The following is a 54,423-nucleotide window of genomic DNA, read 5'->3' on the forward strand; positions in this document are numbered from 1 at the left end:
CACCTCTGGAGGTTCACCGCGACCGCCATACGGCGCCTGCCGTCGGCGCTGATCACGGCCAGGGCCCCGGCACCCCAGGCGGTGCCGCCGTGGCCCCAGAAGGTGACCTGGCCGGGCGCTTCCAGCGGGTGCAGGCCGAGGCCGTACGGGATCGTCCGCCCCTCCTGGGAGACGACCGGCACGGTACGCCGCATCTGCGCCAGCGACGACGGGCTCACGATCTCGCCGGCCAGCAGCATCCCGAAGAAGCGGTTGAGGTCCGAGACGGTCGATATCAGTGACGCCGACGGCCCCACCCACGACATGTCGTACACGCTGTAGTCGCGCGGCGGGTCGATCATGCCGAACCAGGACTCGTAGAGGCGCGAGTGCGGCGCGCCCACGTACGGTCCGGTGGGCAGCTCGGTGTGCCGGAGCCCGGCGCGCTCGATGACGTTCCGGGTGATGCAGTGCTCGGCGCTGGTGCCGGTCACCTGTTCCAGGAGCTTGCCCAGGAGCAGGTAGTTGGTGTTCGAGTACAGGCCCGGAGTGCCGCCCGGGGGGCCGACGGCGGGTGCGGCGAGGCCGAGAGCGATCAGTTCGTCGGGGTCGAACCGGGTGAACCGGTGCTCGTCCAGGCTCTGGGGTCCGGTGTCCGCGAGGGCGGGGAACGCCTTGAGGGACGCGTAGGCGTGGGGCAGGTACTCGGCGAGACCGCTGGTGTGGTTCAGCAGCATGCGGACCGTGACGGTCTCGCCGCGTCCGTCGGGAAGGAGGTCCGGGAGGTACCGGCCGATCGGCGCGTCGAGGCCGATCCGCCCCTGCTCGACCTGCTGCAGGACCGCGGCGGCGGTGAAGGTCTTCGTGATGCTGCCGACCCGGTGGCGCATGTCGGCGGTGACCGGGCGGCCGGTGGCGACATCGGCGACCCCGGCGGCGCCCCGCCAGACCTGGTCGCCGTCCCGCACCTCGGCGAACAGGCCCGGCATCCCGGCGCGGTGGACGTTCTCGACGGCTGCGTTCAGTACCTCGGGATCCAGTGAGTCACTCATGGCAGGTGTCCTTTCCCCGGCTCTTCGGCGGCTCTTCGGCATGCTCTTGCACCCATTATGCACGCGGTGCGTGCAATAAGCGTGCAACACCAAGTGCAATGGGGGAGCGAAGAAGAATCCGGTGCGGCCCGCCGCCACGCATGCCGGCCGCCGCCCCGGGTAGGACGTTCCGGTACAAGGGCGTAACGCAGGGGCCCGAAGAGCGAGGAGTGTCGGACGTGATTCGAAAGCTGCAGGCGGTCGCACTGGACTGCGCAGATCCCGTACGGCTCGCGTCGTTCTACGCGGAGCTGCTCGGCGGGCGGGTGGTCGCGGATCCGGACGACTCCGACTGGCTCGAGGTGCACGGCTTCGAGGGGACGCCGCTGGCCGTTCAGCGGGTGGACGGCTACCGCCCGCCCGAATGGCCGGGCCAGGACCACCCTCAGCAGCTCCATCTGGACTTCGACGTCGACGATCTCGAAGGCGAGGAGAAGCGGGCACTCGCACTCGGCGCGACCGTCCTGGAGCGGACCGACCGGCTCCGCCCGGGCGCCAACTGGCGCGTCTACGCGGACCCGGCCGGCCATCCGTTCTGCCTCTGCCTCCACTGACCGCACCGGGCGCCGGGCTTTCCTGCCGCGACGAGCTCCCGCGGAGACGGCGCCCGTTCAGTCCTCCTCGGCCGCCGCGGCCAGGATCCGGGCCAGCTCGGCAGGCTTGGTGATCATGGGCCAGTGGCCCGAGTCGATGTCCGCGAAGTCGACGTGCTTGGCCCGGGCGAGTTCCGGTACGTCGCCCGCGCTGATCCACTGCCGCGCCTGCGCGGGCGTGAACTCGGGGCACACGACCACGACCGGCACGTCGTACCGGCGCTCGTCGGACAGCCGCACCACGCCCCGGGCCACGGCCTCGGGCACCGGGATCGCGGCCGCCGCCAGCTCACGCCGCGCCGACTCGTCGAGGTCGGCGGCATCGGGCCCCTGGAAGGGCTCCCAGCCCGGAAAGGGCATCGCGCCGTCCCTGACCTCGAAGAAGTCCGCATACGGCTGACCGTCGGGGGTCGGGATGCCGCCGATGAGCGCGACCTTGGCCAGCCGCTCCGGCCGCCGGTCGGCCGCCAGCCAGGCCAGTGCACAGGCCGCGGAATGCCCCACCACCATGGCCCTGCCGGGCGCCGCGTCCACCGCGGCCAGCACCGCGTCCACCTGATCGTCGAGCGTGGCGGCCGCCGCGCCGTCTCCCTGTCCCGGGAGCGTGAGCGGCACCGGACGGTGGCCGAGCGACTCCAGCGTGGACGCGACGCGCTCCCACACGGATCCGTTCAGCCACAGGCCGCCGATGAGCACGATGTCCATGATTGGTTCCCTTCGTCTGCGTGACCTCACCGTAGGAGGAGATCCGGACGTTCCACTGCCGGTTTCCACTGCCGGTCTACTCACCGTGCCCACTCCTGGGATCCGCGGCGCGGACTAGCCTGCTCCCGTGCCCAACGACCCCGGTCCCACCGCGCGAGCGCTGCGTGCCCTGGAGATCCTTCGGACCCGCCCCACCACGACGGCCGACGAACTCGCCGTGCGGCTGGGTGTGACGGAGCGAGCGGCGCGCCGGTACGTCGGGATCCTCAAGGAGGCGGGCATCCCCGTGGAGTCGGCCCGGGGACCGCACGGCGGATACCGGCTGGGACGCGGGACGAGACTGCCGCCCGTGCACTTCACCCAGGCCGAGGCGCTCGGCCTGGTCATGGCGGCACTCGGCGGCCGGCCCGCCGTGGCCGAGGCCGACGATCTCGTCGGTACCGCCCTGGGCAAGGTCGTCAAGGCGCTGCCGGAGAGCGTCGGCCGGCAGGCGGCACTGCTGCGGGAGTACGCGGCCGCCGCCCCCGACCCGTACGCGGCCCACCCGGATCCGGCCGTCACCAGCGCCCTCGTCGAAGCCGTCGCGCACCGGCGCCGCGTGCTGCTCGCCTACCGCAGCGAGGCCGGCAACACATGGCAGGAGGAGGCGGACCCCTGGTCCCTCGTCGTCCGCCACGGGCGCTGGTACCTGCTGTGCCACTCCCACCGTGCGGACGCCGTCCGCACCTACCGGGTCGACCGGATCGGCGAGGTCCGCAGCACCGGCCACGGATTCGACGCGCCGGTGGACTTCGACCCGGTGGCGGTGCTGGAGGAGAACCTGGGCACCGGATGGCAATACGCCACCCGCGTGGTCTTCGATGCCCCGCCCGCCGAGGTCGCCCCCTGGATCCGCCCGCCCATGGGACGGCTCGAACCCCTGGGAGACGGCTGCGTCCTGGTCGGCAGCACCCGCAATCCGGACATGTACGCACAGGAGTGGCTCGCGAGGGTGCCGTTCGCCTTCCGTATCGAGGGCGGAGACGAACTGCGGGCCGCGGCCGCCGCCCTCGCGGCGCGCTTCAGCGCCGCGGTGACGGACCACCGGCCCGGCTCCAGGCCGCCAACCGGATGAAGGCCGACGGGGCGGAGCCGGTATCCGGTCGCCGGGCCGCATGCGGCTGAACCGCCGGTTTCAGGCGGTTGAACCTTCTCGGCCGACGCGAAGCGGGGGCACGGCGACGGAACCGCGGGCGACGATCTCCGGCTTCCTCATCACCTGGCTGCTCCTGCGGGAACTCGCCACCACCGGCCGGGTGTCGCTCCGTGCCTTCCACGCCCGCCGGGCACCGCGGCGGCTCCCCGCCCCGTCCCCGGTCCACCGCGACGACAGCCACCTCTCGGAGGCGTACGCCGAGGCACTCGCCCCGGAAACCGTCACGGCCGGGCGACCCGCAGGTGCCGTCGGGCAGCCAGCTCCTCCTCGCCCACCACGGTCAGCACCGGGCTGCCCGGCGCCGCGAACATGGTCACCACCAGCTGCGACTGCGCGTCCGAGAGGTTGTTGGCGCCCTGGTAGTGGATCACGTCACCTCCGGGCTCGAACACGGCGTCACCGGCCTTGAGCACGCGGGGCGCCTCCCCCTCCAGCTCGAAGAGGATCTCGCCCTCGGTCACGTAGCCGAAGAGCGCTCCAGGGTGCCGGTGCGGCGGCGCGCCCGGGTCTCCGGGCGCGAGCGTGACCCGGACGGTCCTGGCCTCGGCACCGGCCGGAATCCCGGCCGTCGCGTCCGGCAGGCTCGCGACGATCTCGACGCCCGGGGGCAGGTGGTTGTGCTGGGAGTCCATGCGATCCTCCTGAAGGGAACGGTTCACAGTCATGACCGGACAGCCGCCTCGTTGGTGACAGTTCCGCGCGGGCGGCCGGTCCCTATTCGACGAAGTACGAGTCGTGCTGGTCGAAGAACGCGGCACGCTCCTCCTCCGAGGAGTGCGCCAACTGCGACACCTGCTCGAAGTACTCCTCGCGCGGCGCACCGGGAGTGAACAGCAGGAGCATGTCCGCCGGGGCGTCGGAGTCGTTGCGGAAGGCGTGCAGGCCGCCCTGCGGCACGTGCAGGAAGTCGCCCTTGCGCGCGTCGACCCACCGCACGCCGTCGAAGACGCGCACCGTGCCGTCCAGGATGTAGAACGACTCCGAGATCCGCTTGTGGAAGTGCGTCTTCGGTCCGCCCGCCCGGGGAGCCATCTCCACCCGGTACAGCCCGAACTCGCCCCGGGTGGTCTCGGTGGTCGCCAGGTAGTGGGTGGCGTTCTTGCCGCTGCCGCTCTCCCCGAGGTTCGGCGGTGTGCTCGCCGGCCGGAAGACGGCACTGACCTCACCGTCCTCCCCCCAGTACTTCTGCTCCGGATACGGATAGGACATGGTGGTTCCTTTCCTGGGGCGGGCACACGGTGACGTCCCGGCACGGATGTCGACGAACGGTCCTCCGTACCATCAGACCGACCGGCGCCCGCGGGTGTGACAACGCTGCCGGGTCTGCGCGATCATGACCCGAATGGACAGTCGTTTCGTTGGCATACCCGAGGTGGACGCGGCTCCGTCCGTGGCGGTCGTCGTCGATGTCATGCGCGCGTTCACCGTGGCCGCGTGGGCCTTCGCCCAAGGGGCGGAAAAGATCGTTCTCGCCGAGTCGCTGGACGAAGCCCTGGCCCTCAAGGCGCGCGACCCGGACCGGCTGGCGCTCAAGGACGGGCCGCGCACGCCCGGTTTCGACCTGGTCAACTCGCCGGGCCTGCTGCGCTCCGCCGACCTCACGGGACGGACCGTCGTGCAGAAGACCACGGCGGGGACCGTCGGCGCCCTCGCGGTCAAGGACGCGTCGCTGGTGCTGTGCGCCGGCTTCGTGGTCGCGGAGGCGACGGCCCGGGTGCTGCGGGCACGCGCCGCCGAGCACGTCACGTTCGTGGTCACCGGCGAGGACGGCCGGGCCGACGAAGACCTGGCGTGTGCCCAGTACATCGCGCGCCGGGCCACCGGGCACGGTGTGGACGCCGCCGGGTTCCTTCGCCGTGCTGCCGCCTCGCGCGCCGCCTCCGAGCTGGCGCAGGGCGTGCGTCAGGGCGTCCATCCCGACGACGTCGCCCTCTGCCTCGAACTCGACCGGTTTCCCTTCGCCGTGGTCGCGGCTGCGGAGGACTCGCTCATGGTCCTGCGTCCGTATGCCGCGCCCCGGTCGTGAGACTCAGGAGGAGCGGATCGCGGAGATGTCGAACTGCAGGCGGACCTTCTCGCTGACCATGCTGCCGCCCGCCTCGAGCCGCTGGTTGTAGACCAGACCCCAGTCCCGGCGGTCGATGGTGGTGGTCCCGTCGAAACCCGCCCGCTCGTAGCCGAACGGATCCACGACCGAGCCGAGGTAGTCCAGTTGGAGCTCGACGGGGCGGGTCGTGTCCCGGATGGTGAGCTCTCCCGTCATGCGGAAGCTCCCCGCGGACTCCTGGGTGGTGGAGGTGGAGCGGAAGGTCATCTCGGGGTGGCGCCGCGCGTCGAAGAAGTCCTTGCCGACGAGGTGGGCGTCCCGTTGTTCCACGCCCGTGTCGACGCTGGCCACGCGGATGACGAGGTCGGCCCGGGACTCGCAGGGGCGGTCTCCGTCGAAGTGGAGCGTGCTGTCGTAGTCGGTGAACGCCCCGCGGACCGTGGTGACCATGGCGTGCCGCACGGAGAATCCGATCCGGCTGTGCGGGCGGTCGATGGTCCATCGCCCGGTCAGCGCGCGAAGGGCCGGGTCGAGCGTGGCGACCGCGGTCGCGGACCGCCCGGCCGACGGGTCCGGCCCGGCGGTCGACGGCTGCTCGACGGTGGCGGTCTGGCGACGGCTGAAGATACCCATGAGGCGGCCCTTTCGAATGCGATCACTTCGTGTTACCACGAAGTCGATCAACGGCCCACGGCAAGATGGGCGACCTCGTCCGGCTTCCATGACCCCGACCGCAAAGCTGCACGGCTTGGACACGAGGCCCCTGGCTCGTGCACACGGCAGGCCTAACGGAGCCGCCCCAGCGCCTCCCTCAGCCGCCGGGCGTCCCGGAGCCGTTGCTCGTAGGTGGCGCCGAGGACCAGCAGTACGAGACCGGCGAGGGCGGGAGGGGCCCAGCGGGGGAGCGCGCCGACGACCTGGGTGAGGTACGGGGCCAGTTCGTGCAGCGCCACCAGCGCGAGCACACCCGAGCCGAGAACCAGTGGCGCCTGGAGCCGGTGCCGGGCGCCCGCCAGCGTCACCGCGAGCGCGGCGACGCCGAGCGCCAGAGGACGCAGCCAGTGCTGGTCGTCCCAGGCGGCGAGCAGACTCGGCACCAGGGTGACGGCCAGCCCGGAGCCGTACGCCGTCCACGACGACACCGCGGCGTCACGGCGCCGACGCAGAACTCCGACGACCAGCACCGGTCCGGTCACCGGCAGGGTGTAGGCCTCCGGAGCGGCGACGTCCCACGCCGCCAGGCGCACCCAGGTGGCCAGCAGGAACAGCGCGGCCGCCGCCCAGCCGGACGCCCGCCGCTCCGGGCGCAGCGCGGTGGCTGCCGCGACGGCACCGCAGAGGGAGAGCACCAGGGCCAGCATCGGCGGCTCCGGCGCGGCGAGCGCGAGTGCGAGCAGCCCCGCGGCCGCACCCGCCACCTCGACCGGTACCGTGGCGCGCGACCCACCCGTCCGCGACGCGATCAGGGCGGCGACGGCGGGTACGACGAGGACCAGCAGCGCCGTGTGGTGCGGCTGCCGGCCCGTGGATGCCCCGATCGCGCAGGCCAGGGCCGTGGCGTGGCAGAGGGCGGCGGGCGCCGTGAAGGGCGCGGGCCCCGGGCGGAGCCCGGCGGCAGCGAACAGGACCGTCAGCGTCACGAGTACGGCGATCGTCGCGGGCTCGGAGGCCAGCGAGACGAGGGCGAGAGCGACCGAGGTGACGAGCGCCAGCAGGAGGGCCGTCAGGACCGGCGGCGACAGCCGCTTGTCGGCGCGGCCGGTCCGCACCGCGAGGCCCAGGGCCGTCGCGACCACGACCGCGTGCGCCACCAGACCCGCCGCGTAGGGCAGTCGGAGTACCACCGGGAGGACGAGGAGGGCCGCCCAGCCGAGGGCCAGCGCCACCACCGTGACCGCCGGACGCCGGGCCGTGCGGCGCCCGGCCACCAGCAGCACCGCGGCCACCACGGCGAGGACCAGCGGCGCGGTGCCCGCGTACGGCGGGCGGGGCAGGCCCGCGAACACGGCGTCCCGGAAATCCTGCGGCGCACCGGACCAGGGGCGCGCACCCCGGACCGCCGGACCGAGGACGCACCCGGCGACCAGGGGGAGCGTCCACAGCACCGCGAAGCCCTGAACCGCCGCCGAAGCGCGCACCAGCCCCTGACGCAAAGGCTGGTGAAGGCGCGTCCGCTCCGCCGCCAACAGGGCGATCGCGCAGGCCAGGCACCCCGGCACCGTCCACTCGCCGGGCACCGTCACCCGCAGCACCCCACCGGCCCCGGCGACCACGCACAGACCCGCCGCAAGGGCGGCGCCCATGGAGATCTCCGGACGGGGAACGAAGCGGCCGGCCACCAGCGCGAGCGCCGCCGCCACGGCCAGGAGCGCCGCCGCCCGTGCGGCCGGGCCCGGGCCGGACGCGCTCCAGCAGAGCCACCCGGCCGACAGCACACCCGCGGCCCCCGTGCCCAGGGCGCCGGTGACGGCGACGATCCGCACCGGCAGCGGTGCGGCGCGCAGCGCGACGGCGGTGCCGCCCGCGGCGGTCGCCAGCGACACCGCCGTGAGCGTGTACGGACCCGCTCCGGCGGCGATCGCCCACAGGAGCAGGGGCAGATGGGCGGTCGCCACGGCGAGCGGGAGGGGGTGCCGGAGCCCGAGGCGCAGTCCGTACACGGCCCACAGCGCCGCCAGGACGGCGGACGCGGTGGCCGTGTACCCGACACCGTCCGTGCCGGTGAACGCCACCTCGTGGAGCGCGTAGGCGTCGAGGACGGTCAGGGCGGTCCCGAGAGCGGCCACCGCCTCGGCCGTCGACCTCAGCCCGCGCCGCAGCAGTGCCACCGGCACACCGAGCGCCCCCACGGTCAGCGCACCGAGCACCAGGGCGCGTCCCGCGATCCCCAGATGACCCCAGCTGACGAGGGTGAACGCGATCGCCGCGATCGTCAGCAGTACGCCACCGAGCACCAGCAGCACGTTCTGCACACCGGGCGCGGTGGCCTCCGGACGGCGTACGGCGGCACCGGCGGGCGGTCCCCCGGGCGCGGCCCCGGGTCCGGGGGCGGCCTGCTGGGCGGCGGTCGCCCGCAGCGTGTGGACCAGCCACGCACGGCGCCGCAGCAGGGCGGCGCGGCGCAGGTCGAGTTGCCGCAGCTCGGCGTCCAGGAACCGCAGCTCCTCGGCCGGGGGCGGAAGGTTCGTCATGCCTCGGAGTGTGGTCCTCGCCACGTGCCGGGACATGAGCGCGCATACTCAGCTCGTACTCAGGGGCGCGGTGCCCCGGTGGGGGTCAGAACTCGATCCGCAGAACCGCCCAGACGGTGTTGCCGCCGGTGCGGCCGGACCGGGCCGTCCCCCACGAGTCGGCCAGCTGCTGCACGATCAACAGCCCGCGCCCGCTCTCGTCCTGCGGGCCGGAGCCGCAACCGGCCGGGCTGGCCGAGGTGCGCCCGTCGTCGTGCATCTCGATCCGCAGCTGCTCGTGCGAGGTCAGCGACAGGCCGCACAGCATGCGCTCGCTGCCCGAGTGGAGCACGGCGTTGGTCGCCAGTTCCGAGACGAGGAGCACCGCGTCGGTGCACACGTCGCCGGGAAGCCGCCAGGTGCGAAGCTGCCGGCGGACCGTGTCGCGCGCCGTCCGCACGCTGACCCGGAGCGAGGGGAGGTCGAACCAGTGCTCCAGGTCGGGGCGCGCCGGTGGTAACAGTCCGGGTGAAGGGCTCGTGTGGGGGGTCACGGTGATCGCCTTCCAGTGAGGACGGGCGCGATGCTCACGACCGCAACTATGCTCGCCGTCGAGTTCAGCCTGCAACCGGATCCCTGATAATTTCAGAAAGACCCGTTCAGTCTGGTGTCGTCACCAAGTCGCTGTCACAATGGCGCCGGTGACAGCCCATCAGGAGGTGGGGCGTGAGTGAAGCTCGGTCCGGCGCGGGCACCAGCGCCCCGACGGTGCTGCGCATGATCCTGGGGCGCCGGCTCCACGACATGCGGCAGGGCGCGGGTGCCTCACTGGCCGACGCCGCCAAGGCGCTACGGGTGACGCCTCTGACGATCCGCCGGCTGGAGAAGGCCGAAGTCGCCCTCAAACCCCTCTATGTCGAGAAGCTCCTGCAGACCTACGGCAGGGGGCAGCAGGAGACGGACGAGTTCGTCGCGCTCGCCGAGCAGGCCAACAAACCGGGCTGGTGGCACGCCTACCGCGACGTGCTGCCCAACTGGTTCACCGCGTACGTCAGTCTGGAGACCGGCGCCGGCACGCTGCGCACCTACGAACCCCACTACGTCACGGGGCTGCTCCAGACCCCCGCCTACGCCCGCGGCGTCCTGGGCGGAGGCTTTCCGAACGGCTCCGACGAGGAGTTGGAACGCCGCGTCGGCCTGCGGCTGCGCCGGCAGAGCCTGCTGGAGCGGGAGAACGCGCCCACCCTCTGGGTGGTCATGGAGGAAGCGGTCCTGCACCGGGTCGTCGGCGGCCCCGAAGTGATGCGCGAGCAGATCGACCGGCTCCTGGCGGCGTCCGAGCTGGAGCACGTCAGCATCGACATCCTGCCCTTCGCCGTCGGCGCCCACGTCGGGGCCTGCGCCCCCTTCACCTACTTCCGGTTCGAGGAGCCGGAGCTGCCCGACGTCGTCTACAGCGAGATCCTCTCCGCGTCGATGTACCTGGACGAACGGGCCGACGTCGTCGCGCACCTGGAGGCGCACAACAGGATGTCGCTGCTCACCTCGACCCGGGACAGCACGGCACTCCTGAACCGCATGCGCAAGGAGTACTCATGAGCACCACCGACCTCCCCGTCTACAACGGGATGCCCGCCCGCGACCTCGGCGAGAGCGGCTGGGAACGCCCGTGGAGCGGCCCCAACGGCGGCCAGTGCGTGGAGACCAAGCAACTCGCCGACGGACGCATCGCCGTGCGTCAGTCGACGGACCCGGCCGGCCCCGCACTCATCTACACGCGCGAGGAGATCGGCGCGTTCGTCCGAGGAGTCAAGCAGGGCATGGCCGACCACCTGACGGCCGGCCGCACGAAGGGAACGGCATGAGCGACACCCAGGCCGCGCGGGGCCTCGACACCAGCAGGCCGCACTCGGCCCGCATGTACGACTTCTACCTCGGCGGCAAGGACCACTTCCCGGTCGACAAGCAGGCGGCCGAAGCGGTCGCCGAGGCCTACCCGGGCATCTTCACCTGTGCCCGGGAGAACCGCGCCTTCATGCACCGTGCCACTCGGGTGCTGGCACAGGAGCACGGCATCCGGCAGTGGCTGGACATCGGCACGGGCATCCCCACCGAGCCGAACGTGCACCAGGTGGCACAGTCCGTCGTCCCCGAGGCCCGCGTGGTCTACGCCGACAACGACCCGCTCGTCCTGAAGTACGCCGAGCGCCTCATGCGCAGCACCCCGCAGGGCCGCACCACCTACATCGAGGCCGACGTCAACGACCCCGACGCCCTGCTGAAGGCACCCGTACTGGCCGAGGTGCTGGACCTCTCCCGGCCGGTCGCCCTGTCGCTGAACGCGCTGATGCACTTCATCACCGATGCCCGCGACCCGTACGGCATCGTCGAACGGCTGATGGCCGCGCTCCCGGCGGGCAGTGCGCTCGCGCTGAGCCACTGCACGCCCGACTTCGACCCGCCCACCTGGGAGAAGGTCACCGACATCTACACCGGCGCGGGCACACCGGTGCAGTTCCGCTCGCAGAAGGACGTCGCACGCTTCTTCGACGGGCTCGACCTCCTCACCCCCGGCGTCACCGTCGGTCACCGCTGGCGACCTGACCTGCCCGCCGGTCCCGACGCCCCCACCGACGCCCAGGTCAGCCTGTGGGCCGGGGTCGGCATCAAGCCGTAGCGCACTTGCCGGACCCCTTCGGTGGGGCGCAGGGTGGAGGGGTGAGCGGTCAGGAGGGCCCCACGCTCATCTCCTCGGTGCAGCGAGCCTTTCGCCTGATGGAAGCGGTGGGCGCCCACGAGAGCGGCGTACCGGCCAAGCAGCTGGCGCGCGAGACGGGTCTGGCCCTGGGCACCACCTACCACCTGCTGCGCACCATGGTCCACGACGGTTATGTGCGCAAACTCGAGGACGGCACGTTCGTCCTGGGGGAGAGGCTGGGCGCGCTGCACGCGGGAAGCCGCGACCAGACGGCGCTGAGCAGGGTCCGTCCCACGCTCACCGAGCTGCGGGACGACCTGTCGGCCGCCGCGTACCTGACCCTCTACGAGGACGGCGAGATCAGGGTCGCGGAGATCGTGGACGGCCCGAAGGCGCCCCGGGTGGATCTCTGGGTCGGCTTCGAGGACGCGGGACACGCCACGGCGCTCGGCAAGAGCGTGCTGCGCGAGCTGGACGCCGACGCCCGCGCCGACTACCTGTCCCGCCACGCGATGAACGATCTCACCCCGCGCACCATCACCTACCGTGCCCAGCTGCTGCGGAGCCTCGACGCCGCCCCGCGGGGCCCGGCCGTGACCGACCTGGAGGAGTACCGTCTGGGCACCGCGTGCGTCGCGGTCCCCGTCCGCCGGGGCGACACCATCGGATCGCTCGGCATCTCGCTGGACATCAACCGCACGGCCCGCCTCGACGACGCCGTCACGACGCTGCTCGCCACCGCGGAACGGGTGTCCCGGGGGCTCTCGCTCACCATCTGAAAACCGGGCTCTTGTGGCATCGCGGCCCCACCGCGTTTCCTGGATGAGACGGGCAAATCGGGCATGGTTGCAAGGGGAGCCGGAACGTGAGTGAGCAGGGCGTCGCAGGGCCGTACGGGCAGGTCGGCTGTCACCTGGCGAACGGCTGGACGGTCGTCCGGGCGGACGACGAGATCGACATCGCCTTCGCGCCGCTCGTCCGGGCCGAGGTGGACCGCCGCCTCGCCGAGGGCCACCGGCATTTCGTACTGGACCTCTGCGACACGCCCTTCATCGACTCCATGGGCCTCGGCATGATCGTGGCCGTGACCAAGCTCATCCGGACCCATCACGGGTCGCTGCGGATCGCCTGTGCCGACCGGCGGCTCCTGCACGTCTTCGCGCTCGGCGGCCTGGGGGCGGTCTACTCCTTCCACGACTCCGTGGACCAGGCCGTCGCGCAGCCTCCCGGTGCGGAGGGACTGGCCGGCTGGCCGTACGCGCGCGGCTGACACGGCCGTCACCACCGGCTCCCGTGTTTGGGCACGCCCGCGGCGGTTCACTTGAACGGAAGTCGCTGCCCGGGTCCTCTCCGGAAGGTGGATCATGACGGCACGGGTCGGATACCGGAGAATCTACGAGAGCCCCACGCCCCAGGACGGCACGCGAGTGCTGGTCGACCGGCTGTGGCCCCGCGGTGTGAGCAAGGAGAAGGCCGATCTGGACGAGTGGCTGCGCGACGTCGCCCCGTCGGCCGATCTGCGGCGCTGGTACCACCACGACCCACAGCGCTACGACGAGTTCCGGCGCCGCTACTTCGCCGAGCTGGAGGACGCCGACCACGAGGCCGCGCTGGAGCGCCTGCGCGATCTGGCGGCCCAGGCCAAGGTGACCCTGCTCACGGCCACCAAGGACGTGGACCACAGCGAGGCGGCCGCGCTCGCCCAGTGGCTGGACAGGTCCTGACCGAGCCCCCGCCCGCCCTACCTCAGAGGTAATCGCCTCGCCGCGCGCGGGTCGACAGGATGGGCGAGGTCTCCGCATCGACGGGATGCGGACCAGGAGGAGGTCTGCCATGTCCACGTCCGAGTCGACGGACACCCGCTCCGTGGTGGAGGACCTGCTGCGCAGGATCGGCAGGGGCGACCCCGAGCACATCGCGGGGCTGTACGCCGACCAGGGCGACTGGAGGCTCGACTGGCCGGAGGCCGAGCACGGTCGTCCGGCCACGCCGTGGATCCGTCACCGGTCCACCCGGGCGGACGCGGCGGCCCACTACCGGGAGCTTGCCGAGCACCACCTGCCGGAGCGGGCGGACACCGAGGTGGAGCGCATCCTCGTCGATGGGAACGACGCGGTCGTGCTCGGCGAGATCCGCCAGACCGCCCGCCCCACCGGACGCGCCTACCGCGCCCGGTTCGCCCTCCACCTGACGGTCGAGAACGGCCTCGTCACCCGCCACCACGTGTACGAGGACAGCCTCGCCGTCGCCCAGGCGTTCGGGACCGACCACGAGTGAGCACTCCGCGCGGCGCCCGCGTGCCCGGCACCGCCGGCGCCGCAGCGCAGTCACCGCAGCGCAGTCACCGCAGCGCAGTCACCCCCTGTGCCGCCCGAGGGCCTGGTCCGGTCCCGGACCCGAGAGCTTCCAGGATCGCCTCGACGCTCTGCTTGGCGTCGCCGAAGAGCATGCTGCTGTTGTCCCGGAAGAAGAGCGGGTTCTGCACGCCCGCGTAGCCGGAGGCCATCGAGCGCTTGAACATGACGACCTGTTCGGCCTCCCAGACCCGCAGCACGGGCATGCCCGCGATCGGACTGGCGGGGTCGTCGGTCGCCGAGGGATTGACCGTGTCGTTCGCGCCGATGACCAGCACGACCGAGGTGTCCGCGAAGTCGTCGTTGATCTCGTCCATCTCCAGGACGATGTCGTAGGGCACCTTGGCCTCGGCCAGCAGCACGTTCATGTGCCCGGGCAGCCGTCCCGCGACGGGGTGGACGCCGAAGCGCACCTCCACGCCACGCTCGCGCAGCCGCCGGGTCAGCTCCGCGACCGGGTGCTGGGCCTGCGCCACGGCCATGCCGTATCCGGGGGTGATCACCACGGACCGCGCCCGCGCGAGCAGTTCGGCCGCCTCGTGCGCCCGTACCTCACGGTGCTCGCCCTGCTCCTCGCCGCCGCCGGGCGGAGCCTCGATGCCGAAACCGCCCGCGATGACGGAGAGGAAGGAACGGTTCATCGCCTGGCACATGATGTAGCTCAGATACGCACCCGAGGATCCGACCAGTGCACCGGTGACGATGAGCAGGTTGTTGTCGAGCAGGAAGCCGGCCGCCGCCGCGGCCCAGCCGGAGTAGCTGTTGAGCATCGAGACGACGACCGGCATGTCGCCCCCGCCGATGGAGGCCACCAGGTGCCAGCCCAGGGCGAGCGCCAGGACCGTGACCGCCACCATCAGGGGCAGGCCCGGGCTGACGGTGAACCAGACGGTCAGCACCGCGAACAGGGCCAGCGCACCCAGATTGAGGGCGTTCTTGCCGGGCAGCATCAGCGGCCGGGACTTGATCCGCGCGGACAGCTTCAGGTACGCGACCACGGAGCCGGTGAAGGTGACCGCGCCGATGAAGACGCCGATGAACACCTCGGCGTGGTGGATGCCGATCAGGTCGGCGGCGATCCGGCCCCGCGAGCCGTGCGCCTCGACCTCCAGATAGCTGTTCCAGCCGACCAGGACGGCCGCGAGACCGACGAAGCTGTGCAGCACCGCGATCAGCTCGGGCATCTGCGTCATCTCCACGCGCCGCGCCCGCCACAGGCCGATCACGGCGCCGGTCACCATCGCGAGCAGGATCAGCGCGACGGGCCCGGCGGACACGCTCCGCGCCGAGACCACGACGGTGGCCGCCAGGGCGAGGGCCATCCCCGCGATGCCGTAGACGACGCCGGCGCGTGAGGTCCGGTGCTGGGACAGACCGGCGAGGCTCAGCACGAACAGCAGGGCCGCCACCAGGTCGGCGGCGCGGGAGGCGGTCATGGACGTCATCGGGACTCGCCTCTCGAGAACATGGACAGCATGCGGCGGGTGACGGCGAAACCGCCGAAGATGTTCACGCTCGTCAGCAGGATCGCCACGAACGACAGCACGGTGACGAGCGTGCTCTCGTGCCCGATCTGCACGAGGGCACCGATCACCACGATCCCCGAGATGGCGTTGGTCACCGACATCAGCGGGGTGTGCAGGGAGTGATGGACCTTGCCGATCACGTAGTAGCCGATGACCACCGCCAGCGCGAACACCGTGAAGTTCTGCGCCAGTTGGGCCGGAGCGAAGGCGACCAGCAGGAAGGTCGCCAGCATGCCGAGGCCGATCAGGCCGAAGCGCCCCGCCGCAGTGAGCCGGCGCGGCTTCCCGCCCACCGGTGCGTCGGCGGACGCAGCGGCGGGCGCGGTGGCGGGCGGGGCCGCCGACACGGGGACCGGCGGGGGAGGCCAGGTGACCGTGCCCGCACGGACCACGGTCACGGTCCGCTGCACCACGTCGTCGAAGTCGATGACGATCCGGCCGTCCTTGCCCGGCGTGAGCAGCCGGAGCAGGTTGACCAGATTGGTGCCGAACAGCTGCGACGCCTGGGCGGGCAGCCGGGCCGCCAGGTCCGTGTAGCCGATGACGGTCACCCCGTTGCCGGTCACCACGGTCCGGCCCGCGACGGTCCCCTCGACGTTGCCGCCCTGGGCGGCGGCCATGTCGACGACGACACTGCCGGGCCGCATCGCCGCCACGTCGGCGGCGGTCAGCAGGCGCGGGGCGGGCCGTCCGGGGATCAGCGCGGTGGTGATGACGACGTCCACGTCACGGGCCTGCTCGTGGTAGAGCCGGGCCGCGGCACGGTCGTAGTCGGCCGACGTTGCCTTCGCGTAGCCGTCGGTGCTCTCCTCCTGGGCCACGTCCACCGCGAGGTACTCGCCGCCCAGGGACCGCACCTGGTCCGCGACTTCCGGCCTGGGGTCGGTGGCGCGGACGATCGCACCGAGGCTGGAGGCGGCCCCGACGGCGGCGAGCCCCGCGACCCCGGCCCCGGCGACGAGGACCTTCGCCGGCGGCACCTTGCCCGCCGCGGTGACCTGGCCGGTGAAGAAGCGGCCGAAGACGTGCGCGGCCTCGATCACGGCCCGGTACCCGGCGATGTTCGCCATGGAGCTGAGCACGTCCATCGACTGCGCCCGCGATATGCGCGGCACCGCGTCCAGGGCGAGCGCCGTGACGCCCCGCGCGGAGAGCGCCTCGAGCAGTTCGGGCTGCTGGGCCGGTGCCAGGAGGGCCACCAGCGTGGTTCCTTCGCGCAGTGCGGCGGTCTCGTCGGCGGTCGGCGCGTTGACCTTGAGTACGACGTCCGCGGCCCAGGCCTCGCCGACGCTCGCCCCCGCCTCGGCGTAGGTTTCGTCGCCGAAGCCGGAGGCCGCGCCGGCCCCCGACTCGACGACGACCTCGTAACCGAGGCCGAGGAGCAGGCGAACCGTCGAGGGCGTCGCGGCGACGCGCGTCTCCCCGGGCGAGGACTCGGCGACGACGCCGACGCGCTGAGGCGGGTGGTGAGCGGATTGGTGTCCAGTCATGTCCAGTCTCTCGTGGAGGCGTTGTTGACCGGTTCCGTACCCACGGGAGGGCGACGCGGCACCGAGAGACGGCCGTCGTTCTTCGAGGCACCGCCCGCCACCACCGGTGAGCGGGTACGGACGTCAACGCCCCGGCGGTCGGGTGAGTCTGGCGCCCACGGCGTCCAGGACCCAGTCCAGGCCGGTCGCGAAGGACTCCTCGGCATCCACGTGCGTGCCGTCGTACACGGCCCTGGCAAGTGCCGGGAAGCGGCCCGTGGCCAGCATCCGGGTCAGGTGCGGGCCGTGGGCACGCTGCCACTCGTGCTTGGACAGGCCCGTGGTGTGCTCCGCCCGCAGGTCCGCGATCTCGCGCCGGATGGCTCCGGTGAAGTAGGAACTGACCGTCTCCACGGCGCGCATGACGGTGTCGACGTCGGCCAGGCCGTCGAGCGGGGCCAGCGTCGCCTCGGCCACGGCGAGACCGTTCGGCCCCAGGGCCGGGCGGCCGCCGAGCAGGTCGGCCAGCCACGGGTGCCGCAGAGCGGCCTGCCGGGTGCGGTGGGCGAGGACGCGCAGCGCCTCCCGCCAGTCACCGGCCCGTTCCTCGGGGAGGATCTCGGCGTACACCGCGTCCACCATGAGGTCGAACAGCTCGTCCTTGGTGGAGATGAATCCGTACAGCCGCATCGGCCCGGCGTCCAGCCGGGCCGCCACCTTGCGCACGGACACCGCCGTCAGGCCGCCCTCGTCGGCGAGCGCGACCGCGGCGGCGACGATCCGCTCGCGATCGAGCGGCACGGGGCGATGCGGCGGCTCCGGCCGGTCCCAGACAGTCATGCTCCCACCGTACTGTTGCGCTACGTCGTAGACCGAAAATACAGTGTATCGACATGAGACAACGTATCTTCATGAGGCAGCGTATCGCCGTGGTCGGCGGCGGCCCCGCGGGCCTTGCCTTCGCCCGTGTCATGCACCGCCACGACCGCCCCGTCACCGTCCTCGAACGTGACCCCGCCCCCGACGCCCGCCCCCCGGGCGGCACACTGGACCTGCACGAAGGGCTGGGCCAGCTCGCCATGGACAAGGCGGGGCTGCTGGCGGAGTTCCAGGCGCTGTCCCGGCCCGAGGGACAGGCCATGCGCATCCTGGACACCTACGGGACCGTGCTGCGCGACTGGCGTCCGGATCCGGCGGACCGGGCCAATCCGGAGATCGACCGCGGGCAACTCCGCGACCTGCTGCTCGGCTCTCTCGACGTCCGGTGGGGCCAGGGTGTGACGAAGGTGGTGCCGGGCGGCCGGGACGGTGTCCTGGTCCATTTCGAGGACGGGCGGCAGGAGGCGTTCGACCTGGTGGTCGGCGCGGACGGCGCCTGGTCCCGCACGCGCCCGGCGGTCTCCCCGGTGACGCCGCACTACACCGGCGTCACCACGGTCGAGACCTCACTGGACGACGTCGACACCCGCCACCCCGACCTCGCCCCGCTGGTCGGCGACGGCTCGGTGGCCGTGTACGGCGTGAACCGGGCCCTCGTCGCCCAGCGGGGCAGCGGCGGCCACGTCAAGGTGCACGCCCAGTTCCGCGCGCCACTGGACTGGCACGCGCACCTCGACTTCGGGGACGCGGAGGCCGTGCGGTCGCGTCTTCTGACGCTGTTCGACGGCTGGACCGCTCCCGTCCTCGACCTTCTCCGCCACGGCACCGCGTTCGTCCACCGCCCCCTGCACGTCCTGCCCGTGTCCCACACCTGGACCCACGTCCCCGGAGTGACGCTCCTCGGTGACGCCGCCCATCTGATGCCTCCGCTGGGGGCGGGCGCCAACCTCGCGCTGCTGGAAGGCGCCGAACTCGCCGAGGCACTCGCCGACGGCCCCGCGGATCCGGACGGGGCCGTCCGCGCCTTCGAGGAACGGATGTGGGCACGGGCCGGACGCTGGGCGAGGATCACGGCGGCCGGTCTGGAACGCCTCGTGAGCCCGGATCCCGCCGCGGCCCTCGCCGTCTTCGACCAGGTCCAGCCGTCCCGTTGAGCGGCCGCCCCGCCGGCCGCCGGGGCCGGGTCAGCCGGTGGGCTCGCCGAACCACCGGGAGAGGTGCTCGTCCAGGTCCCGCTGATCGTCGCCGATCCAGGCGACGTGGCCGTCCGGGCGCAGCAGCACGCACGGTACGTCCAGCGCCGCGGTGGGGTCGGCGAGCCGATCGACCCGGTCCGACCAGCCGCCGGCGGTCAGGCGTTCGGTGCGGTCCAGCAGCAGGCCGCGTCCGCGCCGCAACAGACCGTAGAGGCTGCCCTGTTCGACGTCGATGTCCCGCATCCGGCGGCCGAGCAGGTCGGGACCCGCACCGAAGTCGTAGCGGATGCCGGTCGCGGTGATCTTCTCGATGAGCCGGCGGTTCACCTCGTCGAAGTCCATCAGCTCGGTCAGCAGCCGGCGCACGGCCCGCGCGCCCGGTTCGGTGGAGTGCAGCTCCATCTGGGCGCGGGTGTTGTCCAGCACGTCCTCGGCGACCGGACGACGCTCGGCCTGGTAGGTGTCCAGCAGTGCGCCGGGCGCCCAGCCGCGGATCCGCGCGGCCAGCTTCCAGCCGAGGCTGAACGCGTCCTGGAGGCCCAGGTTGAGTCCCTGCCCGCCGGTGGGCGGATGGATGTGTGCCGCGTCACCGGCCAGCAGCACCCGCCCGACCCGGTAGCGCTCGGCCAGCCGGGTGGCATCCCCGAAGCTGGACAGCCAGCGCGGGGAGTGCACGCCGAAGTCGGTTCCGGCGACGGCGCGCAACTGCTGCCTGAACTCCTCCAGAGTGGGCGGTTGCGCGCGGTCACCTGCTTCCGCGGCGGGGACCACGACGCTGTAGACCCCCGCGCCGAAGGGCCGCAGCCAGAACCGCTGCTGGGTCTCGCGGACTCGGGCCACGCCGGCGGAGACCTCCTCCGGGGGCACCCCGACTTCCATCTCGCCCATCAGCGTCGCGTTCCGCGAGGGCTCGCCGGGAAAGGGGACGCCCAGCAGTTTGCGCACCGTGCTGCGGCCGCCGTCGCAGCCGACGAGGTAGCGCGAACGCAGTCGTTGCCCGTCGGCCAACTCCACGGTCACCCCCTCGCCGTCCTGCTCGAAACCGGCGACCGCGCCCCCGTGCAGGACCCGCGCGCCCAGGTCGACCGCGTGTTCCTCCAGGAGCCGGACGACGACCGGCTGCGGGATGCCCAGCAGATAGGCGTACTCGGAATCCAGGTCCTTGGGCGCGGGCTTGGGGATGGCGGCGAAGACCCCGCCGACCGGGCGCTGCCTGCCGTGCCGCAGGAGGCGGTCCAGCAGTCCGCGCATGGCCATCAGCTCGATGCTGCGCATGTGCAGGGCGACGATCCGGACGAACGACGCGGGCTCGGTCTCCTTCTCCAGAACCAGGACCCGCACGTCGTGCAGCCGCAGCTCGGCGGCGAGCATCGCGCCGGTCGGCCCGCATCCGGCGATGATCACGTCGAAGTCGCGCCCGGCCGTGTCCTCGGACGACGGCTCGGCGGTGAACTGCCCAGAGTTCATGGGTGTTGCCTTTCGGGAGTGCCTTGTGGTCGAGGCGCTCCCGGCGACACCTGTGTCAGTCGCCGGCCATGACGGGAAGGGGGAGCACCCACGTCGATACAGCGTTCATGGGTCTCACCTCCTCGGGCGGTGTCACGGTCGAGTGGAGGCTACAAGTGCGGTGCTCGGCCCGTCCAATCCTTTCCGGCGAGTCCGATGACTTCCGTGCCCGGCAGCGGTCGTATCCGGTAGGCAGACCCGGCAGACCCACCGCAGGGAGGAACGGACCGATGGCAAGTCTCATGGTCGACTTCATCATCTCGCTCGACGGATACGCGGCCGCGGACGGCTGGCCCGGCTTCTGGGGCATGGAGGGCCCCGAATACCTCGCCTGGCTCGACGGGGACGCCGAGAAGCAGCACACGAGCCTCATGGGGGCCACGACGTACCGCCTGATGTCCGGCTTCGCCCGCGAGATGCCCGACGACCCCGGCTTCAAGGAGATCACCGCGATGCCCAAGGTGGTGTTCTCCTCGACCCTCCGGACCCCGCTGTCCTGGGACAACACGGAACTGGTCCGGGGGGACCCGGTCCCGGCCGTGCGGGACATGAAACAGCAGGGGACGCGGCCCCTGCGCACGCTGGGAAGCCTCACCCTGTGCCGCTCGCTGCTCCGGGCCGGTCTGGTCGACCGCTTCCGCGTGGTCGTCTTCCCGGTCGTCACCGGGGCGACGGGCAGGGAAAGGATCTTCGACCAGTACCCGGACGTCACCCTCGACCTCGTCGAGAGCCGCACCTTCGACGGCAGGCTCCAGCTGCTGGAGTACGTGCCCACGGTCCTGGACGGACCGCCCGGGGCCGACCAGAAGTAGCGCGTATTGGTCTAGGCCTGAAACGCCCGAGCCCCTATTCTCAGCGGTGGCCGACGACGCCCCCCACCCGAGTCGTCGGCCGGCCCGGGCGACCCCAGGTCCGGACCGGGCAGTCAGGTGCACTCCCCCCACTCACCGCCTCCGGGAGGCCATGGTGAACATGCGCACCAGAATGTCGGCGATCGTCGCAACACTCGGTCTCGTAGGATCCCTGGCCCTGGCCACGGCGTCCGCCGACGAGTCCCGCACACCCGGATCCGCGGCGCAGGTCGCGCTGACCGAGGTGGCCCGGGCCCAGAACCCGACGGCCGGTGCCGCGGGCCCGAATGACACGGTCTGGATCGCCGAACGCGCCGGCACCGTGCGGGTCCTCGACGACGACGGACTCGGCGAACCCGTGCTCGACATCTCCGACGAGACCACCACCGACGGCGAACGCGGCCTCCTCGGCCTGGCCTTCGACGAGCAGTTCGCGCACCTCTACATCTCCTACACCGACCTCGAGGGCACCTCCACCGTTGACGAGTTCGCCGTCCAGGACGGCACGGTCCAGGCGAACACCCGGCGCACCGTCCTGACCCAGGAGCAGCCCGAGTCCAACCACAACGGCGGCGCCATCACCTTCGGCCCCGACGGCTACCTCTACATCGGGCTCGGCGACGGAGGGGGCGGCGGCGACCCCCAGGGCAACGGCCAGAAGCTCGACACCCTGCTCGGCAAGCTGCTGCGGATCGACCCGCAGGGCGGCGACCCGTACGCGATCCCCGAGGACAACCCCTTCGCCGACGACCCGGACGCCAGGGGCGAGATCTGGTCGTACGGGCTGCGCAACCCCTGGCGGTTCTCCTTCGACGCCGGCTCGGGCGACCTGCTCATCGGCGACGTCGGCCAGAGCGACTGGGAGGAGATCGACTGGGCGCCCGCGAGCAGCCCGGGCGGCGAGAACTACGGCTGGTCGCAGATGGAGGGCACGCACCCCTTCCGCGGCGGCACCGAGCCGGCGAACCATGTTCCGCCGATCCACGAGTACGACCGCACCGGTCTCGGCTGCTCCGTCACCGGCGGCTACGTCTACCGCGGCGAGGCGGTCCCCGGCCTCGCGGGACAGTACGTCTACAGCGACTACTGCGACGGCACCCTGCGCTCCCTGGAGATCGAGGACGGCCGGGTGACCGCCGAGCACGACCTCGGGGTGAACGGCGGCGAGGTCGTGTCCTTCGCCCAGGACGGCGACGGGGAGCTGTACGTCCTCGCCATCGGAGGTACGGTTTCCCGCGTCGACCCGGCGTGACCCCGGCACGGGCCTGACCACCGGGCGCGCGTCGCCGAGGAGGAACGACCCTGTGAAGATCACCGCTGCCGACGTCGTCGTCACCAGCCCGGGACGCAACTTCGTCACCCTGCGCGTCACCACCGAGGACGGGCTCACCGGCCTCGGCGACGCCACCCTCAACGGGCGCGAACTGGCCGTCGAGGCCTACCTGCGCGAGCACGTGGCCCCGCTGCTGCTCGGGCGGGACGCGCACGCCGTCGAGGACACCTGGCAGTACCTGTACCGGGGTGCGTACTGGCGCCGGGGCCCGGTCACCATGGCTGCCGTCGCCGCCGTGGACATGGCGCTGTGGGACATCAAGGGCAAGGCGGCGGGCATGCCGGTGTACCAACTCCTCGGCGGCGCCTGCCGCACGGGCGCCCTGGCCTACGGCCACGCCTCCGGCCGGGACATACCCGAACTGCTCGACTCGGTGCGCGAACACCTGGCGGACGGCTTCCGGGCCGTCCGCATCCAGAGCGGCATCCCCGGTCTGGACTCCGTGTACGGCGTCGCCGCCTCCGCCGCCGGTGACGGGGACCGCTACGACTACGAACCCGCCCGCCGCACCGGGACCGCGCACCCGCGCCCCACCGAGGAGACCTGGGACACCCGCGCCTACCTGCGCCACATGCCCACGGTCTTCGAAGCCGTACGGCACACCTTCGGCCCCGAACTGCCCCTGCTGCACGACGGACACCACCGCATGACGCCCATCCAGGCGGCGCGGCTCGGCAAGGACCTCGAACCCTACGACCTCTTCTGGCTGGAGGACGCGACCCCGGGCGAGGACCAGGGGGCGCTGCGGCTGATCCGGGAGCACACCACCACGCCGCTGGCCATCGGGGAGGTCTTCAACTCCGTCCACGACTACACCACCCTCCTCCAGGAACGGCTCATCGACTACGTCCGCTCGGCGGTGACGCACACCGGCGGCATCACCGCCGTCCGCAAACTGCTCGACATGGCCGCCGTGTACGGCATCAAGTCCGGCATGCACGGTCCGACCGACATCTCGCCCGTGGGCATGGCGGCCGCCCTCCACCTCGACCTGGCCGTGCACAACTTCGGCATCCAGGAGTACATGCGCCACGCCCCGGAGACCCTTGAGGTGTTCCGCACCTCCTACCGCTTCGAGGGCGGCCTCCTGCACCCCGGCGAGGCTCCCGGCCTCGGCGTCGAGCTCGACGACGGGGCCGCGGCCCGCTTCCCCTACGAGCCCGCCTACCTGCCCGTGAACCGCCTCGGCGACGGCACCGTCCACGACTGGTGAGGCCCGGGACACGGGCGGCGCGTGGCAGAGTGGGGGTGCCCCGTCGTCCCGTCGTCCCGTCGTCCCGCAGAAAGTCCCTCTCGCATGCGTCTCATGCTCATCAGGCACGGCCAGACCCCGTCCAACCTCAAGCACCTCCTGGACACGGCCGAGCCGGGCCCCGGTCTGACCGCCCTCGGCCAGGAACAGGCGGCGGCGCTGCCCGACGCCCTGGCGTCGGAGAAGATCGACGCCCTGTACGCGTCGACACTGGTGCGCACGCAGCTGACCGCCGCCCCCCTGGCCTCGGCGAGGGGACTGGAGGTCCGGGTCCGGGCCGGGATCCGGGAGCTGACCGCCGGCGACCTGGAGATGCGCGGCGACGACGAGGCGGCACACACCTACATGCACACCGCGTTCGCCTGGTCCGCGGGCGACGTGCGGCTCCGTATGCCCGGCGGCGAGAACGGGGTGGAGGCACTGGCCCGTTTCGACGCCGTCGTGGCCGAGGCCCACCAGGGTGGCGCCGGGACCGTGGCCATGGTCAGCCACGGCGCCGCCATCCGCATGTGGGTGGCGGCGCGGGCCGACAACGTGGACGTCGACCACGCCGCGGGGCACCCCCTGGCGAACACCGGAATCGTCATCCTCTCCGGTTCGCCCGGTCAGGGATGGCGGGCGCTGCTCTGGGAGGGCGAGTCCCTGGGGCCCCTTCCCCTCACACCGGGCCCGAACGATCCCACGGGCGCCACCGTGACGCCGTTCAGTCCGGTGGAGTGAGGAACTCCCGTACCGGCAGGGGGCGCCCGACGATCCGGGTGTCGCCCAGCCAGCCGTAGAAGCCCTGCCCGAACCGTTCGTCGAACTGCGTGCCGCCCAGGACGAAGGGCTTGCCGAGGGTGGCGATGCCGGTCGACGGCTGCGCGGGATTGCGCGCGATCTTCGATCCGTCCACGTACATCACCGTACGGCGGCCGTCGTTGACGACGGCGATGTGCATCCAGCGTCCGACCGGGACGGCATGGCTCCACGACGTGGGGTCGGCGTCCTGCCGGTGCGGGTAGACGACGAACTGGAGAAACCGCTCGGGGGAGAGGTTCAGGCTGCACGTCGGTTCCAGCGGGGACCAGCCGGTCGTCTTGCCCGCGTCGCCGTTGCGGCCCTCCCAGCTGAGGATCCCCATCCAGTCGTGGTTGCCCTCGAACGGCTCGGGCAGCCGGACGAAGGTCTCGACGGTGTACCCGCGCAGGAACTTCTCACTGTTCAGGGCCGCCCCGTCCGCGGTGGTGAGGACGGCACCCCGGTCGGGGCCCTGACCGCCGTCGAAGCGGAGGCTGGCGTGCGCGGGCTGACCGCGGTGGTGGTCCCGCGACCAGGTGAGCGCGTCGGCGCCGGAGGCGTGCAGCCGGCGCACCCTCAGGTCGTTCCCCCGGCCGGTGAGGTCCCTGACCACGGTGCCGTCGGGCAGGGGCGCACCAGGCTTCTGGGCCGCGTCGGTTCCGGCGCCGTCGAAGCGCCAGTAGGCGAGCGTGCCGCGGGGCATCACGGCCCGGGCCGGCCGGGGCTTCGGCGCGGGCACGGGGGCGAAGCCCGCGAACCGTACGTCGAAGTCGATGTCGAGCGTGAACCGGTCGGCGGGACCCGTGAGTTCCAGCGTCTCGGCCGCCAGCGGGGAGCGCGCCGCGGCATCCCGGGCGAGGAACCAGGGCGAGAACGTCTCCACGTCGACGACCCCGCGCACCAGGTCGAAGCCGTAGGTGCGGATCATGCCCGCGCCGCCGTAGTAGCGGTCCTGGTAGTTGGTGATGTGGACGTGGACGTCGTGCCCGGCGTCGTTGGTCAGTACGGTGCGGCCGGGTGGCCAGTAGTGCCCGCCCAGCGCCAGGAAGATCTGGTCGTTCCCCTTGATCAGGCCGTCCCACAGACGTTGGCCGTGGTCGGACAGCCGGGCCTCGCCGTCGTCGCCGGACCAGGCGAGGTCGTGCGTGGTCAGCACCGCCGGCAGGGTGGGATGCCCGGCGAGCACCTGCCGTGCCCACGCCAGCCCCTGGTCGGAGACCCGCCAGTCCAGGGCGAGGACGAGCCACTGCCGCCCGCCGGCCCGCAGCACGTGGTAGCTGTTGTAGCCGTCGGGCGAGGCACCGCCGAACGTCGGCATGGAGCGGTAGCGGTCGGGCCCGAACGCGGAGAGGTAGGCCGAGTCGCCCCGCTGGTCGTCCGTGGACGAACGGATGTCGTGGTTGCCCGCCAGCACGCTGTACGGGACCCGGCCGTGCAGGACGCGGAAGGTGTCGGCCGCGAGATCGATCTCGGCCTCGGTGCCGTGCTCGGTGACGTCGCCGAGGTGCGTCATGAACGCGATGTTGGCCGCGGCCCGCTCGGTGACGAGGTGGCGGAACGTCGCCCGCAGCGGGGCCGGATCGGCGCTGTCGGCGTCGAACAGGTACTGGGTGTCGGGCAGCACCGCCAGGGCGAACCGCGGACTGTCGGCGTCGAAGCGGCCGCCGGACCACCCGGCTGCGTCAGCCGCCTGCGCCGGGACGGTGTCCAGACCGGCGACCACGGCACCGGCCGCCGGTACGGCCACCGCCGCACGCAACAACACGCGTCTGTCCGGGTGACGGCGGCCACTGCTCTGTTCCTCTGTACTCATCTGGGCTCCACGGACCGGGTGACGGATTGCGATCAGTCCGCATGCTGCTCACCCGCGCCGACCGTCCGATGGCGCCGAGCTGAACACCGCCCGCCCGGCCGACGACGGCACGTGGCGGCAACTGCGGCGGCGGGTCGGGAACAGGGGAGCCGTCACACGCTGTTGGATCGGCGGAGGGACCGGCGCCGCATCCGCGCCCGCTGTGTCCGGAGCAAGACGTATCCCAGCAGGAGGACTGTTTCATGACCGACCGACCCTTGACGCTCATGGCCGTGCACGCCCACCCCGACGACGAGGCCACGGGCACGGGCGGGGTCCTGGCGCGGTACGCGGCGGAGGGCATCCGCACGGTGCTCGTGACGTGTACCGACGGCGGTTGCGGTGACGGACCGGGAGGCGTCAAGCCGGGGGATCCCGGGCACGATCCGGCGGCCGTCGCCCAGATGCGCCGGCGGGAACTCGAGGAGAGCCGTGAGGTCCTGAAGATCAGCGATCTTCAGACGCTGGACTACGCCGACTCCGGAATGATGGGCTGGCCGAGCAACGAGGCCCCCGGATCCTTCTGGCGGACCCCGGTGGAGGAAGGCGCCGCCCGCCTCGCGGAACTCATGCGGCACTACCGGCCCGACGTGGTCGTCACCTATGACGAGAACGGCTTCTACGGCCACCCCGACCACATCCAGGCCCACCGCATCACCATGGCGGCACTGGAGATGACGACGCTGACACCGAAGGTGTACTGGACCACGGCGCCGCGCTCGATGATGGGGCGCTTCGGTGAGATCATGCGCGAGTTCAACGAGGACATGCCGGAGCCGGACCCCGCCGAGGCCGCCGCGATGGCCGAGATCGGCCTCCCCGACGAAGAGATCACCACCTGGGTGGACACCACCGCGTTCAGTGGCCAGAAGTTCGACGCGCTGGCCGCCCACGCCAGCCAGGGCGAGAACATCTTCTTCCTCAGGATGGGCAAGGAGAGGTTCGGCGAGCTGATGGGCATGGAGACCTTCGTACGCGTCCGGGACACCACCGGCGCGGCCCTGCCGGAGAACGACCTCTTCGCCGGACTGCGCTGACCCGCCACCCTGCGGCCCGCGGGCCGCAGGGCATTCATGACATCGTTGTCCGGCCGAAGCGCGGCGCGTCGCTTTACGGCGTGTAGACGGCCTCGCTCCCGTACAGCTCCCTGGTGAACGCGGAGACGTCGGCGCTGCGGTCGCTGCCGTCGAGGTTGTACGTCAGATAGACGCCGTATCCCTCGCCGACGGTGCGCCGGGCCAGGTCGGCGGACGTGCTCTGCGAGGTCCGGCCGATCTCGACGGCCGCCGGTGACAGCTTCGACTTGGGCAGCGCGATCCCGGGGACCTGCCAGGTGCCGTAGTACGGGTTCCAGGCGTAGTCGAAGTCGGTGGAGACGTCGACGCCGCCGTAGGAGAGGCGCGAGGCGGCCGGACCGATGTTGTACAGGCTGATGATCTTGTCCGGCATGTTCGCGCGCAGGGCCGTCACCAGGTGGACGAAGGAGCTGTCGTTGGGCTGCGCGGTGCCGTTGGTGCCGTACTCGGCGTACTCGTCGTCGAAGTCGATGCCGTCGAGGCCGTACTCGGCGACGGTGTCGGAGAGTTGCTTCGCGAACGCCGAAGCCGCCTGCTGGGACGGGAAGTTGGCGAAGCCCGCGCCCTGATGGTTGCCGAGTACCGAGAGGACGACCTTGATGCCCTTCTGCTGCAACGGCCGTATCTGCGTGGCGGCGTTGTCGAGGACACGCTGCACGTTCTCGTTGAAGTGCAGGTACGCCGTCTTCGTGCTCGTGTCGTAGTTGATGTTCGCCGCGAAGATCACGGCGACGTCGAAGACGTTGCCGCCGCCGTCGGCGAGGGTGTACTTGCCCGCGTTGAGCATGCTGTTGTTGTTCACCTCGATGTAGGCCACCGAGGTCGGTCCCTGTTTCGCGGCGGCGGGGGCCGCGGCCGCGCCGGTCGTGGTGGTCGTCGCGGCCGTACCGAAGGCGAGGGCCGCGACGGCCGAGAGCGCGAGCGCGGCCCCGCGCGCCCTGCTCCGTACCGGAGTGAACTTCATTGATCGTTCTCCCATCTCTTGTGATCGGCGCCCAGCCGGTTCACCGGCGCCTAGTGAAGCCCTTCGAGTCTTCCCGACCCGGACGGCACTGTCAGTGGGTGATGACAGCCTGGACCCATGACGAACACAACGGCGTTCGACTGGCGGCCCTTCCTGGACGAGTGGAGCGGGGAGTGGGCGGACTCCCTGCCCGAGGGGGAGACGCGGAGCGCGGACGACACAGCCGCCCGGTGGTCTCGCCGGCTGGGGTTCCCGCCCGCCGACGAGGCGCGGATCGCGGCGGCGGAGGCGCGCCTGGGCCGCCGCCTGCCCCCGTCGTACCGGGACTTCCTGATGGCCAGTGACGGGTGGCGGCACGCGGGCGGATTCGTGTGGCTGCTCGCGGGCACCGCAAAGGCGCGCTGGCACGACGACGCGTCGGGCCTGGCGGACATGTTCGAGGAGGACCTGGACGAGGACGCCGGGCCGCAGGAGCGGCGGGAGGCGGGCATCTGGCGGCGCGGACTGCAGCTCGACGTCGAGTCCGACGCCACCTACGTCCTCATGGACCCGGAGGACGTGGACGAGGACGGTGAGTGGGCCGTGTACACCTGGGCGGGCTGGCGGGCCGCACCGCCCGAACGGCACGCGAACTTCGGTGCGTTCATGCGGGAGATGCACCGCGAGTTCCACCGCCTGCGCGCCTGCCCGGGGGAAGGGGAGCCGGAGTTCGTCAACGGCACGACGCGCAGGCTCGACGCGCTCGTCGAGGAGGCCCGTCTTGAGGCGCTGCGCGGCGACTGGGAGGGAGCCTTGCGGCTCCTGGACGAGGCCAAGGCGTACGGCAGACCGCGAGCCGCCGGACTCGGCGACCAGATACGCCGTCTGCTCGGCAAGACCTACATGGTGAACTTCGACGGCCTGGCCGCGGACCCGCGGTACGCGCCCGAGCTGTTGCCCCTGCTGACCGCCGAGGCGTACGTGACGGGACCGGCGCGGACGATGCTCGACGGGATGCGGAAGGGCACGTACGCGTACACGGCGCCCGGACCGTTCGGAGCGGCGGTCGAGCGGGCGCGGGAGCTGGCCCGGTGGGGAGACACGGACGCGGCCTGGCGGGAGCTGACGAGCGCCCTGCCCCGGTGGGAGCCGCTGGGACCGGATCACCTGGCGCCGGTGGGGTGGATCGCGGACCCGCTCCTCGGGTCGCTGCTGACCGAGGAGCGGGGGCGCGAGCTGCTGTCCACGCCCAGGGGCGGTCAGGCCGGTGAGGCACCCGGGCCGACGCCGCCGCTGGACCCGCCCGGCCTGGCATGGCTCGCCGAGCCGGACCCGGGCAACAGCCGCACGTGCTACCGGTTCGTACTGGTCGAAGGGGTCGAGCCCGGGGAGTTGCCGACGCGGCTCGCGGACAGGGACGGCGCCGTGCTCAACGACCCCATGACCTCCTGGGAGGCGCGGCACGGCTCGTCGCGCGGCCGCGGGGAGTTCCCGTCGTACGAGGACCGGGCGCTCCTCGCGGTCGGCCGGGCGGGCGCCGGCTGGAGTTTCGCCTTCGACGGCGACCCCGCCCCCTTCGACCGGCAGCGGTTCGTCTCCCCCGCGGCCGCCGCCTGTGCGGGCACTCGGGCGGTGGCGGTGTGGAGCGGGCTGAGAACGCGGCACGGAGAACCCTTCTTCCACCTCTCGGTGGCCCGGGACGGTGTCGAGCAGTACGCCTTCACGTACGGCGAGGGGGAGATCCGGGAGAGCGGGCAGATACCGAGGACGCTGCGCCCGGACCAGTACTTCGGTGACCCGGGCGACGGCGCCGACGATGCGGAACGGGCGCTGCTGGCGGCGGTGGGCGAGGAGTTCGGTGTCCACCTGCCCCGGCAGGCGCTCGTGCACGGGAGGCTGCACACCTGTACCAGCCGCTCCTGGACCCGTCCACCGAGGGACGGGGAGGGCTACGTGGAAGTGCGCGTGTACATGTAGGTGATGGGGCGGGCTGATCGTCGCCGGGGCTCAGTCCTCGACGAGGACGGGTACCGGTCCCGCGACCGCCGACGGCGGACTGGCCGCACCGGAGAAGTTGTTCTCGACCTCCGCCTTCTCCGCGGCGTTCGGGTACGGATTGGTGCACGGGACGCCCGCGCTCGATCCGGACATCAGACTGGAGCACGGCCCGGGTTTGCGGTCCGGCAGCCCCAGGATGTGACCGAGTTCGTGGGACGAGATGCGTACGGTGTTGTAGCCCTCGTTCACCGCCTGACGTCCGATCCAGACGGTGCCCTTGCCCAGAGACGTGGGGAGGGCGCGCGGCCAGCCGTCGTCGGCCAGTATCCGGATGTCGGCCCGCTGTCCGGCCGGAACCGGACGCAGCTCGGCACCCTCGACGCTGTCGTTCCAGATGGCCGCGCCCTGGTCGACCGCGGACCGGAACTCCGCGGAGCCGCTCGCGTCATAGGTGAGAACCCGGGCTGCGGCCGGTGAGCCCGCGGCCACGGCCTGGCCGCTCAGCAGCGGCAGCGACATCAGCGCCGCCGCGAGACATCCGGTCAGTGTGCGGACGTGCATGCTCGACCTCCTTGTGGGGGAGAGGAGTCGTGCTCATGGCATCACCATGACATCACCTGGCTCCCTGCCCATGGGGCGGCGCTGTCAATCAGTCAATATGTGAGCGGCCCCGGCCCGTTCGTGACGGGCAGCCGAGCAGGGCGCCGTGCACGTACGATGCCTGGATGTCCGAGCCGTTGCGCACGAGCCGCCGCAGATGGGTTGCCGCGTGCGCGGTGACGGGTGCGGTGGGCCTCGTCGCCACCGCGGTGCTGAACGCCTCCTCCACTCCGGAGCCTCGGACCGAGGAGCCCGTCAGCGCCGTGTGCGCCGAACGCATCGCGGACCTCGAGAGGCAACTGGCCAGGGCCGGGCGGGAGGGCGAGGACGGGGTGCTGACGTTCTCGCGCGTCAAGGGCGGTGCCGCGGACGACTGCGACGAGGAGATCCGGGACCACTTCGGCGGCGGTCGGTGAGCCGCGGAACCGTAACCGCGGCCCACCCCGTCGCGCGTCTACTCCTCCTGCCTCACCGGGGTCAGCTCGTCGGGAAGTCGTCGGCTGTGCTGATACGGCTCTTCAGCAAAGCGCCGGACTCGGTCAGCACGCCGCTGCTGCTGTAGTCGGTGCCCTCGCAGGTGCCCGGCTTGAACGCGGCGCTGCCCTCGTCGGCGTCGGAGTACGTCCAGTTCGCATAACTGATCTTGAGCCGGTCGAGCAGATCCAGCCAGGCGATGCTGCCGTCCCGGTCCACCGCACCACCGCCGGTGGCGCTCACCGTTCCGAACTCCGAGACGAACAGGGGGAGTTGGGTGGCCGCCCGGCTCACCGCCGCCCGGTAGGCGTCCTTGTGGCTGGCGGCGTAGAAATGGAACGCGTACATGATGTTGGTCGCGTTCACCGGGTTGTTGACCACCTCGCTCTCGTTCGCGCCGTCCGAGACACCCAGAGAGGACCAGCCGCGGGTGCCGACGATGACGACGGCGTCCGGGTCGGCGGCCCGGATCACCGGGATGACCTGCTCGGCGTAGCTCTTCACGGCCGTCCAGCTCACCCCGTTGGGCTCGTTGGCGATCTCGTAGATCACGTTCTTCTTGTCCGCGTTGCGGGCGGCGACGGAGGAGAAGAACGTCTTGGCGCGGTCGAGGTTGTAGTTCGGGTCGCCCGGCGTCAGGGTGTGGAAGTCGATCACCGCGTACATGCCGCGGGCCTCGGCCATGTCGACCAGGCCGTTCACCCGGCTGGTGAAGCCCGCCGGGTCGGTTTCGTAGCCCTCCTCCTGGACGTACATGGCGACGCGGAGCAGGTCCGACTTCCAGTCCTGCGCCAGGGCGTCCAGGGACGCGTCGCCGTAGCACTGGCCGAACCACTGGATGCCGTGCGTGCTCATGCCGCGCAGTTGTATCGGGCGGTCGTACTGATTGCACAGATGCACACCGCAGACGTGCAGTTGGCCGTTGACGGCAGCCGGTGTTCCGGTCGCGGGCGGATCGGTCGGCGGGTCCGTCGGCGGATCGGTGACGGACCCGGTGCAGGTCACGCCGTTGAGCGTGAAGGACGCGGGCGAGGGATTGGCGCCCGTGAAGGACCCTACGAACCCCAGGTCGGCCGAGGCGCCGGTGGACAGGGTGCGGTTCCAGTCGACGCCGTCGGCGGTGACGGCGGAGCCGGACTGCGACCAGGCCGCGTTCCAGCCCTGGACGACCTTCTGCCCGGCGTCCGGCATCGTGAACCCGAGCGTCCACCCGCTGACGGAATCACCGAGATTGGTGATCTTCACCCCGGCCTGGAAGCCGCCCTCCCACTGGCTGGTGATCGTGTACTCGGCCGTGCAGCCGGTTGCGGCCTGCGCCGGAGGGCCGGCGAGCGCTGTCAGGCCGACGATCGAGACGCCGGTCGCGAGCAGGGCCAAAAGGCGTTTCAAAGCGTTCCTCCTCGTGCGAAGCGGACACAACGCGATGGGAGCGCTCCCAAAGCCCATCGGCCCGAGACCGTACACCCGCACGCCGGTGCGCGACAGGTGTCGGAACGCCGAACTCCTCGCCCGGAGGGTGCGATCGGCCCCTGCTGCCGTCAGGTACCGGTGGTGGACGCGTGGCGGGCCAACTCGGCGGCCAGGCGCCGCATCACCGTGCGGTCGGCGCGCCGCATCGTCATCCGTACGACGGGTGCGAGCAGCCGGTCGGCGAGCGGGGCGCGTACCCAGGAGTAGGTGAACGAGACGCGGGCCCCGCCGGTCGGCAGCGCTTCCACGTCGTAGGTTCCGTGGGCCACGCGCCGGCCCGCGGCGCTGATGTTCCGTTCCACGATGCGTCGTGGCGCCTCGGCCTCGACCACCTCGATGTCGACGTCGGTCTTCCGGCCGCCCAGCGTGGCGGTGACGGCGGCGCGCGAACCGATGCCGCGGGCGGGGCCGGCGCAGTGCCAGTCGGTGAGGAAGTGATTCGTGAATCGCTCGTGGTGCGCCATGACGTCGAGGAAGTCGTAGACCTGCTCGGGCGTCTGGGGCACGGCGATAGACACAGTGACAGGCTTCATGTACCACACGGTACACGTGCGATGTACCACTTGGTACACTTGCTCCGTGGCGACAAGGGACGATCCGCAGCCCCCGCGGGGCCCCGCCCGAGGGGCGCAAGGCGACCGGCGCGCGTGGCTGGTGGAGGCCGCCGTCGACCACGTCGCGGCGCACGGCATCGCCGACCTCAGCCTGCGTCGGCTGGGCTCCGCGATCGGCGTCAGCCATCGCATGCTGATCCACTACTTCGGCTCCAAGGAACAGCTGCTCGTCGAGATCGTGCGGGCGTCGGAGCGACGCCAGCGCGCGTTGCTGTCCCGGCTTCGCGCCGAGCCCGGTCGCTCGCCCGCCGATGTCGCGCGGCAGCTGTGGCGGCAGTTGACGGATCCCGGACTGGCCGGTCAGGAACGGCTGTTCTTCGAGATCTGCGGGCAGGCGCTGCGCGGCCGGCCCGAGGCCGCTCCGGTCCTCGAGGGGCTCGTGGGGGACTGGCTGGAGCCGCTCGTGCGTGCCGAGGTCGAGGCCGGTGCGTCGCCGGACGAGGCCCAAAATCGCGCCAGGCTGGGTCTCGCCACCGTCCGCGGCCTGCTCTTCGACCTGCTCGCCACCGGTGACCGCGCCGGAGTCGACTCGGCGATGGAGGAGTTCCTCCGGTTGTACTACGGTCCCGGGGCGAGCGGGCAGGCGTTCTTGGGCGGTCGCTGACGGCTGGGCGCGAGCGCTACGACGCCGCGGACCGGCGCTCCAGTTGCCCCCGGCGCAGTGCGGAGCGGCCCGCGAACCGTGCGGAGGCGCCCAGTTCCTCCTCGATCCGGATGAGGCGGTTGTACTTGGCCGTGCGGTCGGAGCGGGAGAGCGAGCCGGTCTTGATCTGACCGCAGCCGGTCGCCACCGCGAGATCCGCGATGGTGGTGTCCTCCGTCTCGCCGGAGCGGTGCGACATGACCACGGTCCAGCCCGCCTCGTGCGCCGTGGCCACGGTCGCCAGTGCCTCGGTGAGGGTTCCGATCTGATTGACCTTGACCAGGACCGAGTTGCCGACGCCGGTACGGATGCCCTCGCGCACGAGCGTCTCGTTGGTGCAGAACACGTCGTCGCCGGTGAGCTGGCAGCGGTCGCCGACGCGGCCGGTCAGCTCGCGCCAGCCGTCCAGATCGTCCTCGGCCATCGGGTCCTCGACGGAGACGACCGGGTAGGCGTCGATGAGCGCGGCCAGGTAGTCGGCGTGCTCGGCGGGGGACCGGCGCACCCCCTCGCCGGCGTAGTCGTACCCGCCGTCGCGGAAGAACTCCGAGGACGCCGGGTCCATGACCAGGCCGATGTCCGCGCCGGCGCGGTAGCCGGTGCGCTCGATGGCGGTCACCACGAAGTCGAGGGCCTCCTCGGCGGTGCGCAGCGCGGGCGCGAAGCCACCCTCGTCGCCCACGCCGGTGGAGTGCCCGGCGGCCAGCAGATCGCGGCGCAGGGTGTGGAAGACCTCGCTGCCCATGCGGACGGCTTCGGCGAACGTGTCGGCGCCCACGGGCGCGATCATGAACTCCTGGAAGTCCAGTGGATTGTCGGCGTGGGCACCGCCGTTGACGATGTTCATCATCGGCAGCGGCAGAAGGTGCGCGTCGGTGCCGCCGAGGTAACGGTAGAGAGGCTGACGGCGGGCCGCCGCGGCGGCCTTGGCGGCGGCGAGGGAGACGCCGAGGATCGCGTTGGCGCCGAGCCGGGACTTCGTGGCGGTGCCGTCGAGGGAGATCAGCGCGGCGTCGAGACCCGCCTGGTCCGCCGCGTCGCGACCGTGTACGGACGCCGCGATCTCCCCGTTCACATGGGCCACCGCGCGGTCGACGCCCTTGCCGTGCCAGCGGGTGGGGTCTTCGTCGCGCAGCTCCACCGCTTCCCGGGCGCCGGTGGAGGCGCCGGACGGGACGGCTGCCCGCCCCAGGGAACCGTCTTCCAGGACGACGTCGACCTCGACCGTGGGGTTGCCGCGGCTGTCGATGATCCGGCGGGCGGTGACGGTCTCGATCGCCGCGGCGGGTTCGACTGCTGTAGCGGGCATGGGAGTTCCTTCCCTTTGTCGGTGCCGTGACCCGGCTGCGGCAACGCTGGCGCGGAGCCCGGCAGAACCAGACTCTACAGCAATGCTGCTCAGTTTGGCTGATCAGTATGGCTGTGCAGGTAGGCTGTGCAGCGGTGCTGTGCAGATTGGCTGTGCAGGTCAGATGAACAGCTTTGCTGGTCAGCGGGGGTAAGATGCCCCATGCCCACCCCGGAAGCCGCCGCCATCGCCGCCGAACTGCGCACCGCGATGAGCAAGCTCACCCGACGCGTCAAGCACGAGGACCGCATCCCGTTGGGCCAGGTCGCCGTGCTCGGCGCACTCGACCGCGACGGTGCCATGACCACCAGTGAACTCGCTGCCGACCAGCGTGTACGCCCCCAGTCGATGGCGCGGGCGGTGGGCCTTCTCATGGAACAGCACCTGGTCACCCGACGGGCGCACCCCACGGACGGCCGCAAGTCGCTGGTCGAGCTGTCCGACGCGGGCCGCACCGCGCTGGACGCGGAACGCGGCCGCAGGGTCGGCTGGCTCGCGCAGGCCATCGAGGACGAACTCACGGACAGGGAACGAGCGTTGCTGGCAGAGAGCGCCGCCCTCCTGGATCGGCTTGCCACGCGCTGACGCCGTGACCGGTACCGCTCACCCCTGTTCGCGCAGTCCCCAGGGCGATCCGTACTCGGTGAGCAGGTCGAGGAACGGGCGGGCGGGCAGGGCCTCGGGGCCGAGGACACCTTCGCCGGACCAGGCCCCGGTGGAGAGCAGTTCGAGGGCGACGACCGGGTTGACGGCCGTCTGCCAGACGACGGCCTGCGACCCGTACTCGCGCATGGACCACTGATTGTCGACCACGTGGTACAGGTAGACCTCGCGGGCCTTGCCGTCCTTGGTCCCCTTGACCCAGGTGCCCGCGCAGGTCTTCCCGGTCATCCTGTCGCCCAGCGTCGCGGGGTCGGGAAGGCACGCGGCGACCACGTCACGCGGGGAGACCCGCACCGGTCCGTCCTCGCCCGGCACGGTGACCCTGGCGGTCGAGTCCAGCCCCAGTTCGTGCACGGTCTTGAGCCGGGCGATGAAATCGTCGCCGAGGCCGTACTTGAAGGTGACTCGCCGGGCGTCCAACCAGCGGGGGATCAGCAGCACCTCCTCGTGCTCCACGTTCACGCACTCCACCGGTCCGATCCCCTCGGGGAAGTCGAACACCTCCGGTTCACTGAAGGGGGCGGTGGTGAACCAGCCACGATCCTTCTCATAGACCACCGGCGGGTTCAGACACTCCTCGATCGTGGTCCAGATGCTGAAGGAGGGGGCGAACTCGTACCCCTCCACGGTGAGGTCGGCACCGTCGCGGACGCCGATCTCGTCGATCTCGTCGAAGAGTTCGTCCGCGGCGTACCGGGCGAAGACGTCGGACAGACCTGGTTCGACCCCCATACCCACCAGGGCCGTGCGCCCCGACTGCGCCCAGCGCTCGGCCAGTTCGAACTGCGCGTCGCCGAGCTTCACCCCGCACTCCTCGTACGGGCGGGAGGCGTGCGGAGCGGACAGCGACATGGCCATGTCCACGTAGTGGACCCCGGTGGCGAGGGCCGCCCGGAACAAGGGCATCACGAACCGCGGATCGGTCGCGTTCAGCAGGAGGTCGCACCGGTGTTCCGTGAGCGCCTTCCGCACCGCGGCCTCGTCCGAGGCGTCGAGGCAGAGGGCACTGAACCGCTCATCCCGTCCCGGCAGCGCGTCGACCGCCGCACGCGCGCGGGAGTGGTCGTAGTCGGCCACGACCATGTGGGTCAGAAACTTCCGGCGGGCCACGATCCGGGTGACGGCCGTGCCGACACCGCCCGCACCGACGAGGAGGACGCGCATGACGGAGACCTTTCGTGCGGGAGGCCGCTGCCTCCGGAGCGACCCCGATGCAACAGGACCCACCGTTGTAAGGTCAACCGTGTTGGCATAAGGACGGGAGCGGGCGGATGCCGAAGAAGGTGGTGCCCGAGGAGGCGCGCCGCAGGCGCAGGCCGACGCGGCAGGGGGCGGTGCTCTCGGAGGGCCTGATCGTGCGGACCGCGCTGCGGATGCTGCGCGAGCACGGCACCGGCGGACTGACCGCCCGGCGCCTGGGCGCGGCACTGGGGGCGGACCCGAGCACCCTGTACCGCTACTTCGCCGGCATGGACGACCTGGCACGGGCCGTGGGCAACGAGCTGATGGGGCGAGCCCTGGACGGGTGGACGGCGGAGGGTGACTGGCGCGCGGACCTGCGCTCCCTCGGTCTCGCCCTGCACGCCTCGTACCTCGCCCACCCGCAGGCGGCCGTGCTCACCGCCAGCCGGGTGAGCGGACGGCCGCGCGAGATCGCCGTGGACGAGGCGATCCTCGGTCTCCTGCGGGGCGCCGGACTGACCGATCGGGCCGCGGTCCGCTTCTACCACGCGTTCATCGACCTGGCCCTCGCCTTCGCGGCGCTCGACGCGGGTTCACTGGCCCTTCCGGAAGAAGCCCGCAGGGCCGACGAGGACATGTGGGGAACCACCTACGCCCGGCTGCCCGCCGAGACCCACCCGAACATCGCCGCGACCGCCGGCCGGCTCGCGGCCCGCATGCCGCACAGCGCCTACCCCGTGGTCCTGGACACCCTGCTGGACGGCATCGCCGCCGAGCTGACCGGGACGGCATCGGAGGCGTGAGGCGAGTACGCGGATCCCGGTAGCATTCCGCCGGCGGCAGCCGACTCTTCACGGGAGCACTCACCGACATGCGCGGACGACCCGGCCACGACCCCAGCACTCCTCCCGCGGCGCGGCACGACTGGTGGGGCGTCGTGCTGGAGGCACCGGATCCGCGGGCGCTCGCACACTTCTACTCGGAGCTGCTGGACTGGCCCATCGTGAAGGAGGATCCCGACGGAGCAGCCGTCGCACCGCCGGAAGGCGTGGGCTACCTCGCCTTCCAGCTCTCGGACGGGTACGTCCCTCCCGTGTGGCCGGCGCAGCGTGGAGCCCAGCGGATCACCATGCACCTCGACTTCGAAGTGGTCGATCTGCGGGCCGCCGTGGTGCACGCACTCGAACTGGGCGGGCGCGAGGCCGACCACCAGCCGCAGGACAACGTCAGAGTGATCCTCGATCCGGCCGGCCACCCGTTCTGCCTCTACCGGGACGAGACGAGCAGCGGCTGACGGACCAGCAGGTGACGATCCGTAGGTGTGAATCAACCCTGAGCGGCAACTCGAAGGTCATCGAAGGAGATACCCGCTGATCCACGACAGTTCGGGAGGAAGCATGGCGACCTACAGCAGAACGGGAGCCCGAAAGGGCGGCAGGACCAGCGGGCTGGCGATCGCCGGACTGGTATGCGGCATCGTCGGACTCCTCATCCTGCCGATCGTCCTGGGCCCGCTCGCGATCGTCTTCGGTGCGGTGGCGCTGCGGCAGACCGGATCCTCCATGGCCAAGTGGGCACTCGGCCTCGGAGTGGCCGACATCCTGCTCATGATCGTGATGTTCGCCGTCGCGGCCAACAACGGCGGCAGCTTCTCCTGGCACATCGGCTGACGCCGCTCGGACTCGGCTGCTCGTCACCGGCGGGGGCCTCAAGTGGTGTCGTTCCGGTCGTCGAGGTCCATCGGGACGACCGGATCCGAGATGTCGAGCGACACCGCCGACAGCGGGCAGCCGACGCACGTCAGCACCCAACCCTCGGCCCTCTGCTCCGGAGTGAGACAGGTGTCTTCGGGCTGCGTGACCTCTCCGCCGCGCACGCGCAGCATGCATGCGCCGCAGGTGCCGACGGTGCACGAGTACGGCATGGGCAGACCCGCGGCGAGCCCGGCATCGAGCAGTGTCTGGCCGGGTTCGACCACGGTCGCGCCGAGGAGGCTCCCGTCCGCCTCGACGCTCAACTCCTGGGGTGCCTCGGCGGCGACAGCGGTGGCGGCGCCGGTGAAGCGCTCCCTGTGCGCGCGCTCGTCCGGCACCCCGAGACGTCGCAGGACGTCCTGGACGGTGTCCATCAGTGCCTCGGGACCGCAGACGAAATGACGGGTGCCGTCGGACAGGGGCAGCCCCGTCACCCACCGGCGGACGCCTTCGGCGTCGAGTCGGCCGCCGCGGGTGGTGAGGACGTGCGTGACCGACAGCCGGTCCGGACGGTCCTTCTCGATCCGGGTCAACTCCGCGCCGAAGATGATGTCTTCGGGACGGCGGCTGCTGTAGAGGAGATCGATCCGGCCGGCCGGTGCGGGATCGGACAGGCGGGTCCGGATCATGCTCATCATGGGCGTGATGCCGCTGCCGGCCGCGATGAGCACCAGGTGCTCGGGGGCCGGTGCCGGGGCGTGGAAGGTGCCCGAGGGACCGCGTACCGCGAGGCGGTCCCCGGGGCGCAGGGCGCGGTGGGCGTGCGTGGAGAAACAACCGCCCTCCACCAGTTTGACGGTGAGTTCCAGCCGGGTGGCGCCGGGGACCGAGGAGGCCGAGTAGGCACGCCGCACCGGGCTGCCGGCCACGTCCGTGACCAGGGTGAAGAACTGCCCGGGACGAAAGTCGAACGGCTCGGCCTCTCCGTCCGCGTCCTCGAGCACCAGGGTTCGGACTGAAGGAGTCTCCTCGCGTATCTCGTGGATGCGCACGGGCCGCAGGGGACTCCCCGCCGCCTCGCCCCCGTTCGCGTCGCCGCGCGCCGTGGTGACGGGGGCGCGGACGCCGTCGTACCCCTCTTTGCGCAGCCCGGAGACGTACGCCCGGTCCACGACCTTCCGCAGCAGCCGGCTCACCCCGGGGACCGCGGTGATCAGCTTGATCAGCCGTGCCGACGCGCGCCCGGACTCCGCCGAGTCGGCGGCCAGGTGGGCGCTGCCCAGGGCCATCATGTCGGGGGCCCGACGGTGGACGGCCCGTCCTGCGGGCGTCCACAGACGCGCACCGGCCACCGCGTCGTTCCCGCGCACCTCGGCGTACTCCACGTCGACGAGGAGGGCGAGATGCGGTGGCACACCGCGCAGCGCCATCGTCCGCAGCAGTGCGGCGTCGTCGGTGATCGCGGCGCGTCCGTGGACGTGCAGCACCCCGCTGCGGCCGGGGACGAGTGCGGCGAGGGAGAGCCGGTCGTCCCGCAGCAGGTTGTGCAGGGTGTCCGCGCGTCTGTTGCCCCTGCGGTCGGCCAGCACCAGGGTGCGGCCGTCCAGGATGCGGGCCACCGGCTGCCGCTCCCCGCGCGGGCTGGTGTCGCTGCCGCCGTCCGCGTCCCACGTGGAGAGGGCCAGGAAGGGGGACGCGGCCAGGAAGTCGCCCACACCGGGGCCGAACAAGGGTCCCTCGCCGGGTGCCGGCCCGGCCGCCCGGCACGGAGCGGGCGGCTCCCACAATCCGGCGCGGATGACGGCCTGTGCGCAGTGCACGTACGCCTCGGTGACGTCCACCGCGGTCTCGCCCTCGAGGGCGGATGCGGTGCCGTTGACGCGCAGCACCTCGCCCACACCGGGCAGCAGGAAGAAGAGCGAGACCGGGCCCGGTACGACGGCTGACGCGGGAGCGGTGAAGGAGAAGCGCCGCGGGGAGTGGACGCGCGCGAACCCGGGCCTGCCGCCGACGAAGGTGGTCCGGGCGGTGCCGTCGCCGTCCCGGTGGCCGAAGGCGGCGACGGGACTGATGGCCAGGACGTCGCGACAGCCCGCGTCGAGGCTGCCGATCTGCTTGCGCGTGATCATCGCGGCCGGGCGGCCGACGACCGCTTCGACCTGGTCCACGGAGGTGAGCCGGTGCAACGAGCCCGGCCGGAGTGTGTGCTGGTGCATGACAGTCCTGTTCAGCCGGGGGTCGACCGGCCCAGTCGCCAGTAGCCGTAGAAGGAGACGTCCCGCCTGGGTACGCCACGGTCGTTGACCAGGTGCCGCCGCACGCCGGTGGCCAGCCGGGACTCGCCCGCCACCCACGCGTAGAGGTGGCCTTCGGGCAGTTCGGCCTCGCGGACCGCCGCCAGCGCGAGGGTGCCGGGCCGGATGCTCGCGTCGTCGCGGCTGAGCCAGTGGATGCGCACCCCGGCCGGGGCCGGGACGGGCCGGACGTCGGCCGCCGTCGCCACTTCCGCGAAGACCTCGGTGGGCGGCGGGTTCGGATCGTCCTCCAGGATCGACAGGATGGCCGGCAGCGCGGTCTCGTCGCCCACCAGCAGCCGCCCTCGGGCATGCCCGGGCAGCCGGTACATGGTCCCCAGGTCGAAGATCCCGGCCGGGTCGCCCGGTCGGACCCGGCGCACCCACGACGACAGGGGCGAGTCGCCGTGCAGGGCGAACTCGATGTCGATCTCCTGCTCCGCGGGCCGCAGACGCCGGACGGTCAGGTTGCGCACCCATGGGCGGGCCGCTTTGGCCATGAGCATGACCTGCACCATCCACCGCTCGTTCGAGGCGGTCGGCATCCTCAGCTCGCTCTGCCCTTCGCGGGTGAAGAAGAGCCGGACAGCCTGGTCGGCACCTCCCGGGACGAGGTCGCGCACGCCGGGCCCGCCCAGGGTGACGCGGGCGAAGCCGGGAGTGAGGGGCTCACACCGCCGCACCTCCAAGGTGATCATCCTGCGCTCCCGCGGGACGCTCACCGGGGGGATCACGTTCGTACCCCTGGATAGTTCTCCATCTTGTTTCCGCAGCTCATGACAGTATTCTGAGCAAAAGCTCAGCTCTTTGGCTACTCGCTTTTCGCCGCCCGGAAGGATCAACGGATGCCGTCCTCCGACCGCCGACTCACCCCACGTCGCAGGCCTCGACAGGTGCGGGCCGAACTCACCCGGGAACGCATCCTGACGGCCGCTGCTCAGGTTTTCGGCGAGTACGGCTACGCCGCCGGCACCACCAACCGGATCGCCGAACGCGCCCGCATGTCCATCGGCTCGCTGTACCAGTACTTCCCGAACAAGGACGCCATCCTTGCCGAGTTGCTGGTCCGGCACATCGACCGCGGCGCCTGGACGGGCACCGAGGAACTGGACATGACCCCCGGCAGCCTGCCGGAGACGGTGCGCGCCCTGGTCCGCGACGCGATCGACCACCATCGCGACGACCCGCAACTCCTGCGGATGATGATCGAGGAAGCACCGGTCTCCGACGACCTGCTCGAAGCGATCGACCGGCACGGCAAGGTGCGGGTGGGGCAGGTGCGCGAGGTGTTCGCCCGACACCCGGACGTCCGGGTGGGGGACCTCGACATGGCCGCCGAACTCGTCGTGGGAACGGTGGAGATGAACACCCACAAGCTCATGGCAAGCCCGCAGCCCGTCCAGGTCGAGAGGCTGGAGACGGAGCTGGTCGCCATGATCACCCGATATCTGAGGGGCGATCAGTAGCACGCCGGCAGGTCGAATTCCCCGCGTCGCGGACCAGGAGCGCGATCTGGACCCGGTTCTCGACCCCCAGCTTGGCGAACAGACTGCCGGTGTGCGCCTTGACCGTCGCGACGGTGATGCGCAGCCGCTCGGCGATCTCCGGGTTGCCCAGCCCGTCCGCGACGGCCCGGGCGGTCTCCCACTCCCGCTCCGTCAGCGCGGACAGCCGTTCGCACGCCGCCTCGCGGGTGCGGTCACGGCTGTGCGAGGAGTCCGGGCCCGTGGCCGCGGCGATCACTCGTGCCGTGGCCGCCGGGGACAGTACCGGATTGCCGTCCGCGACGGTCCGCACCGCGTCGAGGATGCGCCGGGGAGGGGTGTCCTTGAGGACGAAGCCGAGCGCACCGGCACGCAGCGCCCCGAGCACGAGGTCGTCGGAGTCGAAGGTGGTGAGCATCAGCACCCGTGGCGGCGCGGGCCGGGCGAGCAGTTCCCGGGTCGTGTCCAGTCCGTCCCGGCCCGGCATCCGTACGTCCATCAGCACCACGTCGGGCCGCTGCTCGTCCACCACGGCGAGGGCGGCGTTCCCGTCGGCCGCCTCCGCAACGACGGTCAGGTCCGGTTCGCCGTCGATGACCAGCCGCAGGGCCATGCGCACCAGTTGCTCGTCGTCGACGATGACGATCCGTACGGGAACGGGCTCGGGAGCGGGCTCGGAAGCGGGAGCGGGATCGTGTCGGCTGTCCACTCATGCGCCCCTTTCATGGCGGTGGGCGGGGCCGTCCGGCCAGGGCAGCCGTGCGGTGAGGAGGTACCCGCCGTCGGGCGTGGGGCGGTGGCCGAGTTCGCCACCGGCGACGGTGATGCGTTCGCCGAGGCCCAGCAGGCCGAAGCCGGAGGCCGGCGGCCGTGCGGGGCGCAGGGGAGCCGGTCCGTTGCGGACGCCGATGTCGAGCGTGCCGCCCGCGGCGCCGTCGAGGGTGACCCGAACGACCGCGCCGGGGGCGTGCTTGGCGGCGTTGGTCAGCGCCTCCTGGACGATCCGGTAGCAGGTCCGTCCGACGCCGTCGGGCGGGGCCGCGGTCACGGTGCTGGTGAGCCTGACGTCGAGGCCCGAGGCGCGGGTGTCGGCCACCAGCTCGGGAACGCGGTCGAGGGAGGGCTGCGGGGGTTCCGGGCGGCCGGGGTCCGCGCGGAGCACGCCGAGCACCTCCCGCAGCTCCTCCAGTGCCTGGTGGGCCCCCTCGGCGATACCGCGGACCAGGACGCGGTTCTCGTCGGCCGGGAGGTCACCGCGGTGGTCGAGAACCCCGGCCTGCATGGCCACCAGGGAGATGCGGTGAGCGAGGACGTCGTGCATCTCGCGGGCGATCCGGTTGCGTTCCAGGGCACGTACCTGCGCCGCCCGGGCGCTCTGCTCCCGTTCCGCGCTCTCCGCCCGCTCGCGCAGGGACCGCACCTCGACCCGCCGTGCCCCCACCGCCATGCCCGCGGCCACCGCGATCCCCGCGGTCAGCGCCGGCACCACGATCTGGACCCACCCCATCGAGTCGGGCGAACCCTGCACCGCGTAGACCTCGCCGGCCAGCCGTGACGCGGTCACATAGACCAGGACGACGATCCCGATCTCCGCCGGACGGCGGCGGGTGGCGACCGAGCACAGCGCCAACAGCGCGGCGCCCGTGGCGAGCGCCGACACGGTCGAGGCGACCGTGACGGTCACCGCGACCGCGACGGGCCACCGCCGCCGCCACCGGATCACGGTCAGGCAGCCCAGCGCCACCAGCGGATCGCCGACGAGCAGCCAGGAGCCCGGCTCGCCCGACCCGCTCCGCGTCACCGCGAGGGTGGAGAGCCAGACCGGCAGGCTCACGACCGCGGCCACCGTCAGCCGCCATGCGTGCTGCCACGCCCCGAGCCGCGGCACATCGTCCGTGTTCACCATGCCATTGTCGCCACACCGTGCGACCGGTGGATCAGACCGGGGACCGATGCGCCTTGGACCCAGGTCCAACCGGTACCTCTCCCAAGGTCGGAGACGGAGGCGGTCCGCCGGGCCGATGTACCGGCCACCGCCGCCGAACAGACTCGATCACGTGCCGGTCAAGCTCAGGCCCCCCACAGGAGGACACACCTCATGCGCAGAAGCGTGCCCCTCGCTCTGTCCCTCGCTCTCACCGTCGCCGCGTCGGCGGTGACCGCGCTGCCGGCGTCGGCCGACTCGCCCAGGGCAGCGACGACCGCGTCGGCGCCGGGCACCCTGCAGTGGGGTCCGTGCCCCGAGGGCGCCGCCGCGCCCCGCCTGGAGTGCTCAACACTCCGCGTCCCGCTGGACTACCGCGATCCGGACGGCCGGCGGATAGAGATCGCCGTCTCCCGGCTGGCGAGCGAGAAGCCGTCGCAGCGCCGCGGCGTCCTGCTGACCAACCCGGGCGGCCCGGGAGGATCGGGCCTCGTCCACCCGGCCGTGCTGGCCGCCTCGGGGCTGCCGCAGGAGGTGCTCGACTCCTACGACATCGTCGGCTTCGACCCACGCGGAGTCGGCCGCAGCACGCCGGTGACCTGCGACCTGACGCAGGAGCAGCAGTGGCGCGGCAACTTCCCGCCGTACGCGCACACCGCGGCCGACGTCACGCGGGAGGCCGGGAACGCGCGGCAGATCGCCGACCAGTGCGACGACTCGCGGACGGCATGGATGCTGCCGCACATCACCACCGCCAACACGGCACGGGACATGGACCGCATCCGGACGGCCCTGGGCGAACCGAAGCTGTCGTACCTGGGCGCCTCGTACGGCAGTTACCTCGGTGCGGTCTACGCGACGCTGTTCCCGCGGCGCGGTGACCGGATCGTGCTCGACAGCAACATGGGTCCCGGCGGCTACGACGTCACGGCCATGCGGCTGTTCGCCCTAGGGCTGGAAGACCGCTTCCCCGACTTCGCCGCGTTCGCCGTGGCCCACCCCGAATACGGCCTGGGCTCCACGCGGGCAGCGGTCACCGACAAGTACTTCGAGCTCGCGGAGCGGCTGGACGCGAAGCCGTACCGGGGCGTGGACGGGACCGCGTTCCGCGGCCACACCTTCGACAGTCTCTACGCCGACGCCTCCATGCCCCGGCTCGCGGAGTTCTGGCAGGCCGTCGACACGGGCGGGCCGCTGCCGCTGCCGGAGCCGCCCGCGGGCCTGGAGAACCTCATGGCCGCGCGTTTCGCCGTGGTGTGCGGCGACTCGCGCTGGCCCGGGACGCTCCGGGAGTACCAGCGCAGTGTCGCCGTCGACCGGCTCAGGTACCCCATGCTGGGCGGCTCCACGGCGAGCATCAACCCCTGCGCGTTCTGGCCGCGGGAACGGACCGAACCGCCGGTGCGCATCACCGGCAGGGGGCCGTCGAACGTGCTGATGCTGCAGAACGAACGCGACCCGGGCACGCCGCTGGCGGGCGCCAGGGAACTGCGGCGCGCCTTCGGCGGGCGGGCCACGATGGTGACCGCCGACCAGGGCGGTCACGGTGTCTATCCGTACGGTCGCAACACCTGCGCCAACGATGCGGCGACCAGGTTCCTCACCACCGGGGAACGCCCCGCGGGGGACCTCGCCTGCGCGGCACGGCCGAGCGAGTGAACTACCGCGCCCCGGCGGCCAGGGCGGCCAGGTAGTCGTCCAGCAGCTCGACCTGCCGCTGAGGCGTGAACGTCACCGGGTCGAACAGGGCCTGGACCACCAGCCCGAGTACGAAGGACTGCGCGCCCGCCGCGACCTGGGCGGGGTCGCCCGGGGCCAGTTCGCCGCGTTCCTGCGCCGCGGCCACCCGGGCGCGCAGCCTTTCCCGGCTCTCGGCGTACTTGCGGGCGTAGTCGGTGCTCAGATCCGGGTCCGAGAGCGCGGCGTCCCAGGAGGAGACCCAGACGCGGTTGCTGTCCGTGGCCTCGGGGGTCAGCGGCAGGATGTCCAGCAGGGCGTCCCTGAGGGTGGCCGGGCTCCCGGCCCCGCCACCGCGGCGTGGGCGGGAGAGAGTGCGCTGTTCGAGCAGGTCGAGGGCGTAGGCGACCAGAGCGCGCTTGGTGGGGAAGTAGTGGGTGAGCAGACCCGTGGTCGCGCCGAGTTCCGCGGCCACGGCACGCAGGGTCAGGCCCGCGAAACCGCGGGTGGCCATGACCTGCCAGACCGCCGCGGAGACGTCCCGCCGCCGGGCCTCGTGATCTCCCTTGGTGCGTGGCATGCCGCCACGGTACATTGTCATAACAGTCGTTGTGCAAACGGGGAGGCTCTCATGTTCTCGGTGTCGCTCGGTGGCGCTGCTCGACTCGGTCCGCTGGAGGCGTGGCAGGCCGAGGAGTTCGCGGGACATCTGGACCGGGCTCGTGAGCACATCCGCCCCTGGGTCGGGCCCGCCTTCGTCACCGACGACACGGACGGAGCGCGGGCCACGCTCGAGCGGTACGCCGCACGCCAGGCCGCCGACGGTGCCCGCCTGTACGGCCTGTGGAGCGAGGAGGTACTGGTCGGCGGCGTGATGTTCACCCAGTTCGACGCGGCCTTCGGCAACTGCGAGATCGGCTGCTGGCTGGAGCCGTCGGCCGAGGGCCGGGGCCTGATCACGCGGGCCTGCGGCCTGCTCCTGGACTGGGCCTTCACGGTCCGCGGGCTGCACCGGGCCGAATGGCACTGCCGGGCGGACAACGACCGCAGTGCCGCGGTGGCCGAGAGACTCGGCATGACCCTGGAAGGAGTGCGACGCGAGGCGTGGCCGTACGAGGGTGTGCGCTACGACAAGCAGGTCTGGGCGATCCTGGCCGCCGACCGGCGGGCCCGGTCACGGGCACGGTGAGCGGACGACGACGGACGACTGCGCGAAGCCGGACCCGCCCGCGCTGTGGGCTGCCGAACACACGGTCCTTCAGCCGACGTGTCTCACCGTGAACTCGTTGCCGTCCGGGTCGAGCAGGAAAGCCCGGCCGCGGGCCGCCTCACCGGCTGCGGAGCGGGTCGCGCCGAGCGAGAGCAGGCGGGCGGTCTCCGCCTCGAAGTCGGCGTCGGCGGGCAGCGCGAGCTCGAGATGGAGCCGGTTGGTGCCGGACTTCGGCGCCACCGGAGGACCGCCCCAGGTGATCTTCGTGCCGCCGGCCGGCGACTGGATCGCGGTCTCCTGGTCCTGGTCCCAGACCAGCGGCCACCGCAGCGCCGCACTCCAGAAGTAGCCGACCTCCTGTGTGCCGTCGCAGGCCAGCGCTCCGACGGCGCCGGTGCCGGCGAGGAAGTTGTTGCCCGCCTCGATGACGCAGAACTCGTTCCCGTCCGGGTCGGCGAGCACCACGTGTCCCTCTTCCGGGAGCTGGCCCACGTCGATGTGCTTTCCGCCCAGTCGCAGCGCCCTGGCCACCGTCGCCTGCTGGTCCTCCGGGGACGCGCTCGTGAGGTCGAAGTGCGCCCGGTTCTGGCCGGTCTTCGCTGCCGGGCTCGGCAGGAACCGAACGCGGTACCCGGCGCCGTCGGGCGGCAGGATCGCGAGGTCGTCGTCCGCACCGGCGGACAGCTCCCACTCCAGGACTCCGGACCAGAACCGCGCCAGGTCCAGGGGCGCGGAGGTGTTGAAGCAGATCGCGAACAGCTGACTGGTCATACGCCGTGCAACCTCGATCCATGACATGGTCCGCCCGTCCCGTGGCCGCAGCCTAGGGGCGGCCACGCCGCCCCCGCATCCGAGTTTCCGGCGCGGGAGCGGGAGAGGGTGCGACCACTCATCCCCCTCATCCACATCCCGTGCTTCTGAATCCAAGAAACCACAGCTGTTGGATTTCTGGATCAGTGGTTCCTAGAGTGAGCGCGGGGCACTCGTCGCGCGGCACCCGCGCTCACGAGAGCGTCCAGGACGAGGAGAGCCATGCAGCAGCGCACCATCGGCGACCGGTCCGTCTCCGCGATCGGCCTCGGCGGGATGCCGATGTCGATCGAAGGGCGCCCGGACCCGGAGCGGTCGATCGCCACCATCCACGCCGCGCTCGACGCCGGCGTCACTCTCATCGACACGGCCGACTCCTACCACCGCGACGCGAACGAGGTGGGCCACAACGAGGAGCTCATCGCCCGCGCGCTGCGCGAGTACGGTGCGGACGCCGCCGACGTCCTGGTCGCCACCAAGGGCGGCCACCTGCGTCCCGGTGACGGCACCTGGACGCGCAACGGGGACCCCGAGTACCTCAAGCGTGCGGCCAAGGAATCCGCCCGTCGGCTCGGCGTCGACGCGATCGGCCTCTACCAGTTCCACCGCCCCGACCCCGCCGTCCCGTACGCCGACTCGGTAGGTGCCCTCCGCGAACTGCTCGACGAGGGCGTCATCCTGATGGCCGGGATCTCGAACGCCGGCATCGCGCAGATCGACGAGGCCCGCGACGTGCTCGGCGGCCGGCTCGTGTCGGTGCAGAACCAGTTCTCGCCCGCGTTCCGCTCCAGCCGGCCCGAACTGGAACACTGCGCCGGGCTCGGTATCGCGTTCCTGCCGTGGAGCCCGCTCGGCGGTATCGCCAACGCCAAGGACCTGGCGGCGCGGCACGGCGCGTTCCAGCAGGTCGCCGACGAGATCGGCACCAGTGTCCACCAGGTCGCGCTCGCCTGGCAGCTCGCGCTCGCGCCGGTGGTGATCCCGATCCCCGGAGCCTCGCGCCCCGCGAGCATCCGCGACTCCGCCGCCGCGGCCGACCTCGCACTCACCGCCGACCAGGTCGCGCTCCTGTCCGCCTGATCCGTCGCCGCCGATCCGTCTCCCGATCCGTCTCCCGATCCGTCCGAGCCACAGCGAAAGAGCCGCATGAAGACCTTCACCCTGCCCGGCACCGACATGGTCGTGCCCAACGTCGTCCTCGGCCTGATGCGCATCCAGGACATGAACGACGACGAAGTGCGCACGCTCGTGCACACGGCACGCGACGCCGGCATCACCTTCCTCGACCACGCGGACGTGTACGGCACGGGCAGTCACGGCTGCGAGCGCCGGTTCGCCGAGGCCCTGAAACTCAGCCCCTCGGAACGCGAGCAGTTCGTCATCCAGACGAAGGCCGGCATCGTCAAGGACGGTCCGTACTTCGACTTCTCCCACGAGCACATCGTGGAGTCGGTGAACGGCTCGCTCGAGGCACTGGGCACGGAGTACCTCGACATCCTGCTGCTGCACCGGCCCGACGCGCTGGTCGAACCGGAGGAAGTGGCCCGCGCCTTCGACGAGTTGTCCGCGGCGGGCAAGGTGCGTGCCTTCGGCGTCTCCAACCAGACGCCGCGCCAGCTCGACCTGCTGCGCAAGTACGTGCGGCAACCGATCGTCGCGAACCAGCTCCAGCTCTCGGTCACACACGCGCCGATGATCGCCCAGGGCATCGCCGCGAACATGCAGGGCCTCGACCAGTCGGTCGTGCGCGACGACGGAATCGTCGACTACTGCCGCCTGCACGACATCACCGTCCAGGCGTGGTCGCCCTTCCAGGCCGGGTTCTTCGACGGTCCGTTCCTCGGCTCACCCCGCTACCCCGAGCTGAACGCCGTGATCGACCGGCTGAGCGAGAAGTACGGAGTGCCGGCCGAGGCCATCGCGGTCGCCTGGATCACGCGCCACCCCGCGCGGATGCAGGTCGTGCTCGGCACCACCACGCCGGAGCGGGTCACGGCGGCCGCGCTCGGCTCGGACCTCCCGCTCACCCGGCCCGAGTGGTACGAACTGTTCCGGGCGGCCGGCTACACGGTGCCGTAACCGACGGCGCGGCCACAGGAGATGACGAGTCGCGGGAGGAACGAGGTGGCCCGGACGGGGACGACGGCGGTGCTGGCGCTGTTGCCGGACGCCGAGCCGCTGTTGGGGGCGGCCGCCGCGGTGGACGGGTCGGCGGTGCGGCCGGGCCTGCCCGCACATGCCGCCCTGCTCTATCCCTGGTTGCCCGTCGACGAGGTGGGAGAGCCGGAGTTGCAGCGGCTGCGGGCCGTCCTGCCGGCCGGCCCGATCCCCGTCGTGCTGGGCACGGTCGAACGAACCGGCGGGTTCGTCGGTGTCCCGGTGCCCGGACTGAACCGGGTGGCCGACGCGGTTCGCACGGCATTTCCGGCGCAGGTGCCCTACGGCGGCCGGTTCGGCCCCCGCCCCCGGGTGCACGTCACCGTGGCCCTGGACGCGGCACCGCAGGCCGCCGCCGACATCGCCCGCCGCACCGCCGCCGCCCTGCCGATCACCACGGCGGTCAACACCTTGCACGTGGTCACCCTCGCCCAGACCGGGTGGCAGGGCCTCGCGGAACTGCCGCTCAGTCGCTAGCGCGGCAGGCGGCAACCGCGAGCGGCAGCCGCGTCAACAGCCCGCGGACATGTCTCAGTCGAGACAGAACTCGTTGCCCTCGACGTCCTGCATCACGATGCACGACTCGTTCTCCTCGTCGGCGAGCAGGACGCGCTCGCGCACCGCGCCGAGCGCGACCAGCCGCGTGCACTCGGCCTCGAGCGTGGTGAGACGCTCCTCACCCACGAGGCCGGTCCCCACCCGCACGTCGAGGTGGACCCGGTTCTTGACCACCTTGCCTTCGGGAACGCGCTGGAAGAACAGCCGCGGGCCCACACCGGAGGGGTCACTGCACGCGAACCAGGTGTCCCGGTCCTCGGGAGGCAGGGAGGCGTTGTAGTCGTCCCACGTGCTGAACCCCTCGGGCGGCGACGGTGCGACGTACCCCAGCACCTCACACCAGAAGCGGGCGACTCGCTCGGGTTCGGCGCAGTCGAAGGTGACCTGTACCTGCCTGATCGATGACATCCGCGCACCCTAGCAGGGCACTTGGAAAGCGCTGCGATCCGGCCAACCTCCAGCCGGTTACCACCTCCTGGACAACCGGGCATCCGACCGCTCCCTCTCACAGCGCGGGCACAGCCAGTGCCCGCCTGCTTCCTTCCCACCGCACCCCCCAGCACCTGAAGGACGAGGGATCGATGACCAGAACGCGCACCACCCGGCTGCGGCGTCCACTGCTCACAGGCACCACGGCGGTCGCCGCCATGGCCGTGACCGCCGGACTCGTGGCCGCCACCGCGGAGCCGGCGAAAGCTGCGACGGGGCCCAAGCTGAGCCTGATCGCCGCGACCACCTCACTCACGCTCACCTCCTGGAAGGAGGACCCGGGCGTCTACCTCGACCTCGGCACCTACCTCACCGCCGAGGGCAGGCCGCTGGAGCTGAAGGTGACCCGGAAGTCCTACAAGGACCCGGTGACCATCACCCAGACCGTGTACGAGGGCGGCAGGGCCAAGGCCAAGACGCTGCCCAAAGGCACGGTGAAGGACTTCTCCGGACTGCCCGGCTTCGCGGAGATCACGGTCACCGACAAGGCGGGCAAGAAGGTCCTCAGCCGGACCGAGGACTTCTGCCCGAACAACGCCAGCGGCCGGGTACGCCCCGACGCACCCGCCACCTCCAAGTATCCGGAGAGCTGCCCCACCAACCCCTTCACCCTCGGTTCGGTGTGGGGCGTCGAGCAGGGCTGGGCGGCCAACACCTACGCGGGTTCCTACACCGAGCCGGTCGCACTGGCGGCCGGAACCTACACCGCCAAGGTCGGGGTCGCCAAGAAGTACCGCGACCTGTTCGGGATCGCGGACAAGCCCGCCACCGTCAAGGTGACCGTGGTGGAACGGAGTTACGAGGACGACCAGGGTGCCGCCGGGGCGGCCGCGTCCCGGTCCGCGACGGCGGGCGAGCACGCCGGTCACGGAGCCACCCGCCAGCCTCCGGCCGCACACGCGGGCCACGGGCCGGGGCACGCCCCGACCCCCGCCCAGGCCGCCGCGCCCGTCACGAGCGGGGCGGGCGCCTCGTACAACGTGGGCCACGGGCCGCTCAAGGCGGCGCCGCCCGCCCTGCCGTGGGCGCTGAAGAAGCAGCAGCAGGCCGCGCGCTCCGCGCCGGTCGGCGACAAGGGAGGCCAGACCGACGGCTCGCGCAAGGCCCCGGCACTCCAGCCGCTGGCGGAGCGACCCGCCGGCAAGGCCTCCGTCCCGGACGTCCCCAAGCCCGATCTGCGCTCGCTGCCGGCCTACGGCATCGTCGTCACCGACGGGGAGAAGGACGTCCCCGGCAAGGACTACCTGGCCTTCAGCGCCAACGTGTGGAACGCCGGTCCGGCCCAACTGGTGGTGGACGGCTTCCGGTCGCCCGGCAAGGCCAAGATGGACGCCTACCAGTACTTCTACGACGCCAAGGGCAAGCAGGTCGGCTACGCCCCGACCGGCACCATGGAATGGGACCCGCGTCCGGGGCACGTGCACTGGCACTTCACCGACTTCGCCAGCTACCGGCTGCTGAAGGCGGACAAGAAGGAGGCCGTGCGCAGCGGCAAGGAGGCCTTCTGCCTGGCCAACACCGACGCGATCGACTACACGGTGAAGAACGCCAACTGGCACCCGTTCAACACCGATCTCTCCACCGCCTGCGGTGAGGAGAACTCCATCTCCGTCCGCGAGGTGCTCGACGTCGGCTCCGGCGACACCTACTCCCAGGACCTGCCGGGCCAGTCCTTCGACATCACGGACGTGCCCAACGGCACGTACTACATCCAGGTACTGGCCAACCCCGAGAAGCGGCTCAAGGAGACCGACCTCGACAACAACAGCGCGCTGCGGAAGATCGTGCTCGGCGGCAAGCCGGACGCCCGGACCGTGACCGTACCGGCGCACGACCTGGTGAACGCGAACTGACCTGACCCCAGGGGCGTCAGCGCCCCGGTCCGAAGAGCCGACGGCCACCCGCGGTGGCCGTCGGCTCTTCGGACCGAACCCGGCGACTCACATGCCGTTCTGGGTGATGAGGTCGACCAGGCCCTGGGCCGTGTTGTCCGGGGAGTCCATGGCGACCATGTCGTCGCTCGCCGCCTCGGCGCTGCGGGGGAACATGGCCCGCTCGTACTCGGCCAGCGCTGCCTCGACGTCGCCCGGGTGCGCGGCAAGGGCCGTGCCCAGTTCCGCCCCGTCGAGCATCGCGAGGTTGGCGCCCTCGCCGTTGGGAGCGGTGAGGTGGGCCGCATCGCCCAGCAGGGTCACCCCCGGCACCCGCTCCCACCGGTGTCCGGTCGGCAGAGCGTAGAGGGCGCGCAGGGCCGGCGCGACATCGCTGTCGGTGATCAGCGCGGTGAGCTCCGTCGCCCAGCCGTCGAATTCCCGGGCGATGCGGGCGGTTGCCGCGGCGCCGTCGGTGAAGTCGATCCCGGTGAACCAGTCCAGCGGCCGGGACAGCCCCACGTAGGCGTGCAGGGTGTCGTCCTTCTCCCGGTGGGCGAAGATCTCCTGGCCCGGTGCGGGAGCGATCAGCATCCCCCCGCCGACCGTCTTCGCGGCCACCGGGTGGCGGACACCGGCGTCGAACAGGTAGGTCTCAACCACCGACTTGCCGACGTACTCGGGTGTGGCGGAGGACAGCAGCGGCCGGACACGTGACCACGCGCCGTCCGCCCCGACGAGCAGGCGGGTGACGACGGTGCCACCGTC

At 71.8% G+C, this 54,423-nt stretch carries 56 protein-coding genes (2 of these 56 only partly in view); 30 read left to right on the forward strand and 26 right to left on the reverse strand.

Going from position 1 to position 54,423, the window contains the following annotated elements; translation table 11 throughout:
• Positions 1-1,031: the 5' portion of a serine hydrolase domain-containing protein gene (locus ACZ7MF_RS13865; RefSeq protein ID WP_471476878.1), read on the reverse strand. 88 nt of this gene lie to the left of the window's left edge; only the first 1,031 of its 1,119 coding nucleotides appear in the window; its start codon is at positions 1,029-1,031; the stop codon falls past the left edge of the window.
• A 218-nt stretch (positions 1,032-1,249) separates the two neighbouring features.
• Here ACZ7MF_RS13865 and ACZ7MF_RS13870 point away from each other — a divergent pair, with 218 nt between their 5' ends.
• A complete protein-coding gene (locus tag ACZ7MF_RS13870) occupies positions 1,250-1,624 on the forward strand; it encodes a VOC family protein (RefSeq protein ID WP_471476880.1) in 375 nt (124 codons plus the stop codon).
• 57 nt (positions 1,625-1,681) lie between these two features.
• Here ACZ7MF_RS13870 and ACZ7MF_RS13875 read toward each other — a convergent pair whose 3' ends face one another.
• Complete coding sequence (locus ACZ7MF_RS13875; protein WP_471476882.1) at positions 1,682-2,368, reverse strand: alpha/beta fold hydrolase; 687 nt, start codon at positions 2,366-2,368, stop codon at positions 1,682-1,684.
• 127 nt (positions 2,369-2,495) lie between these two features.
• On the opposite strand from ACZ7MF_RS13875, the gene ACZ7MF_RS13880 reads away from it, so the two are divergent.
• Positions 2,496-3,482 (forward strand): helix-turn-helix transcriptional regulator, encoded by a 987-nt coding sequence (locus ACZ7MF_RS13880; protein WP_471476884.1) that lies wholly within the window; start codon positions 2,496-2,498, stop codon positions 3,480-3,482.
• 302 nt (positions 3,483-3,784) lie between these two features.
• Here the strand turns inward: ACZ7MF_RS13880 and ACZ7MF_RS13885 are convergent, their stop codons facing one another.
• Both ACZ7MF_RS13885 and ACZ7MF_RS13890 read right to left on the reverse strand, forming a co-directional pair.
• Positions 3,785-4,195, reverse strand: a complete 411-nt coding sequence (locus tag ACZ7MF_RS13885) for a cupin domain-containing protein (protein WP_471476887.1) — start codon at positions 4,193-4,195, stop codon at positions 3,785-3,787.
• Between the two features lie 82 nt (positions 4,196-4,277).
• Positions 4,278-4,772 carry a cupin domain-containing protein gene (locus ACZ7MF_RS13890; RefSeq protein WP_471476889.1) on the reverse strand — a complete coding sequence of 165 codons (495 nt, stop codon included), beginning with the start codon at positions 4,770-4,772 and terminating at the stop codon, positions 4,278-4,280.
• 133 nt (positions 4,773-4,905) lie between these two features.
• Here ACZ7MF_RS13890 and ACZ7MF_RS13895 point away from each other — a divergent pair, with 133 nt between their 5' ends.
• Positions 4,906-5,589 carry a 2-phosphosulfolactate phosphatase gene (locus tag ACZ7MF_RS13895; protein ID WP_471476891.1) on the forward strand — a complete coding sequence of 228 codons (684 nt, stop codon included), beginning with the start codon at positions 4,906-4,908 and terminating at the stop codon, positions 5,587-5,589.
• Positions 5,590-5,592: 3 nt separating this feature from the next.
• Here ACZ7MF_RS13895 and ACZ7MF_RS13900 read toward each other — a convergent pair whose 3' ends face one another.
• The 3 genes from ACZ7MF_RS13900 to ACZ7MF_RS13910 all read right to left on the reverse strand — a co-directional run bounded on the left by ACZ7MF_RS13900 (position 5,593) and on the right by ACZ7MF_RS13910 (position 9,408).
• Positions 5,593-6,243, reverse strand: a complete 651-nt coding sequence (locus ACZ7MF_RS13900; RefSeq protein ID WP_471476893.1) for a YceI family protein — start codon at positions 6,241-6,243, stop codon at positions 5,593-5,595.
• A gap of 152 nt (positions 6,244-6,395) precedes the next feature.
• Positions 6,396-8,801: an SCO7613 C-terminal domain-containing membrane protein gene (locus ACZ7MF_RS13905; RefSeq protein WP_471476895.1), complete on the reverse strand. Its 2,406-nt coding sequence runs from the start codon at positions 8,799-8,801 to the stop codon at positions 6,396-6,398.
• Positions 8,802-8,886: 85 nt separating this feature from the next.
• A complete protein-coding gene (locus ACZ7MF_RS13910) occupies positions 8,887-9,408 on the reverse strand; it encodes an ATP-binding protein (RefSeq protein WP_471476897.1) in 522 nt (173 codons plus the stop codon).
• A 98-nt stretch (positions 9,409-9,506) separates the two neighbouring features.
• Here ACZ7MF_RS13910 and ACZ7MF_RS13915 point away from each other — a divergent pair, with 98 nt between their 5' ends.
• The 7 genes from ACZ7MF_RS13915 (at position 9,507) to ACZ7MF_RS13945 (ending at position 13,755) form a co-directional block, all read left to right on the forward strand.
• Positions 9,507-10,379, forward strand: a complete 873-nt coding sequence (locus ACZ7MF_RS13915) for a helix-turn-helix domain-containing protein (protein ID WP_356857518.1) — start codon at positions 9,507-9,509, stop codon at positions 10,377-10,379.
• The gene (locus ACZ7MF_RS13920; RefSeq protein ID WP_398320158.1) at positions 10,376-10,645 is read left to right on the forward strand and encodes a DUF397 domain-containing protein; all 270 of its coding nucleotides are present in this window, start codon (positions 10,376-10,378) and stop codon (positions 10,643-10,645) included. Before ACZ7MF_RS13915 ends, ACZ7MF_RS13920 begins: the two co-directional genes overlap by 4 nt.
• Complete coding sequence (locus tag ACZ7MF_RS13925; RefSeq protein WP_471476900.1) at positions 10,642-11,457, forward strand: SAM-dependent methyltransferase; 816 nt, start codon at positions 10,642-10,644, stop codon at positions 11,455-11,457. The genes ACZ7MF_RS13920 and ACZ7MF_RS13925 overlap by 4 nt, the downstream gene beginning before the upstream one ends.
• A 41-nt stretch (positions 11,458-11,498) precedes the next feature.
• Positions 11,499-12,257: an IclR family transcriptional regulator gene (locus ACZ7MF_RS13930; RefSeq protein ID WP_471476902.1), complete on the forward strand. Its 759-nt coding sequence runs from the start codon at positions 11,499-11,501 to the stop codon at positions 12,255-12,257.
• An 86-nt stretch (positions 12,258-12,343) separates the two neighbouring features.
• Positions 12,344-12,748 carry an STAS domain-containing protein gene (locus ACZ7MF_RS13935; protein ID WP_471476904.1) on the forward strand — a complete coding sequence of 135 codons (405 nt, stop codon included), beginning with the start codon at positions 12,344-12,346 and terminating at the stop codon, positions 12,746-12,748.
• A 94-nt stretch (positions 12,749-12,842) separates the two neighbouring features.
• Positions 12,843-13,202, forward strand: a complete 360-nt coding sequence (locus tag ACZ7MF_RS13940) for a DUF488 domain-containing protein (protein WP_356857528.1) — start codon at positions 12,843-12,845, stop codon at positions 13,200-13,202.
• 109 nt (positions 13,203-13,311) lie between these two features.
• Positions 13,312-13,755, forward strand: a complete 444-nt coding sequence (locus ACZ7MF_RS13945; protein ID WP_471476907.1) for a nuclear transport factor 2 family protein — start codon at positions 13,312-13,314, stop codon at positions 13,753-13,755.
• Between the two features lie 64 nt (positions 13,756-13,819).
• Here the strand turns inward: ACZ7MF_RS13945 and pntB are convergent, their stop codons facing one another.
• The 3 genes from pntB to ACZ7MF_RS13960 form a co-directional block, all read right to left on the reverse strand.
• A complete protein-coding gene (gene pntB / locus ACZ7MF_RS13950) occupies positions 13,820-15,277 on the reverse strand; it encodes a Re/Si-specific NAD(P)(+) transhydrogenase subunit beta (protein WP_471476909.1) in 1,458 nt (485 codons plus the stop codon).
• Positions 15,274-16,848, reverse strand: coding sequence for a Re/Si-specific NAD(P)(+) transhydrogenase subunit alpha (locus ACZ7MF_RS13955; RefSeq protein ID WP_471476911.1), 1,575 nt, complete (start codon positions 16,846-16,848; stop codon positions 15,274-15,276). Before ACZ7MF_RS13955 ends, pntB begins: the two co-directional genes overlap by 4 nt.
• A 123-nt stretch (positions 16,849-16,971) precedes the next feature.
• Entirely contained in the window at positions 16,972-17,667 is a 696-nt protein-coding gene (locus tag ACZ7MF_RS13960) for a TetR/AcrR family transcriptional regulator (RefSeq protein ID WP_471476913.1), read from the reverse strand.
• A 71-nt stretch (positions 17,668-17,738) separates the two neighbouring features.
• Here ACZ7MF_RS13960 and ACZ7MF_RS13965 point away from each other — a divergent pair, with 71 nt between their 5' ends.
• Entirely contained in the window at positions 17,739-18,860 is a 1,122-nt protein-coding gene (locus ACZ7MF_RS13965) for an FAD-dependent oxidoreductase (protein WP_471476915.1), read from the forward strand.
• A gap of 30 nt (positions 18,861-18,890) precedes the next feature.
• Here ACZ7MF_RS13965 and ACZ7MF_RS13970 read toward each other — a convergent pair whose 3' ends face one another.
• The gene (locus tag ACZ7MF_RS13970) at positions 18,891-20,369 is read right to left on the reverse strand and encodes an FAD-dependent monooxygenase (protein ID WP_471476917.1); all 1,479 of its coding nucleotides are present in this window, start codon (positions 20,367-20,369) and stop codon (positions 18,891-18,893) included.
• Between the two features lie 269 nt (positions 20,370-20,638).
• On the opposite strand from ACZ7MF_RS13970, the gene ACZ7MF_RS13975 reads away from it, so the two are divergent.
• The 4 genes from ACZ7MF_RS13975 to ACZ7MF_RS13990 all read left to right on the forward strand — a co-directional run bounded on the left by ACZ7MF_RS13975 (position 20,639) and on the right by ACZ7MF_RS13990 (position 24,564).
• Positions 20,639-21,220: a dihydrofolate reductase family protein gene (locus tag ACZ7MF_RS13975; RefSeq protein ID WP_471476919.1), complete on the forward strand. Its 582-nt coding sequence runs from the start codon at positions 20,639-20,641 to the stop codon at positions 21,218-21,220.
• A 154-nt stretch (positions 21,221-21,374) separates the two neighbouring features.
• Positions 21,375-22,511, forward strand: a complete 1,137-nt coding sequence (locus ACZ7MF_RS13980; protein WP_471477237.1) for a PQQ-dependent sugar dehydrogenase — start codon at positions 21,375-21,377, stop codon at positions 22,509-22,511.
• A gap of 52 nt (positions 22,512-22,563) precedes the next feature.
• Positions 22,564-23,805, forward strand: coding sequence for a D-mannonate dehydratase ManD (gene manD / locus ACZ7MF_RS13985; protein ID WP_471476921.1), 1,242 nt, complete (start codon positions 22,564-22,566; stop codon positions 23,803-23,805).
• An 84-nt stretch (positions 23,806-23,889) separates the two neighbouring features.
• Positions 23,890-24,564, forward strand: coding sequence for a histidine phosphatase family protein (locus ACZ7MF_RS13990; protein ID WP_471476923.1), 675 nt, complete (start codon positions 23,890-23,892; stop codon positions 24,562-24,564).
• On the opposite strand, the gene ACZ7MF_RS13995 is transcribed toward ACZ7MF_RS13990, so the two are convergent.
• A complete protein-coding gene (locus ACZ7MF_RS13995) occupies positions 24,548-26,437 on the reverse strand; it encodes a LamG-like jellyroll fold domain-containing protein (RefSeq protein ID WP_471476926.1) in 1,890 nt (629 codons plus the stop codon). The two genes, ACZ7MF_RS13990 and ACZ7MF_RS13995, sit on opposite strands and share 17 nt — an antisense overlap.
• A gap of 242 nt (positions 26,438-26,679) precedes the next feature.
• Here ACZ7MF_RS13995 and ACZ7MF_RS14000 point away from each other — a divergent pair, with 242 nt between their 5' ends.
• Positions 26,680-27,513 carry a PIG-L family deacetylase gene (locus tag ACZ7MF_RS14000; RefSeq protein ID WP_471476928.1) on the forward strand — a complete coding sequence of 278 codons (834 nt, stop codon included), beginning with the start codon at positions 26,680-26,682 and terminating at the stop codon, positions 27,511-27,513.
• A gap of 73 nt (positions 27,514-27,586) precedes the next feature.
• Here the strand turns inward: ACZ7MF_RS14000 and ACZ7MF_RS14005 are convergent, their stop codons facing one another.
• Positions 27,587-28,516 (reverse strand): endo-beta-N-acetylglucosaminidase H, encoded by a 930-nt coding sequence (locus ACZ7MF_RS14005; RefSeq protein ID WP_471476930.1) that lies wholly within the window; start codon positions 28,514-28,516, stop codon positions 27,587-27,589.
• A 117-nt stretch (positions 28,517-28,633) separates the two neighbouring features.
• On the opposite strand from ACZ7MF_RS14005, the gene ACZ7MF_RS14010 reads away from it, so the two are divergent.
• The gene (locus ACZ7MF_RS14010; RefSeq protein WP_471476932.1) at positions 28,634-30,472 is read left to right on the forward strand and encodes an SMI1/KNR4 family protein; all 1,839 of its coding nucleotides are present in this window, start codon (positions 28,634-28,636) and stop codon (positions 30,470-30,472) included.
• 30 nt (positions 30,473-30,502) lie between these two features.
• On the opposite strand, the gene ACZ7MF_RS14015 is transcribed toward ACZ7MF_RS14010, so the two are convergent.
• Positions 30,503-31,054, reverse strand: a complete 552-nt coding sequence (locus ACZ7MF_RS14015; protein ID WP_471476934.1) for a snapalysin family zinc-dependent metalloprotease — start codon at positions 31,052-31,054, stop codon at positions 30,503-30,505.
• Between the two features lie 164 nt (positions 31,055-31,218).
• Here ACZ7MF_RS14015 and ACZ7MF_RS14020 point away from each other — a divergent pair, with 164 nt between their 5' ends.
• On the forward strand, positions 31,219-31,509 hold the full coding sequence (locus ACZ7MF_RS14020; RefSeq protein WP_471476936.1) for a hypothetical protein: 291 nt from the start codon (positions 31,219-31,221) through the stop codon (positions 31,507-31,509).
• 61 nt (positions 31,510-31,570) lie between these two features.
• Here the strand turns inward: ACZ7MF_RS14020 and ACZ7MF_RS14025 are convergent, their stop codons facing one another.
• Positions 31,571-32,956 (reverse strand): cellulase family glycosylhydrolase, encoded by a 1,386-nt coding sequence (locus ACZ7MF_RS14025; protein ID WP_471476938.1) that lies wholly within the window; start codon positions 32,954-32,956, stop codon positions 31,571-31,573.
• 149 nt (positions 32,957-33,105) lie between these two features.
• On the reverse strand, positions 33,106-33,570 hold the full coding sequence (locus ACZ7MF_RS14030; RefSeq protein ID WP_471476940.1) for an SRPBCC family protein: 465 nt from the start codon (positions 33,568-33,570) through the stop codon (positions 33,106-33,108).
• A gap of 46 nt (positions 33,571-33,616) precedes the next feature.
• Here ACZ7MF_RS14030 and ACZ7MF_RS14035 point away from each other — a divergent pair, with 46 nt between their 5' ends.
• Positions 33,617-34,255: a TetR/AcrR family transcriptional regulator gene (locus ACZ7MF_RS14035; protein WP_471476942.1), complete on the forward strand. Its 639-nt coding sequence runs from the start codon at positions 33,617-33,619 to the stop codon at positions 34,253-34,255.
• Between the two features lie 16 nt (positions 34,256-34,271).
• On the opposite strand, the gene eno is transcribed toward ACZ7MF_RS14035, so the two are convergent.
• A complete protein-coding gene (gene eno, locus ACZ7MF_RS14040) occupies positions 34,272-35,603 on the reverse strand; it encodes a phosphopyruvate hydratase (protein ID WP_471476944.1) in 1,332 nt (443 codons plus the stop codon).
• Positions 35,604-35,804: 201 nt separating this feature from the next.
• On the opposite strand from eno, the gene ACZ7MF_RS14045 reads away from it, so the two are divergent.
• Positions 35,805-36,227, forward strand: coding sequence for a MarR family winged helix-turn-helix transcriptional regulator (locus ACZ7MF_RS14045; RefSeq protein ID WP_471476946.1), 423 nt, complete (start codon positions 35,805-35,807; stop codon positions 36,225-36,227).
• Positions 36,228-36,245: 18 nt separating this feature from the next.
• Here ACZ7MF_RS14045 and ACZ7MF_RS14050 read toward each other — a convergent pair whose 3' ends face one another.
• Entirely contained in the window at positions 36,246-37,469 is a 1,224-nt protein-coding gene (locus ACZ7MF_RS14050; RefSeq protein ID WP_471476948.1) for a saccharopine dehydrogenase family protein, read from the reverse strand.
• 107 nt (positions 37,470-37,576) lie between these two features.
• On the opposite strand from ACZ7MF_RS14050, the gene ACZ7MF_RS14055 reads away from it, so the two are divergent.
• The 3 genes from ACZ7MF_RS14055 (at position 37,577) to ACZ7MF_RS14065 (ending at position 39,157) form a co-directional block, all read left to right on the forward strand.
• The gene (locus tag ACZ7MF_RS14055; protein WP_471476950.1) at positions 37,577-38,290 is read left to right on the forward strand and encodes a TetR/AcrR family transcriptional regulator; all 714 of its coding nucleotides are present in this window, start codon (positions 37,577-37,579) and stop codon (positions 38,288-38,290) included.
• 68 nt (positions 38,291-38,358) lie between these two features.
• Positions 38,359-38,781 carry a VOC family protein gene (locus ACZ7MF_RS14060; protein ID WP_471476952.1) on the forward strand — a complete coding sequence of 141 codons (423 nt, stop codon included), beginning with the start codon at positions 38,359-38,361 and terminating at the stop codon, positions 38,779-38,781.
• A 103-nt stretch (positions 38,782-38,884) separates the two neighbouring features.
• A complete protein-coding gene (locus ACZ7MF_RS14065) occupies positions 38,885-39,157 on the forward strand; it encodes a DUF4190 domain-containing protein (protein WP_471476954.1) in 273 nt (90 codons plus the stop codon).
• A 38-nt stretch (positions 39,158-39,195) separates the two neighbouring features.
• Here the strand turns inward: ACZ7MF_RS14065 and ACZ7MF_RS14070 are convergent, their stop codons facing one another.
• Both ACZ7MF_RS14070 and ACZ7MF_RS14075 read right to left on the reverse strand, forming a co-directional pair.
• Complete coding sequence (locus ACZ7MF_RS14070) at positions 39,196-41,397, reverse strand: 2Fe-2S iron-sulfur cluster-binding protein (protein ID WP_471476956.1); 2,202 nt, start codon at positions 41,395-41,397, stop codon at positions 39,196-39,198.
• An 11-nt stretch (positions 41,398-41,408) separates the two neighbouring features.
• The gene (locus tag ACZ7MF_RS14075) at positions 41,409-42,173 is read right to left on the reverse strand and encodes a siderophore-interacting protein (RefSeq protein WP_471476958.1); all 765 of its coding nucleotides are present in this window, start codon (positions 42,171-42,173) and stop codon (positions 41,409-41,411) included.
• A gap of 147 nt (positions 42,174-42,320) precedes the next feature.
• On the opposite strand from ACZ7MF_RS14075, the gene ACZ7MF_RS14080 reads away from it, so the two are divergent.
• Positions 42,321-42,941: a TetR/AcrR family transcriptional regulator gene (locus tag ACZ7MF_RS14080; RefSeq protein WP_471476960.1), complete on the forward strand. Its 621-nt coding sequence runs from the start codon at positions 42,321-42,323 to the stop codon at positions 42,939-42,941.
• On the opposite strand, the gene ACZ7MF_RS14085 is transcribed toward ACZ7MF_RS14080, so the two are convergent.
• Both ACZ7MF_RS14085 and ACZ7MF_RS14090 read right to left on the reverse strand, forming a co-directional pair.
• Complete coding sequence (locus tag ACZ7MF_RS14085) at positions 42,913-43,668, reverse strand: response regulator transcription factor (RefSeq protein WP_471476962.1); 756 nt, start codon at positions 43,666-43,668, stop codon at positions 42,913-42,915. The two genes, ACZ7MF_RS14080 and ACZ7MF_RS14085, sit on opposite strands and share 29 nt — an antisense overlap.
• Positions 43,669-44,865, reverse strand: a complete 1,197-nt coding sequence (locus tag ACZ7MF_RS14090) for a sensor histidine kinase (RefSeq protein WP_471476964.1) — start codon at positions 44,863-44,865, stop codon at positions 43,669-43,671.
• A 192-nt stretch (positions 44,866-45,057) separates the two neighbouring features.
• On the opposite strand from ACZ7MF_RS14090, the gene ACZ7MF_RS14095 reads away from it, so the two are divergent.
• On the forward strand, positions 45,058-46,542 hold the full coding sequence (locus ACZ7MF_RS14095) for an alpha/beta hydrolase (RefSeq protein WP_471476966.1): 1,485 nt from the start codon (positions 45,058-45,060) through the stop codon (positions 46,540-46,542).
• Between the two features lies 1 nt (position 46,543).
• On the opposite strand, the gene ACZ7MF_RS14100 is transcribed toward ACZ7MF_RS14095, so the two are convergent.
• Positions 46,544-47,140, reverse strand: a complete 597-nt coding sequence (locus ACZ7MF_RS14100) for a TetR/AcrR family transcriptional regulator (protein WP_471476968.1) — start codon at positions 47,138-47,140, stop codon at positions 46,544-46,546.
• Positions 47,141-47,191: 51 nt separating this feature from the next.
• Here ACZ7MF_RS14100 and ACZ7MF_RS14105 point away from each other — a divergent pair, with 51 nt between their 5' ends.
• Entirely contained in the window at positions 47,192-47,749 is a 558-nt protein-coding gene (locus ACZ7MF_RS14105; RefSeq protein ID WP_471476970.1) for a GNAT family N-acetyltransferase, read from the forward strand.
• 69 nt (positions 47,750-47,818) lie between these two features.
• On the opposite strand, the gene ACZ7MF_RS14110 is transcribed toward ACZ7MF_RS14105, so the two are convergent.
• Positions 47,819-48,541, reverse strand: a complete 723-nt coding sequence (locus ACZ7MF_RS14110) for a VOC family protein (RefSeq protein WP_471476972.1) — start codon at positions 48,539-48,541, stop codon at positions 47,819-47,821.
• Positions 48,542-48,802: 261 nt separating this feature from the next.
• Between ACZ7MF_RS14110 and ACZ7MF_RS14115 the strand changes: the two genes are divergently transcribed.
• The 3 genes from ACZ7MF_RS14115 to ACZ7MF_RS14125 all read left to right on the forward strand — a co-directional run bounded on the left by ACZ7MF_RS14115 (position 48,803) and on the right by ACZ7MF_RS14125 (position 51,214).
• Positions 48,803-49,660 (forward strand): aldo/keto reductase, encoded by an 858-nt coding sequence (locus tag ACZ7MF_RS14115; RefSeq protein WP_471476974.1) that lies wholly within the window; start codon positions 48,803-48,805, stop codon positions 49,658-49,660.
• A 66-nt stretch (positions 49,661-49,726) separates the two neighbouring features.
• The gene (locus ACZ7MF_RS14120; protein WP_471476976.1) at positions 49,727-50,659 is read left to right on the forward strand and encodes an aldo/keto reductase; all 933 of its coding nucleotides are present in this window, start codon (positions 49,727-49,729) and stop codon (positions 50,657-50,659) included.
• Positions 50,660-50,704: 45 nt separating this feature from the next.
• On the forward strand, positions 50,705-51,214 hold the full coding sequence (locus ACZ7MF_RS14125; RefSeq protein ID WP_471476978.1) for a 2'-5' RNA ligase family protein: 510 nt from the start codon (positions 50,705-50,707) through the stop codon (positions 51,212-51,214).
• A 54-nt stretch (positions 51,215-51,268) separates the two neighbouring features.
• Here the strand turns inward: ACZ7MF_RS14125 and ACZ7MF_RS14130 are convergent, their stop codons facing one another.
• Positions 51,269-51,703 carry a VOC family protein gene (locus ACZ7MF_RS14130; RefSeq protein ID WP_471476980.1) on the reverse strand — a complete coding sequence of 145 codons (435 nt, stop codon included), beginning with the start codon at positions 51,701-51,703 and terminating at the stop codon, positions 51,269-51,271.
• Between the two features lie 173 nt (positions 51,704-51,876).
• Between ACZ7MF_RS14130 and ACZ7MF_RS14135 the strand changes: the two genes are divergently transcribed.
• Entirely contained in the window at positions 51,877-53,637 is a 1,761-nt protein-coding gene (locus tag ACZ7MF_RS14135; RefSeq protein WP_471476982.1) for a lysyl oxidase family protein, read from the forward strand.
• Positions 53,638-53,724: 87 nt separating this feature from the next.
• On the opposite strand, the gene ACZ7MF_RS14140 is transcribed toward ACZ7MF_RS14135, so the two are convergent.
• On the reverse strand, positions 53,725-54,423 hold the 3' portion of the coding sequence (locus ACZ7MF_RS14140) for an FAD-dependent oxidoreductase (protein ID WP_471476984.1). Its footprint extends 423 nt past the window's final position; only the last 699 of its 1,122 coding nucleotides appear in the window; its start codon lies beyond the right edge, outside the window — the gene reads right to left on this strand; its stop codon occupies positions 53,725-53,727.

Source organism: Streptomyces sp. NPDC111628 (assembly GCF_055635195.1).

Excerpts from the sequence above, each read along its gene's own strand:
- ACZ7MF_RS13900 (WP_471476893.1), bottom strand. The coding sequence starts at position 6,243 with ATGGGTATCTTCAGCCGTCGCCAGACCGCCACCGTCGAGCAGCCGTCG.
- ACZ7MF_RS14000 (WP_471476928.1), top strand. The coding sequence starts at position 26,680 with ATGACCGACCGACCCTTGACGCTCATGGCCGTGCACGCCCACCCCGAC.
- ACZ7MF_RS14095 (WP_471476966.1), top strand. The coding sequence starts at position 45,058 with ATGCGCAGAAGCGTGCCCCTCGCTCTGTCCCTCGCTCTCACCGTCGCC.
- ACZ7MF_RS14115 (WP_471476974.1), top strand. The coding sequence starts at position 48,803 with ATGCAGCAGCGCACCATCGGCGACCGGTCCGTCTCCGCGATCGGCCTC.
- ACZ7MF_RS14135 (WP_471476982.1), top strand. The coding sequence starts at position 51,877 with ATGACCAGAACGCGCACCACCCGGCTGCGGCGTCCACTGCTCACAGGC.
- ACZ7MF_RS14130 (WP_471476980.1), bottom strand. The coding sequence starts at position 51,703 with ATGTCATCGATCAGGCAGGTACAGGTCACCTTCGACTGCGCCGAACCC.
- ACZ7MF_RS14005 (WP_471476930.1), bottom strand. The coding sequence starts at position 28,516 with ATGAAGTTCACTCCGGTACGGAGCAGGGCGCGCGGGGCCGCGCTCGCG.
- ACZ7MF_RS14060 (WP_471476952.1), top strand. The coding sequence starts at position 38,359 with ATGCGCGGACGACCCGGCCACGACCCCAGCACTCCTCCCGCGGCGCGG.
- ACZ7MF_RS14105 (WP_471476970.1), top strand. The coding sequence starts at position 47,192 with ATGTTCTCGGTGTCGCTCGGTGGCGCTGCTCGACTCGGTCCGCTGGAG.
- ACZ7MF_RS14015 (WP_471476934.1), bottom strand. The coding sequence starts at position 31,054 with ATGCACGTCCGCACACTGACCGGATGTCTCGCGGCGGCGCTGATGTCG.
- ACZ7MF_RS13920 (WP_398320158.1), top strand. The coding sequence starts at position 10,376 with ATGAGCACCACCGACCTCCCCGTCTACAACGGGATGCCCGCCCGCGAC.
- ACZ7MF_RS14070 (WP_471476956.1), bottom strand. The coding sequence starts at position 41,397 with ATGCACCAGCACACACTCCGGCCGGGCTCGTTGCACCGGCTCACCTCC.
- ACZ7MF_RS14045 (WP_471476946.1), top strand. The coding sequence starts at position 35,805 with ATGCCCACCCCGGAAGCCGCCGCCATCGCCGCCGAACTGCGCACCGCG.
- ACZ7MF_RS13905 (WP_471476895.1), bottom strand. The coding sequence starts at position 8,801 with ATGACGAACCTTCCGCCCCCGGCCGAGGAGCTGCGGTTCCTGGACGCC.
- ACZ7MF_RS13890 (WP_471476889.1), bottom strand. The coding sequence starts at position 4,772 with ATGTCCTATCCGTATCCGGAGCAGAAGTACTGGGGGGAGGACGGTGAG.
- ACZ7MF_RS13955 (WP_471476911.1), bottom strand. The coding sequence starts at position 16,848 with ATGACTGGACACCAATCCGCTCACCACCCGCCTCAGCGCGTCGGCGTC.
- ACZ7MF_RS13990 (WP_471476923.1), top strand. The coding sequence starts at position 23,890 with ATGCGTCTCATGCTCATCAGGCACGGCCAGACCCCGTCCAACCTCAAG.
- ACZ7MF_RS14055 (WP_471476950.1), top strand. The coding sequence starts at position 37,577 with ATGCCGAAGAAGGTGGTGCCCGAGGAGGCGCGCCGCAGGCGCAGGCCG.
- ACZ7MF_RS13895 (WP_471476891.1), top strand. The coding sequence starts at position 4,906 with ATGGACAGTCGTTTCGTTGGCATACCCGAGGTGGACGCGGCTCCGTCC.
- ACZ7MF_RS13940 (WP_356857528.1), top strand. The coding sequence starts at position 12,843 with ATGACGGCACGGGTCGGATACCGGAGAATCTACGAGAGCCCCACGCCC.
- ACZ7MF_RS14120 (WP_471476976.1), top strand. The coding sequence starts at position 49,727 with ATGAAGACCTTCACCCTGCCCGGCACCGACATGGTCGTGCCCAACGTC.
- ACZ7MF_RS13945 (WP_471476907.1), top strand. The coding sequence starts at position 13,312 with ATGTCCACGTCCGAGTCGACGGACACCCGCTCCGTGGTGGAGGACCTG.
- ACZ7MF_RS13970 (WP_471476917.1), bottom strand. The coding sequence starts at position 20,369 with ATGAACTCTGGGCAGTTCACCGCCGAGCCGTCGTCCGAGGACACGGCC.
- ACZ7MF_RS14100 (WP_471476968.1), bottom strand. The coding sequence starts at position 47,140 with ATGCCACGCACCAAGGGAGATCACGAGGCCCGGCGGCGGGACGTCTCC.
- ACZ7MF_RS13885 (WP_471476887.1), bottom strand. The coding sequence starts at position 4,195 with ATGGACTCCCAGCACAACCACCTGCCCCCGGGCGTCGAGATCGTCGCG.
- ACZ7MF_RS14075 (WP_471476958.1), bottom strand. The coding sequence starts at position 42,173 with ATGATCACCTTGGAGGTGCGGCGGTGTGAGCCCCTCACTCCCGGCTTC.
- ACZ7MF_RS14020 (WP_471476936.1), top strand. The coding sequence starts at position 31,219 with ATGTCCGAGCCGTTGCGCACGAGCCGCCGCAGATGGGTTGCCGCGTGC.
- ACZ7MF_RS13875 (WP_471476882.1), bottom strand. The coding sequence starts at position 2,368 with ATGGACATCGTGCTCATCGGCGGCCTGTGGCTGAACGGATCCGTGTGG.
- ACZ7MF_RS13995 (WP_471476926.1), bottom strand. The coding sequence starts at position 26,437 with ATGAGTACAGAGGAACAGAGCAGTGGCCGCCGTCACCCGGACAGACGC.
- ACZ7MF_RS14050 (WP_471476948.1), bottom strand. The coding sequence starts at position 37,469 with ATGCGCGTCCTCCTCGTCGGTGCGGGCGGTGTCGGCACGGCCGTCACC.
- ACZ7MF_RS14065 (WP_471476954.1), top strand. The coding sequence starts at position 38,885 with ATGGCGACCTACAGCAGAACGGGAGCCCGAAAGGGCGGCAGGACCAGC.
- ACZ7MF_RS13960 (WP_471476913.1), bottom strand. The coding sequence starts at position 17,667 with ATGACTGTCTGGGACCGGCCGGAGCCGCCGCATCGCCCCGTGCCGCTC.
- ACZ7MF_RS13925 (WP_471476900.1), top strand. The coding sequence starts at position 10,642 with ATGAGCGACACCCAGGCCGCGCGGGGCCTCGACACCAGCAGGCCGCAC.
- ACZ7MF_RS13965 (WP_471476915.1), top strand. The coding sequence starts at position 17,739 with ATGAGGCAGCGTATCGCCGTGGTCGGCGGCGGCCCCGCGGGCCTTGCC.
- ACZ7MF_RS14080 (WP_471476960.1), top strand. The coding sequence starts at position 42,321 with ATGCCGTCCTCCGACCGCCGACTCACCCCACGTCGCAGGCCTCGACAG.
- ACZ7MF_RS14030 (WP_471476940.1), bottom strand. The coding sequence starts at position 33,570 with ATGAAGCCTGTCACTGTGTCTATCGCCGTGCCCCAGACGCCCGAGCAG.
- eno (WP_471476944.1), bottom strand. The coding sequence starts at position 35,603 with ATGCCCGCTACAGCAGTCGAACCCGCCGCGGCGATCGAGACCGTCACC.
- ACZ7MF_RS14010 (WP_471476932.1), top strand. The coding sequence starts at position 28,634 with ATGACGAACACAACGGCGTTCGACTGGCGGCCCTTCCTGGACGAGTGG.
- pntB (WP_471476909.1), bottom strand. The coding sequence starts at position 15,277 with ATGACGTCCATGACCGCCTCCCGCGCCGCCGACCTGGTGGCGGCCCTG.
- ACZ7MF_RS14110 (WP_471476972.1), bottom strand. The coding sequence starts at position 48,541 with ATGACCAGTCAGCTGTTCGCGATCTGCTTCAACACCTCCGCGCCCCTG.
- ACZ7MF_RS14090 (WP_471476964.1), bottom strand. The coding sequence starts at position 44,865 with ATGGTGAACACGGACGATGTGCCGCGGCTCGGGGCGTGGCAGCACGCA.
- ACZ7MF_RS13975 (WP_471476919.1), top strand. The coding sequence starts at position 20,639 with ATGGCAAGTCTCATGGTCGACTTCATCATCTCGCTCGACGGATACGCG.